This window comes from Friedmanniella luteola (assembly GCF_900105065.1).
Lineage (GTDB): Bacteria > Actinomycetota > Actinomycetes > Propionibacteriales > Propionibacteriaceae > Microlunatus > Microlunatus luteolus.
Genome location: NZ_LT629749.1, coordinates 2,780,298 through 2,835,048, shown reverse-complemented (window position 1 = coordinate 2,835,048; position 54,751 = coordinate 2,780,298). Strand labels below are relative to the sequence as shown.

Annotated in this window: 56 protein-coding genes (2 of these 56 only partly in view); 33 read left to right on the top strand and 23 right to left on the bottom strand. The window is 74.6% G+C overall.

The features are described 5' to 3' along the window. A protein-coding gene (locus tag BLT72_RS13330) for a phospholipase D-like domain-containing protein (RefSeq protein ID WP_091413416.1) crosses the window boundary here: on the bottom strand, positions 1–1,047 show its 5' portion. The gene continues 225 nt to the left of window position 1, outside the view; 1,047 of the gene's 1,272 nt are visible here — the first part of the coding sequence; the start codon lies at positions 1,045–1,047; the stop codon falls past the left edge of the window. Positions 1,048–1,292: 245 nt separating this feature from the next. Here BLT72_RS13330 and BLT72_RS13325 point away from each other — a divergent pair, with 245 nt between their 5' ends. Next, positions 1,293–1,934: a ClpP family protease gene (locus tag BLT72_RS13325; RefSeq protein WP_425349208.1), complete on the top strand. Its 642-nt coding sequence runs from the start codon at positions 1,293–1,295 to the stop codon at positions 1,932–1,934. Further along, positions 1,935–2,525: a ClpP family protease gene (locus tag BLT72_RS13320; protein WP_091413414.1), complete on the top strand. Its 591-nt coding sequence runs from the start codon at positions 1,935–1,937 to the stop codon at positions 2,523–2,525. A 15-nt stretch (positions 2,526–2,540) separates the two neighbouring features. Here the strand turns inward: BLT72_RS13320 and BLT72_RS13315 are convergent, their stop codons facing one another. Continuing rightward, the gene (locus BLT72_RS13315) at positions 2,541–2,975 is read right to left on the bottom strand and encodes a helix-turn-helix domain-containing protein (protein WP_091413412.1); all 435 of its coding nucleotides are present in this window, start codon (positions 2,973–2,975) and stop codon (positions 2,541–2,543) included. A gap of 477 nt (positions 2,976–3,452) precedes the next feature. Here BLT72_RS13315 and BLT72_RS13310 point away from each other — a divergent pair, with 477 nt between their 5' ends. Beyond that, positions 3,453–3,710: a hypothetical protein gene (locus BLT72_RS13310; protein WP_091413410.1), complete on the top strand. Its 258-nt coding sequence runs from the start codon at positions 3,453–3,455 to the stop codon at positions 3,708–3,710. A 7-nt stretch (positions 3,711–3,717) separates the two neighbouring features. Here the strand turns inward: BLT72_RS13310 and BLT72_RS13305 are convergent, their stop codons facing one another. Further along, positions 3,718–4,257, bottom strand: a complete 540-nt coding sequence (locus BLT72_RS13305; protein WP_091413408.1) for a DUF6886 family protein — start codon at positions 4,255–4,257, stop codon at positions 3,718–3,720. A gap of 100 nt (positions 4,258–4,357) precedes the next feature. On the opposite strand from BLT72_RS13305, the gene BLT72_RS13300 reads away from it, so the two are divergent. Next, positions 4,358–4,972, top strand: coding sequence for a maleylpyruvate isomerase N-terminal domain-containing protein (locus BLT72_RS13300; protein WP_091413407.1), 615 nt, complete (start codon positions 4,358–4,360; stop codon positions 4,970–4,972). 77 nt (positions 4,973–5,049) lie between these two features. After that, a complete protein-coding gene (locus BLT72_RS13295; protein ID WP_091413406.1) occupies positions 5,050–5,292 on the top strand; it encodes a hypothetical protein in 243 nt (80 codons plus the stop codon). Between the two features lie 225 nt (positions 5,293–5,517). Here BLT72_RS13295 and BLT72_RS13290 read toward each other — a convergent pair whose 3' ends face one another. Next, complete coding sequence (locus BLT72_RS13290; RefSeq protein WP_091413404.1) at positions 5,518–6,981, bottom strand: protein adenylyltransferase SelO; 1,464 nt, start codon at positions 6,979–6,981, stop codon at positions 5,518–5,520. Positions 6,982–7,166: 185 nt separating this feature from the next. Between BLT72_RS13290 and denD the strand changes: the two genes are divergently transcribed. The 3 genes from denD (at position 7,167) to BLT72_RS13275 (ending at position 10,735) form a co-directional block, all read left to right on the top strand. Beyond that, complete coding sequence (gene denD, locus BLT72_RS13285; RefSeq protein ID WP_091413402.1) at positions 7,167–8,156, top strand: D-erythronate dehydrogenase; 990 nt, start codon at positions 7,167–7,169, stop codon at positions 8,154–8,156. Positions 8,157–8,205: 49 nt separating this feature from the next. Then, positions 8,206–9,648, top strand: a complete 1,443-nt coding sequence (locus BLT72_RS13280) for an Nramp family divalent metal transporter (protein WP_091413400.1) — start codon at positions 8,206–8,208, stop codon at positions 9,646–9,648. A gap of 76 nt (positions 9,649–9,724) precedes the next feature. Then, entirely contained in the window at positions 9,725–10,735 is a 1,011-nt protein-coding gene (locus tag BLT72_RS13275) for a serine hydrolase domain-containing protein (RefSeq protein WP_091413398.1), read from the top strand. 15 nt (positions 10,736–10,750) lie between these two features. Here the strand turns inward: BLT72_RS13275 and BLT72_RS13270 are convergent, their stop codons facing one another. Both BLT72_RS13270 and BLT72_RS13265 read right to left on the bottom strand, forming a co-directional pair. Then, the gene (locus BLT72_RS13270; protein ID WP_091413396.1) at positions 10,751–11,230 is read right to left on the bottom strand and encodes a hemerythrin domain-containing protein; all 480 of its coding nucleotides are present in this window, start codon (positions 11,228–11,230) and stop codon (positions 10,751–10,753) included. Then, positions 11,223–12,032, bottom strand: a complete 810-nt coding sequence (locus tag BLT72_RS13265) for a PrsW family intramembrane metalloprotease (protein ID WP_091413395.1) — start codon at positions 12,030–12,032, stop codon at positions 11,223–11,225. The genes BLT72_RS13270 and BLT72_RS13265 overlap by 8 nt, the downstream gene beginning before the upstream one ends. A 65-nt stretch (positions 12,033–12,097) precedes the next feature. Between BLT72_RS13265 and BLT72_RS13260 the strand changes: the two genes are divergently transcribed. Continuing rightward, positions 12,098–12,985 carry an SMP-30/gluconolactonase/LRE family protein gene (locus BLT72_RS13260; RefSeq protein ID WP_197677382.1) on the top strand — a complete coding sequence of 296 codons (888 nt, stop codon included), beginning with the start codon at positions 12,098–12,100 and terminating at the stop codon, positions 12,983–12,985. Here BLT72_RS13260 and BLT72_RS13255 read toward each other — a convergent pair. Genes BLT72_RS13255 through BLT72_RS13245 form a run of 3 tightly spaced genes read right to left on the bottom strand, consistent with a single transcriptional unit; the run spans position 12,954 to position 15,939 of the window. Next, positions 12,954–14,204 (bottom strand): glycosyltransferase 87 family protein, encoded by a 1,251-nt coding sequence (locus tag BLT72_RS13255; protein ID WP_091413391.1) that lies wholly within the window; start codon positions 14,202–14,204, stop codon positions 12,954–12,956. The genes BLT72_RS13260 and BLT72_RS13255 overlap by 32 nt on opposite strands. After that, positions 14,201–15,073: an HAD family hydrolase gene (locus BLT72_RS13250; RefSeq protein ID WP_157720481.1), complete on the bottom strand. Its 873-nt coding sequence runs from the start codon at positions 15,071–15,073 to the stop codon at positions 14,201–14,203. The genes BLT72_RS13255 and BLT72_RS13250 overlap by 4 nt, the downstream gene beginning before the upstream one ends. Next, positions 15,070–15,939, bottom strand: a complete 870-nt coding sequence (locus tag BLT72_RS13245; protein WP_091417416.1) for a hypothetical protein — start codon at positions 15,937–15,939, stop codon at positions 15,070–15,072. The genes BLT72_RS13250 and BLT72_RS13245 overlap by 4 nt, the downstream gene beginning before the upstream one ends. Before the next feature lie 521 nt (positions 15,940–16,460). Here BLT72_RS13245 and BLT72_RS13235 point away from each other — a divergent pair. The 13 genes from BLT72_RS13235 (at position 16,461) to BLT72_RS13175 (ending at position 25,678) form a co-directional block, all read left to right on the top strand. Continuing rightward, positions 16,461–17,609, top strand: a complete 1,149-nt coding sequence (locus tag BLT72_RS13235; protein WP_231930636.1) for an AAA family ATPase — start codon at positions 16,461–16,463, stop codon at positions 17,607–17,609. A 101-nt stretch (positions 17,610–17,710) separates the two neighbouring features. Continuing rightward, positions 17,711–18,751, top strand: a complete 1,041-nt coding sequence (locus BLT72_RS13230; RefSeq protein ID WP_091417413.1) for a DUF58 domain-containing protein — start codon at positions 17,711–17,713, stop codon at positions 18,749–18,751. Between the two features lie 16 nt (positions 18,752–18,767). After that, entirely contained in the window at positions 18,768–19,754 is a 987-nt protein-coding gene (locus BLT72_RS13225; protein WP_231930044.1) for a VWA domain-containing protein, read from the top strand. A gap of 47 nt (positions 19,755–19,801) precedes the next feature. Further along, a complete protein-coding gene (locus BLT72_RS13220; RefSeq protein ID WP_091417410.1) occupies positions 19,802–20,755 on the top strand; it encodes a VWA domain-containing protein in 954 nt (317 codons plus the stop codon). Positions 20,756–20,885: 130 nt separating this feature from the next. Beyond that, positions 20,886–21,395: an Asp23/Gls24 family envelope stress response protein gene (locus BLT72_RS13215; protein ID WP_091413385.1), complete on the top strand. Its 510-nt coding sequence runs from the start codon at positions 20,886–20,888 to the stop codon at positions 21,393–21,395. A 47-nt stretch (positions 21,396–21,442) separates the two neighbouring features. Continuing rightward, complete coding sequence (locus BLT72_RS13210; protein WP_091413383.1) at positions 21,443–21,622, top strand: hypothetical protein; 180 nt, start codon at positions 21,443–21,445, stop codon at positions 21,620–21,622. A gap of 3 nt (positions 21,623–21,625) precedes the next feature. Then, complete coding sequence (locus BLT72_RS13205) at positions 21,626–22,039, top strand: Asp23/Gls24 family envelope stress response protein (RefSeq protein WP_091413382.1); 414 nt, start codon at positions 21,626–21,628, stop codon at positions 22,037–22,039. Then, positions 22,036–22,602: a DUF6286 domain-containing protein gene (locus BLT72_RS13200; RefSeq protein WP_091413380.1), complete on the top strand. Its 567-nt coding sequence runs from the start codon at positions 22,036–22,038 to the stop codon at positions 22,600–22,602. The genes BLT72_RS13205 and BLT72_RS13200 overlap by 4 nt, the downstream gene beginning before the upstream one ends. A 52-nt stretch (positions 22,603–22,654) precedes the next feature. Beyond that, positions 22,655–23,269, top strand: coding sequence for an Asp23/Gls24 family envelope stress response protein (locus tag BLT72_RS13195; RefSeq protein ID WP_091413378.1), 615 nt, complete (start codon positions 22,655–22,657; stop codon positions 23,267–23,269). 7 nt (positions 23,270–23,276) lie between these two features. Further along, the gene (locus BLT72_RS13190; protein WP_197677024.1) at positions 23,277–23,906 is read left to right on the top strand and encodes an RNA polymerase sigma factor; all 630 of its coding nucleotides are present in this window, start codon (positions 23,277–23,279) and stop codon (positions 23,904–23,906) included. After that, on the top strand, positions 23,897–24,487 hold the full coding sequence (locus BLT72_RS13185; protein WP_157720480.1) for an Asp23/Gls24 family envelope stress response protein: 591 nt from the start codon (positions 23,897–23,899) through the stop codon (positions 24,485–24,487). The genes BLT72_RS13190 and BLT72_RS13185 overlap by 10 nt, the downstream gene beginning before the upstream one ends. Further along, positions 24,480–24,920, top strand: a complete 441-nt coding sequence (locus BLT72_RS13180) for a hypothetical protein (protein ID WP_157720479.1) — start codon at positions 24,480–24,482, stop codon at positions 24,918–24,920. Before BLT72_RS13185 ends, BLT72_RS13180 begins: the two co-directional genes overlap by 8 nt. A 47-nt stretch (positions 24,921–24,967) precedes the next feature. Beyond that, complete coding sequence (locus tag BLT72_RS13175; RefSeq protein WP_091413371.1) at positions 24,968–25,678, top strand: YggS family pyridoxal phosphate-dependent enzyme; 711 nt, start codon at positions 24,968–24,970, stop codon at positions 25,676–25,678. Between the two features lie 112 nt (positions 25,679–25,790). On the opposite strand, the gene BLT72_RS13170 is transcribed toward BLT72_RS13175, so the two are convergent. After that, on the bottom strand, positions 25,791–27,761 hold the full coding sequence (locus BLT72_RS13170; protein ID WP_091413369.1) for a dipeptidyl-peptidase 5: 1,971 nt from the start codon (positions 27,759–27,761) through the stop codon (positions 25,791–25,793). Positions 27,762–27,771: 10 nt separating this feature from the next. After that, complete coding sequence (locus tag BLT72_RS13165) at positions 27,772–29,145, bottom strand: MFS transporter (RefSeq protein ID WP_091413367.1); 1,374 nt, start codon at positions 29,143–29,145, stop codon at positions 27,772–27,774. 88 nt (positions 29,146–29,233) lie between these two features. Here BLT72_RS13165 and BLT72_RS13160 point away from each other — a divergent pair, with 88 nt between their 5' ends. Beyond that, positions 29,234–31,090 carry a DUF2207 domain-containing protein gene (locus BLT72_RS13160; RefSeq protein WP_091413365.1) on the top strand — a complete coding sequence of 619 codons (1,857 nt, stop codon included), beginning with the start codon at positions 29,234–29,236 and terminating at the stop codon, positions 31,088–31,090. Between the two features lie 43 nt (positions 31,091–31,133). Here BLT72_RS13160 and BLT72_RS13155 read toward each other — a convergent pair whose 3' ends face one another. From BLT72_RS13155 to BLT72_RS13150, 3 genes are read right to left on the bottom strand one after another with little or no spacing between them, the layout of a single operon-like run. After that, on the bottom strand, positions 31,134–32,825 hold the full coding sequence (locus BLT72_RS13155) for a serine hydrolase domain-containing protein (protein ID WP_231930043.1): 1,692 nt from the start codon (positions 32,823–32,825) through the stop codon (positions 31,134–31,136). A 26-nt stretch (positions 32,826–32,851) separates the two neighbouring features. Further along, entirely contained in the window at positions 32,852–32,998 is a 147-nt protein-coding gene (locus BLT72_RS22260; protein WP_157720478.1) for a hypothetical protein, read from the bottom strand. Between the two features lie 52 nt (positions 32,999–33,050). After that, on the bottom strand, positions 33,051–34,853 hold the full coding sequence (locus tag BLT72_RS13150) for a glycoside hydrolase family 3 protein (RefSeq protein ID WP_091413362.1): 1,803 nt from the start codon (positions 34,851–34,853) through the stop codon (positions 33,051–33,053). A 196-nt stretch (positions 34,854–35,049) separates the two neighbouring features. Here BLT72_RS13150 and BLT72_RS13145 point away from each other — a divergent pair, with 196 nt between their 5' ends. Next, positions 35,050–35,481 carry a hypothetical protein gene (locus BLT72_RS13145; protein WP_091413360.1) on the top strand — a complete coding sequence of 144 codons (432 nt, stop codon included), beginning with the start codon at positions 35,050–35,052 and terminating at the stop codon, positions 35,479–35,481. Here the strand turns inward: BLT72_RS13145 and BLT72_RS13140 are convergent. Beyond that, complete coding sequence (locus BLT72_RS13140; RefSeq protein ID WP_091413358.1) at positions 35,478–36,488, bottom strand: lipid kinase; 1,011 nt, start codon at positions 36,486–36,488, stop codon at positions 35,478–35,480. The two genes, BLT72_RS13145 and BLT72_RS13140, sit on opposite strands and share 4 nt — an antisense overlap. A gap of 199 nt (positions 36,489–36,687) precedes the next feature. On the opposite strand from BLT72_RS13140, the gene BLT72_RS13135 reads away from it, so the two are divergent. From BLT72_RS13135 to BLT72_RS13125, 3 genes are all read left to right on the top strand, one after another. Further along, positions 36,688–37,185, top strand: a complete 498-nt coding sequence (locus tag BLT72_RS13135) for a DUF3145 domain-containing protein (RefSeq protein WP_091413356.1) — start codon at positions 36,688–36,690, stop codon at positions 37,183–37,185. A gap of 129 nt (positions 37,186–37,314) precedes the next feature. Next, entirely contained in the window at positions 37,315–40,029 is a 2,715-nt protein-coding gene (locus tag BLT72_RS13130) for an MGH1-like glycoside hydrolase domain-containing protein (RefSeq protein ID WP_091413354.1), read from the top strand. Positions 40,030–40,089: 60 nt separating this feature from the next. Continuing rightward, positions 40,090–41,448 carry a PQQ-dependent sugar dehydrogenase gene (locus BLT72_RS13125; RefSeq protein WP_197677023.1) on the top strand — a complete coding sequence of 453 codons (1,359 nt, stop codon included), beginning with the start codon at positions 40,090–40,092 and terminating at the stop codon, positions 41,446–41,448. Positions 41,449–41,512: 64 nt separating this feature from the next. On the opposite strand, the gene BLT72_RS13120 is transcribed toward BLT72_RS13125, so the two are convergent. From BLT72_RS13120 to BLT72_RS13090, 7 genes are all read right to left on the bottom strand, one after another. Continuing rightward, a complete protein-coding gene (locus BLT72_RS13120) occupies positions 41,513–42,973 on the bottom strand; it encodes an acyl-CoA carboxylase subunit beta (protein WP_091413353.1) in 1,461 nt (486 codons plus the stop codon). A 2-nt stretch (positions 42,974–42,975) separates the two neighbouring features. Continuing rightward, entirely contained in the window at positions 42,976–44,235 is a 1,260-nt protein-coding gene (locus BLT72_RS13115; protein ID WP_091413351.1) for a beta-ketoacyl-[acyl-carrier-protein] synthase family protein, read from the bottom strand. Positions 44,236–44,328: 93 nt separating this feature from the next. Then, positions 44,329–44,574 (bottom strand): acyl carrier protein, encoded by a 246-nt coding sequence (locus BLT72_RS13110; RefSeq protein WP_091413350.1) that lies wholly within the window; start codon positions 44,572–44,574, stop codon positions 44,329–44,331. 76 nt (positions 44,575–44,650) lie between these two features. Beyond that, the gene (locus BLT72_RS13105; protein WP_091413349.1) at positions 44,651–45,685 is read right to left on the bottom strand and encodes a beta-ketoacyl-ACP synthase III; all 1,035 of its coding nucleotides are present in this window, start codon (positions 45,683–45,685) and stop codon (positions 44,651–44,653) included. After that, on the bottom strand, positions 45,682–46,899 hold the full coding sequence (locus BLT72_RS13100) for an acyltransferase domain-containing protein (protein WP_091413348.1): 1,218 nt from the start codon (positions 46,897–46,899) through the stop codon (positions 45,682–45,684). Before BLT72_RS13100 ends, BLT72_RS13105 begins: the two co-directional genes overlap by 4 nt. A 145-nt stretch (positions 46,900–47,044) precedes the next feature. Continuing rightward, positions 47,045–47,734 (bottom strand): class F sortase, encoded by a 690-nt coding sequence (locus tag BLT72_RS13095; RefSeq protein WP_091413346.1) that lies wholly within the window; start codon positions 47,732–47,734, stop codon positions 47,045–47,047. A 38-nt stretch (positions 47,735–47,772) separates the two neighbouring features. After that, complete coding sequence (locus BLT72_RS13090) at positions 47,773–48,597, bottom strand: DUF4397 domain-containing protein (RefSeq protein WP_091413344.1); 825 nt, start codon at positions 48,595–48,597, stop codon at positions 47,773–47,775. 175 nt (positions 48,598–48,772) lie between these two features. On the opposite strand from BLT72_RS13090, the gene BLT72_RS13085 reads away from it, so the two are divergent. The 3 genes from BLT72_RS13085 to BLT72_RS13075 all read left to right on the top strand — a co-directional run bounded on the left by BLT72_RS13085 (position 48,773) and on the right by BLT72_RS13075 (position 50,914). Beyond that, positions 48,773–49,420, top strand: coding sequence for a fasciclin domain-containing protein (locus BLT72_RS13085; RefSeq protein ID WP_091413343.1), 648 nt, complete (start codon positions 48,773–48,775; stop codon positions 49,418–49,420). A 166-nt stretch (positions 49,421–49,586) separates the two neighbouring features. Next, on the top strand, positions 49,587–50,171 hold the full coding sequence (locus tag BLT72_RS13080; RefSeq protein ID WP_231930042.1) for an RNA polymerase sigma factor: 585 nt from the start codon (positions 49,587–49,589) through the stop codon (positions 50,169–50,171). Beyond that, positions 50,168–50,914: an anti-sigma factor gene (locus BLT72_RS13075; protein WP_091413341.1), complete on the top strand. Its 747-nt coding sequence runs from the start codon at positions 50,168–50,170 to the stop codon at positions 50,912–50,914. Before BLT72_RS13080 ends, BLT72_RS13075 begins: the two co-directional genes overlap by 4 nt. A gap of 22 nt (positions 50,915–50,936) precedes the next feature. On the opposite strand, the gene BLT72_RS13070 is transcribed toward BLT72_RS13075, so the two are convergent. Next, entirely contained in the window at positions 50,937–52,172 is a 1,236-nt protein-coding gene (locus tag BLT72_RS13070; RefSeq protein WP_091413340.1) for a PucR family transcriptional regulator, read from the bottom strand. A gap of 61 nt (positions 52,173–52,233) precedes the next feature. Between BLT72_RS13070 and BLT72_RS13065 the strand changes: the two genes are divergently transcribed. The 3 genes in view from BLT72_RS13065 to BLT72_RS13055 are tightly spaced (at most 34 nt apart) and all read left to right on the top strand, a layout consistent with a single transcriptional unit that may run on beyond the window. Then, complete coding sequence (locus tag BLT72_RS13065) at positions 52,234–53,205, top strand: pirin family protein (protein ID WP_091417398.1); 972 nt, start codon at positions 52,234–52,236, stop codon at positions 53,203–53,205. Further along, positions 53,202–54,227: a PHP domain-containing protein gene (locus BLT72_RS13060; protein ID WP_091413338.1), complete on the top strand. Its 1,026-nt coding sequence runs from the start codon at positions 53,202–53,204 to the stop codon at positions 54,225–54,227. The genes BLT72_RS13065 and BLT72_RS13060 overlap by 4 nt, the downstream gene beginning before the upstream one ends. Positions 54,228–54,261: 34 nt before the next feature. Continuing rightward, positions 54,262–54,751 carry the 5' portion of an inositol monophosphatase family protein gene (locus BLT72_RS13055; RefSeq protein WP_091413336.1) on the top strand. Its footprint extends 284 nt past the window's final position, so 490 of the gene's 774 nt are visible here — the first part of the coding sequence; its start codon is at positions 54,262–54,264; its stop codon lies beyond the right edge, outside the window.

Below are 54,751 nucleotides of genomic sequence, written 5' to 3'. Positions count from 1 at the left end.
CTTGTCGTGCACACCCACCACGCGGCGGATGCTGACGCCGGCGCTGGTCAGGCTCTTGTAGACCTCACGCGGCATCCGGATGGCGCCCCCGCTGCTGCCCACCAGCAGCCAGACCCGGCAGCCCTTGGCCCGGGCGGCGGTCACGAAGCGGAGCAGCGCGGGGCGCCCCGAGGTGACGAAGGACATGCCGATCCGGATCTGGCAGCTCGGGTCCGGCGTGACGTCGTCCAGCCGCGCGACGATGGTGTCGGTCTGGCCGGCCCCCTCGGGCGAGGCGTAGACCGAGGCCGAGGACGCCTCCTGGTAGCCGCGTCCGGAGCGGGCGTCGTAGTAGTCGTCGCCCGGGCGGTGCCGGCGGTCCCACAGGTCGGTGAAGTAGTGGTTGAGTCCCGACGCGAGGTCGGCGTCCCCGTAGACGGTGACGGCGTTGTTGAACTGGTCGGAGCCCGTGGCGTAGGTCAGGTTGGCCGAGCCGAACCAGGACACGTCCGTGCGCGGCAAGCCGTCGGGGTCGGTGGTCTCGCTGAACGTGAACATCTTCACGTGCAGGTCACCGTCGTCGCTGGTGCTGACGCAGGCGCCGCCGGACCGGCGGGTGCTGCCGTACGCCGCGGGTGCGTAGCTGCAGAACCGGACCGAGTGCAGCTGCTCGAGGATGTCCACCGCCGGGCTGGTCGAGGTGGCGTTGTCGCCGTCGGCGAGGACCAGGACGGTGACGCCCCGCTGCTCGGCCGCGACCAGCGCCCGCGCCACCGGCTGCACCGACAGCGAGTAGATCGTGCCGCGGACCGTGGAGCCGGCGGGCGCACCGTCGATCAGCCGCACCACCTCGTCGTGGATCGTGCGGTCGCGGCCCCCGTGGGCCGCCGGGTTCGTGAAGTGGGCCCGGACCTGCTGGCCCCCGAGCCGGGTCGTGACGGACGCCGGCGCGGCCTCGGCGGCCGGGGCGGCGGGCGGCGGGGCGGCCGTCGAGGTGGTCGTGGGCAGGACGAGGCCGACGGCGCAGGCCAGCACGAGCCAGCTCGTGCGGGGGCGGGGAAGACGCATCAGGGGAGCTCCAGAGATCGGGTCCCCCGAGGGATGCCCGCACCCTAAGCGCCGACCGCCCGAGCGGCAAGCGGGGCGCGCTCGGGAGCGCCGCCGCGGGCTGCCGGCAGGTCGACCCGGGGCGGACCAGCCCAGGGCAGATCTGCCGGCGGCAGCGCGCTCTGGTCCGCGGGGCGCGCCGGGGTGAGCGTGGACGGTACCGGCTCGCGGGACGTCCCCGCGGGCTCGACAGGAGAGGCCCGACCATGATCATCACCAGCCCGCCGGCCCACGCGATGGCCGCGCAGCCGTCCACCGCCCCCTTCGACGACCAGCTGTCCGCCCGGCTGCTGCACCAGCGGATCGTGGTGCTGGGCCAGGAGGTCGACGACCCCGTCGCGAACCGGATCTGCGCGCAGCTGCTGCTGCTCTCCGCCGAGGACCCGCGGCACGACATCAGCCTCTACATCAACTCCCCGGGCGGCTCGGTCAGCGCCGGCCTCGCGATCATGGACACGATGCGGCTGATCCCCAACGACGTCAGCACTCTGGCGATGGGCCTGGCCGCCAGCATGGGCCAGTTCCTCCTGTCGGCCGGCACCCGGGGCAAGCGGTACGCGCTGCCGCACGCCCGGGTGCTGATGCACCAGGGCTCGGCCGGCATCGGCGGGACGGCGGTCGACATCGAGATCCAGGCGCAGAACCTGGAGCACGTCCGGGACACCGTCCTCGGCCTGATCGCCGAGCACAGCGGCCAGCCGCTGGCCACCATCGAGGCCGACTCCCGCCGCGACCGGTGGTTCACCGCGGAGGAGGCCCGGTCCTACGGCCTCGTCGACCACGTCGTGACGTCGCTGGACGACGTCCGCCCGGGCGGGCGTGCCCTCGTCGGGCTGGGGGCGGTCTGAGTGAGCAGCTACACCATCCCCAGCGTCGTCGAGAAGCGGCCGACCGGCGAGCGCTCGCTCGACATCTACAGCCGGCTGCTCAGCGACCGGATCGTCTACCTGGGCACCGAGATCGACGACGGCGTCGCCAACGTCGTCGTCGCCCAGCTGCTGCACCTGGAGTCCGACGACAGCCAGCAGGAGATCAACCTGTACCTCAACTCCCCGGGCGGCTCGGTCAGCGCGATGTTCTCGATCTACGACACCATGCAGTTCATCGCGGCCCCGGTGGCCACCACCTGCGTCGGGCAGGCGGCCTCCGCGGCCGCCGTGCTGCTGGCCGCCGGCGAGCCCGGCCGGCGGTCGATCCTGCCGCACGGGCGGGTGCTGCTGCACCAGCCCTCGACGCAGGGCCAGGGCACCCTGCCCGACCTGGTGCTGCAGGCCCGGGAGATCGGCCGGGTGCGGAGCCAGATGGAGGAGGTCCTCAGCCGGCACACCGGGCAGACGCTCGAGCGGGTGCGGGCCGACACCGACCGGGACACCGTCTACCCGGCCGCCGAGGCCGTCGCCTACGGACTCGTCGACGAGGTGTTCAGCGCGCGCGGGTGAGGTCCGCCGGGCCGGTCACGCCGCGCGCGCGACCGGCCCGCTCGGCGGGGCGCCCGGCCCCGAGCGGCGGCTGGTCACGTCCAGCGGGGTCAGCCGGCGCAGCACCAGGCGGGTGAGGTCGACCAGGCTCAGCTGGAGCGCACCGGTCACCGCCGCGAGGACCTCCGAGGACGGTTCCTTGCGCCCCCGCTCGACCTCGGAGAGGTACTGCACGGAGATGCCGGCCCGCCGGGCCACCTCCGCGAGGGTCTGCTCGAGCCGGTGCCGCTGCTCGCGGAGCACCTCACCCGCCGCCTCCCGCCACAACGGCTCCGGAGGACCGGGCCGGTTCGCGGGCGGGCGGACGCGACCGACCACGGCGTCGCGCTCGGACCGGGAGCCCGGCCCGGACGACGCGGTCGACGCGGACGGTGACCGGTCGGCCCGGCGGAACGGCAGCAGCTCACCCATGACCCGACTCTAGGCCGGGCGCCGGACCGGACCAGGGGCGTTCTGCCCAGAGCAGAGCGGAGCCGGGCCGGGCGCCGGGGGCCTGGAGCGATCGGGACCAGCGCCCGTCGCGGCGGGCGTCCTGGCGGCAGTTCGTGGGCCGTCCGCTCGGGACGGTGGGGGACGAGGTCACGGGAGGGGATCGCGGGGCGACCAGCCGGCTCCGGGGAGCCCCGGACGTGACGAAGTCCGTGACCACCTGCTCGGGGGTTCAGGTGGTCACGGACTCCGGACTGTGGTGTCGGGGACCATGCTCGGGGGTTCATGGCCCCCGACACATCCCAAACTCTAGAGGGCTTCCAGCCCGGCGGCGACCATTTCGGTGTCCTCTTGATGACATGTCCAGAAGTGGACAGGAATCGCGTCCACAGCGCACTTCTGACGACGGGTGGGAGAGATCTAGCCTGCAGGGGAGAGCCCACCACAGAGCAGGAGCCCATGACGCAGCACCCCGGTCCGGGCGACCTCCTGGACGCCGAGCACGCGCCGACGGCGGTCGCCCGGCTGGCGCGTCAGGTCCTCGAGGCCTACCGCGACGCCGACGACGACCTCCGGCACGCGATCCACGACTCGCTGCACGCCGGGCTGCTGTCCTCGTTGCTGCTGGCCGAGGAGGAAGCCGCTCTGACGGCGGTCGCCCCGCAGGTCCGCGCCGCCGACCGGGCCGGGGAGGGCGGGGAGGGCCAGCGGAGCTGACCGCCGGTCACCGGCCGGCCGGTGACCGCGCGCCGGCGAGCCGGATCCCGCTGTGGCCGACGGTGCTGCGGGTGACCGCCCGCCACCAGGGCCGGAGGTCGTGCACCAGCCGGAGCTCGATGCCCGCCTCCTCGTGCAGGGCCAGCAGGTCCCCGACCGGTCGCGGCGGTCCGAGCGGGGTCACCGGGTGGTCGGCGACGTGGGCGTGCGGCTCGGGCTCTCCGTAGGGCCGGAAGTCAGCGGCGTCGAAGCGGTAGGCGTAGAGCCGGGTGGTCTGGATCCTCGTCAGCCAGCCGTACTCCACGACGTGCACGCGCTCGGCCTCCGGGCCCAGCACCGCCCGGCGGTCGGCCTCGGTGGTGCCGGGGCGGACCCAGGCCAGGGCGCGCGGGCACTGCCGGGGGAACCAGTAGCTGGGCGAGCTGGCCGCGTCGACCGCCCAGACGAGGGCAGCCCGCTCGGTCGCCGTCCTCGCGACGTGCGGCACGAAGCGCCCGAGGTGGGGGTCCTCGGAGAAGTGCAGGACCGTGCCCGGCTCAGCGCGCACGGTGAGCCCTGACCGCGGCGGTCCGGCGGTCCTCGGCAGCTCGGGGGCACCTCATCCCGGTAGCCTCGCACCTCGCCGCCCAGCCCCTAACCTGACCGGCATGACCTCGACCTGGGACGACGACCGCCACGCCTTCACCGACGCCGCGACCTGGGTCGTCGCGCTCAGCCGGCAGGTGGGGGACCGGTGGGACCGGCCGGGTCTGGGGGAGTGGGACGTGCGGGCCCTGGTGGGCCACACCGGTCGCGCCCTGCTGACCGTCGAGACCTACCTGGGCCGGCCGGCTGCGACCGTGGCGGTGAGCTCGACCGCCGCGTACTACCGGGCCGCGCGGGAGCTGGTGGGGGGTTCCGAGGTGACCGAGCGCGGACGCGAGGCGGGCCGGGCCCTCGGCCCGGACCCCGCAGCCGCCGTGGCCGAGGTGGTCGCGCGCGTCCTGCCCCTCGTCGCCGGCTGCGACGGCGCGGAGCTGGTCACCACCGTGGTCGGCGGCATGCGGCTGGCGGACTACCTGCCCACCCGGGTCTTCGAGCTCGCCGTCCACGGGGCCGACCTCGCGGCGGCCCTCGACCTGCCGCTGGACGTCCCCCCGACCGCGGCGGCCAGCGCGCTCCGCCTCGTCGCCGACCTGGCCGTCGCCGACGGGCGGGCGGGGACGCTGCTGCGCGCCGTCACCGGGCGCACGGGCCTCCCCGGCGGGTACTCGGTCCTCTGAGGGCCGCACCAGCACTGGTGCGCTGACCGGCCACGGGGCAGGCCGGTCTGCGGCTGGCGCAGGGCGAGGCCGAGCTGGTGCTCAGCACCCGGCTGGCGCCGGAGCCCACCTGGCTGGTGACCTCGGTGGACGAGGCCGTGCGGGTGGTCGTGGCGGCGGGCGGTGCCCTGGTGGCCGCGCCCGTGGCGGTCCCGGTGGGCCGGCTGGCCGTGGTCAGCGACCCCTTCGGCAACCGGCTGGTCCTGCTGGACCCGTCCGTCGGGCGCTATGTCACCGACGACGCGGGCCGGGTCACCGGGGTGCAGCCGACTTCCGGCTGACGGGGCGGGGTGACGGGCAGCCGACTGCGCCCCGACCCGGGCCTGCTCTGCTGAAGCCGGGGTCGGAGCGGAGCTCGTCGGCGGTGCGAACCGTGCTCCTCCGATGCGCCACGGCAGGACAGCTGCACGAGCTCCCGGGATGCCGCTGAGCACAGTCTCAGCCGAGGTAGGCGGGGTTGTCAAGTTCCTCGTCACTGCGACTGCTCGACGGTCAAGGTACCTGGGTCAGGTGCCGCAGAACGTCCGGTAGCGGCCGAAGTCGTCCGGCGCGGGTTCGGCGTACCGCTCCAGCCCCGCCCGCTCCACGTAGGGGTCGCTCACCGCGGCGAGCAGCCGCCGGATCGGCCCGAGGTCGGCGAGGGTGGCGGCGGTGAGCGCCTCCTCGACGAGGTGGTTGCGCGGGATGTAGCACGGGTTCACGCGGTCCATCGCCGCTGCGTCGGGGCCGACCGCCCGCCACCGGTCCAGCCAGTCGTCCAGGGGCTCCGGGTGGGCCAGCAGCGACCGCACGGGCCCGGCGTCGCCGCGCGCCGCCACGCCCAGGCGGCGGAAGAAGCTCGTGTGGTCGGCCCGCGAGCCGATCAGCAGCGTGAGCAGGTCGTCGACCAGCGAGGCCGCCACCGGCGGGTCCAGGGAGGCCGGCAGCCCCAGCTTGGCGCGGAGCCCGGCCGACCACGCCGCCTCGTGCAGCGGCTGGAACTGCCCCAGCGACTCCACGGCGAGGGCGACGGCCTGCTCCTGGTCGTCGTCGAGGAGGGGCAGCAGCGACTCGGCGAGCCGGGCGAGGTCCCACTCCGCCACGGCCGGCTGGTTGCCGTAGGCGTAGCGGCCGCGTTCGTCGATGGAGCTGAACACCGTCGCCGGGTCGTGGGCGTCGAGGAAGGCGCAGGGGCCGTAGTCGATGGTCTCCCCGGAGATGGTCACGTTGTCGGTGTTCATCACCCCGTGCACGAACCCGACGAGCATCCACTGCGCCACCAGCGAGGCCTGCACGGCGACGACGGCCTCCAGCAGGGCGCGGTACCGGTCCTCGCGCTCGGCGGCGGCCGGGTGGTGGCGGGTGATGGCGTGGTCCGCCAGCCGCCGCAGCAGGTCGACGTCGCCGCTGGCCGCGGCGTACTGGAGGGAGCCCACCCGCAGGTGGCTGCTGGCGACGCGGGCGAGCACTGCCCCCTGCTGGACGGTCTCCCGGCGCACCGGCTGGCCGGTGGCGGTCACCGCGAGCGCGCGGGTGGTGGGGATGCCCAGGGCGTGCATCGCCTCGCTGACCAGGTACTCCCGCAGCATGGGGCCGACCGCGGCCAGGCCGTCGCCGCCGCGGGCGAAGGGGGTGCGGCCGGAGCCCTTGAGGTGCAGGTCGCGCAGCCGGCCCTCGGCGTCGGTGAGCTCGCCCAGCAGCAGGGCGCGTCCGTCCCCCAGGCGCGGCGACCAGCCGCCGAACTGGTGACCGGCGTAGGCCTGGGCGACCGGGGTCGCGCCGGGCGGCACCAGGGCGCCGACCAGCAGCCGGACGCCCTCCTCGCTGCGCAGCCAGTCCGGGTCCAGCCCGAGCTCGGCGGCGAGGGTGTCGTTCAGCAGCAGCAGGCGGGGGTCCGGTGCGGCGGCCGCGGTCCAGGGGACGGCCAGCGCCCCCAGCTCCGAGGCGAAACGGTGCTCGAGGGTCAGAGCCGGCGAGGGGGCGACGCTCACGGACCCGAGCCTACGGCCCGGAGCCGGGGCCCCCGCGGTGCCCGGTCCCGGGCCGGTGCGCCGGCGGCGGTCGCAGCCCGCTGGTCCTACCATGGGGCGCCGCCACCGCAGGCGGCCGCGAGCCCGGTGCCCGCCCGCGTGCGGGTCGGCGCGGCCGGGACGTCGTCCGGCGCGAGGAGAACAGCGTGCACGTCCTGGTCCTGGGAGCCGCCGGCATGATCGGCCGCAAGCTCACCGCCCGCCTGGTGGCCGACGGGCACCTCGGAGGCCGAAGCCTCGAGCGGCTGACCCTGGTCGACGTGGTCGCCCCCGCAGCCCCCGCGGGGGTCACCGGCGAGGTCGCGACCGTCGCGGCCGACCTGGCCGCCGCCGGCGCGGCGGATCGGCTGCTCGCCGACCGGCCCGACGTGGTCGTCCACCTGGCCGCCGTGGTCTCGGGGGAGGCCGAGGCCGACTTCGAGAAGGGCTACCGGGTCAACCTCGACGGCACCCGGGAGCTGCTCGAGGCGGTCCGGGCCGCGCACGCCGCCGACGGCTACCACCCCCGCCTGGTCTTCACCTCCTCGATCGCCGTGTACGGGGCGCCGCTGCCGAACCCGATCCCCGAGGACTTCCACCTGACGCCGCTGACCAGCTACGGCACCCAGAAGGCGATCGGCGAGCTGCTGCTGGCCGACTACACCCGTCGTGGGTTCGTGGACGGCGTCGGCATCCGGCTGCCGACCATCTGCATCCGCCCGGGGAAGCCCAACCAGGCCGCCTCCGGCTTCTTCTCGAGCATCCTGCGCGAGCCGCTGGTGGGTGCCGAGGCGGTCCTCCCCGTCCCGGAGTCGGTGCGGCACTGGCACGCCTCCCCGCGCTCCGCCGTGGAGTTCCTGGTGCGCGCGGCGTCGCTGGACGGGGACCAGCTGGGCCCGCGGCGGACGCTCTCGATGCCGGGCCTCAGCGCGACCGTCGGGGAGCAGATCGAGGCCCTGCGGCGCGTCGCCGGCGAGCGGGCCGTCCGGCTGATCCGTCACGAGCCGGACCCCGCGGTCCTGCGCATCGTGGAGACCTGGGCGCCCGCGCTGGAGGCCGACCGGGCCCGCCGGCTGGGGTTCACGGCCGAGAGCTCCTTCGACGAGATCATCCGCGTGCACGTCGAGGACGAGCTGGGCGGCTCCCTCCCCGGCTGACCGCCGGGGGACCCTCGACGCCGCCCGGCGCGGCTGATAGGCATGCGGCATGGCAGTCAGAGACGACGCTCCGAGCTCCGCCGGCTCCGCCGCGGACAGCTTTCCCACCAAGACGCTCCCGCGCCCCGAGGTGCGGGACCTGCCCGACGCCCCGATCGCCTACCGCAAGCTGATCGGCCCGGGCATCGTGGCCGCCGGCGTCGGTCTCGCCTCGGGTGAGTTCATCCTGTTCCCCTTCATCGCCAGCCAGGTCGGCCTGGTCTTCGTGTGGGCGGCGATGGTCGGCCTGATCACCCAGTACTTCATCAACCTCGAGATCGAGCGCTACACGCTGGCCACCGGCGAGACGGCGCTCACCGGGTTCAGCCGGTTCTGGCGGCACTGGGGCCTCTTCTTCGCGATCCTCGCCTACTTCGCGAACCTGTGGCCGGGCTGGGCGACCAGCAGCGCCACGCTCGCCTCCTACATCTTCGGTGGCACCCCGGCCTACATCGCCATCGGCATGCTGCTCGCCATCGGGCTCATCCTCACGCTCGCGCCCGTCGTGTACGTGGCGCTGGAGCGGGCCCAGATGCTCAAGGTGGCCGCGGTCGTCCTGCTGTTCGTCGTCGGCGGGATCGTGGCCGTGGGCGCCTCCGCCTGGTCCGACGTGGGCCAGATCGTGACCCGTCCCGGGATCCCCGTCGAGCAGCTCGGCTTCGCCACCCTGCTCGGCGCGCTGGCCTTCGCGGGCGCCGGCGGCGGGCAGAACCTGGTGCAGTCCAACTGGATGCGGGACAAGGGCTTCGGGATGGGGGAGTACGTGCCCCGGCTGGTCAGCCCGATCACCGGCCAGCCGGAGGCCAAGCCGTCGACCGGCTACATCTTCGAGCCGACGCAGGCCAACCTCTCCCGCTGGAAGGGCTGGTGGAAGTTCGCCAACATCGAGCAGCTCTGCACCTTCGTGCTGATCACGTTCTTCACCATCCTGTTCACCTCGTTGCTGGCCTACTCGACCGTGTACGGCCGGGAGGGCCTGGCGAGCAACATCAGCTTCATCAAGACCGAGGGCGAGGTCCTGGCCGAGCGGGTGGGTTCGTGGTTCAAGTACTTCTTCTGGATCATCGGCTCGTTCTCCCTCTTCGCCGCTGCGCTGGGCATCGTCGACTACACGAGCCGCCTGGCGGCCGACGTCCTCAAGACCAGCTACGCCCGCAAGGCCGACGAGTCGAAGATGTACGCCGGCCTGGTCTGGGGCCTGGTGGGCGTCGGCATCGTCGTCCTCCTCGCGGGCTTCGACCAGCCGATCGTGCTGCTGGTCATCGCCGCCGTCGTCGGCGGCTTCATGATGTTCATCTACTCCGGCCTGCTGATCCTCATCAACCGGAAGATCCTGCCGGCCCCGATCCGCATCCGGGGCCTGCGGCTGGGCGCGATGGTCTGGGCGATCCTGCTGTTCGGGACGCTCTCGTTCCTCACCTTCCGCGACCAGCTCGCGAAGCTGTTCGGCTGAGCGGGTCCAGCCAGCACGGTGGCGGTCCGGGGAAAACCAGTGTCCCCGGGCCGCCGGCTCGGCCTAGGTTCGCGCGATGGAGCCCGTCCCGGCGGAGATCGCCCGCATCGTGAGCGAGACCTCGTTCTCGGGGGTCGTGCGGGCCGACCTCGGGGACGGGAGGTGCTGGTCGGTGGCCGCAGGCCCCGCCAGCCGGCGGTTCGGCGTGCTGAACCGCCCGGACACCCCCTTCGGCATCGCCAGCGGGACGAAAGGGCTCACCGCGCTGACCGTGATGAGCCTGGTCGAGGACGGGACCCTCAACCTCGCGACCACGGCCCGCTCGGTCCTGGGCGCGGACCTCCCGCTGGTCGACGACCGGGTGACGGTGGAGCACCTCCTCGGCCACCGGTCGGGGATCGGGGACTACCTCGACGAGAGCGAGCTGTCCGGCGTCGACGACCACGTGCTCCGGGTCCCCGTCCACCGCCTGGACTCGACGGAGGCGTACCTGGCGGTGCTGCAGGGCTTCCCGACGGCCTTCCCGCCGGACGAGAGGTTCGCCTACTGCAACGGCGGCTACGTCGTGCTGGCGCTGATCGCCGAGCGGGCGGCTGGCGTGCCCTTCGCCGACCTGGTGCAGCAGCGGGTGTGCGGTCCGGCCGGGATGACCGGCAGCGGGTTCGCCCGCGGCGACGCCCCGCCCGAGGGCGCCGCGGAGGGCTACCTGGTGGTCGACGGGGAGTGGCGCACCAACGTCCTGCACCTGCCCGTCCTGGGCAGCGGCGACGGCGGGATGTACGCGCCGGCGGCGGACCTCGCCGCCTTCTGGTCCGCGCTGTTCGCCGGCCGGGTCGTCGCGCCCGCGTCCCTGGCGGTGATGGTGCAGCCCCGCAGCGACGTGCCGGAGGAGGGTCGCCGCTACGGGCTCGGGTTCTGGCTGCACCGCACGTCGAGCGTCGTCATGCTCGAGGGGTGCGACGCCGGCATCTCCTTCCGGAGCGAGCACGACCCGGTGACGGGCCGCACCCTGACCACCATCGCGAACACCGCCGACGGGGCGTGGCCCGTCGCCGCCGCCCTCGCCGCCCTGTACGGGCTGGACTGACGCGGCGGCCCGGGATCAGGCCAGCGGTCCCAGCAGGTCCTGCGGGTCGCGGTCGAGGTCGAGGTCGAGGTCCAGGCCGTCCAGGACGCCGAGGAGCTGTCGTTCCTCGTAGCGGAAGTGGGACTCCATGATCGCCTCGACGCCCCCGAGGTGGCGCAGCAGCGACGGCGTCGGCTCACCCCGTTCGACCGCGGCGGCCAGGGAGCCGAGGAGGTGCTCCAGCTGCGCGTGGTCCTGGCGGAGGTACCGCAGCGTGTCCGCGAGCTGGGGGTGCTCCTGCTCGATCGCCGGGAACAGGCCGCCGTCCTCGGCGCGGTGGTGGCCGCTCAGGGCGGCGCAGAACCCGACGCAGTAGACGTGCAGGTCCTGCCCGGGGCTGGGCGTCGCGCCGCGCTCGAGGGCGTCGCGGGCCAGCTCGAGAGCCTCCCGCAGCCGGACGTGCACCGCGCGCAGCTGGGCCGCCCAGGCGGTCGCGCGCGGTCGGGTGTCAGCCACGGACCCGCGGCCCCCGGTGGGCGCGGTGGATGGTCACGAGCAGGGCCGCGAAGCTGCCGCCGCCCACCACCAGGTGCACCCACACGCTGTCCAGCCCGTCCCAGGCCGCGTGCAGCAGCACCGCGGCGACGAAGACGCCGACCAGCCGGGCGACGGCGCGGCCCTTGCGCGGGGCCGAGGCGACGGCCCAGAGCGCCGCCACGGTGAGCCCGGTCCAGGCGACGTGGCCGGCGGGGGACAGCAGGGCCCGCAGCAGCAGCGTCTGCTCCACGCTGGCGAGGCTGCCGCTGCTCAGCAGCGCGTTGAACCCGTAGCCCATCGTCTCCAAGGTCGCAAAGCCCATCCCGCTCGCCACGCCGACGATCACGCCGGCCCGTGGGTCCCGGTGGCGGGTGACCAGCAGCACCACGAGCGGCACCACCAGCTTCGCGCTCTCCTCGATCAGCCCCACCACGATCATCGGGAGCGCCCCGAGACGGTGCAGCGCGTCGTACTCCAGCGTGCCGGCGGCCACCGTGCCGACGACACCGCCCAGCACCGCGACGAGGGCGATCAGCCCCGGCGGCACCAGCACCTGCCGCCCGCTGGAGGCGGCGAAGACCAGCACCGACGCGGGCACGACGATCGAGCCCAGCAGGATCAGCGACGGCACGAAGTTGAGGTTCTCGGTCGCCACCAGCGTGCGCAGCACGAGGAGGTAGGCGGCCGCCCCGGCGAGCAGCACCCAGAGCCAGCCCAGCCGGCGGAGACGGCCGGCGGCGGGCGCCCCGGAGGAGGGTGCGAGCGGTGGCGCAGTGGTCATGGGCGGTATCTTCGCGCTCCAGCACGTCGACGTGCTGCACCGACCCGAGGAGAGCCGTGGCCCCGATGATCCCCGCCCGCTTCGAGGTGCTCGACGAGCGCTTCGCCGGCACGGGGGGCGACCGCTTCCTCGAGCAGGTCTTCGACGGCGGACGCTGGCTGGAGGGCCCCGCCTACTCCCCGGCCGGACGCTTCCTGCTGGTCAGCGACATCCCGAACGACCGGGTGCTGCGCCACGACGAGGTGACCGGGCGGACCGACGTCTTCCGGACGCCGGCCGACTTCCCGAACGGCCGGACGCTCGACCCGCAGGGGAGGTTCGTCACCTGCGAGCACGGCGCCCGCCGGGTCACCCGGCTGGAGCACGACGGGACGGTCACCGTCCTGGCCGGCTCCTGGCAGGGTCGGCGGCTGAACAGCCCCAACGACGTCGTGGTCCGCTCCGACGGCTCGATCTGGTTCACCGACCCCAGCTACGGCATCCACACCGACTACGAGGGCCACCAGGCGACGTCGGAGATCGGGGCGCGCCACGTGTTCCGGCTGGGCCCCGACGGCGGAGAGCCCGAGGTGGTCGCCGACGACTTCGTGCAGCCGAACGGCCTGGCCTTCTCCGCCGACGAGCGGCACCTCTACGTCGTCGACAGCGACCAGCACACCATCCGGCTCTTCGACGTCGAGGGCGCAGGGCTCCGCGGCGGCGCGGTCTGGGCCGCCGACGACCTCGGCTACGACGGCCTCCGCTTCGACGACCAGGGGCGGCTGTGGGGCGCGGCCCAGGACGGCGTGCACTGCTACCACCCGGACGGCACGCTGCTGGGGAAGCTGCTGGTGCCCGAGATCGTCGCGAACCTGGAGTTCGGCGGGCCGCAGCGCAACCAGCTCTACCTGACGGCGACGACGTCGCTCTACACGCTGCGGGTCAACTTCCGCGGCGCGCGCCGGCGGCGCTGACCGCGGTCGAGGCGTCGGTGGGCCGGTCCGCGCGGGTCCGTCGGCGGCCGACCACCACGCCGCCCACCAGCAGGGCGACGCCCAGCACGGCCGTCGTCGAGGCCAGCGCGTGCTGGGCCGCGGTCCACTGCAGCTCGACGTCGGCGCCGTTGGGCAGCCGGCGGAACGGCGAGGCGACCACCCAGCCGACGAACGTCCAGCCCAGCGCGGTGAACCAGGCGGGCAGCGGGGGCAGCGGACCGCCCTCGGCGTCCCGCCCCCGGCTGTGCTGGACCAGGCAGAGGGCCAGCGGGACGACCCAGACGAAGTGGTGCAGCCAGGACACCGGGGAGGCGAGCAGGCTGGCCACCCCGCACAGCGTGACGGCGAGGGCGACGTCACCCCGGCGGTACCAGCAGGACCCGGCCCAGACCCCCAGCGCCGCGACGAGCGCGGAGAGGGCCAGCCCGAGGGCCGCGGCCCCGCCCCCCAGGCCGAGCACCCGGACGACGTCGGCCATCACCGACTGGTTCGTGTAGTAGATGATGCTGCCGCCCAGCCCCGTGTCGCCGTGCGCGAGGCGCCCCCAGAACCCCCGCGAGGCCCGGGGGGCGACGACGGCGCTGGCCAGGGTCACCGCCAGGCCGGTGACGACGGCGGTGACGAGGGCGCGGGTGCGCCGGACGACCAGCAGCTGCACGACGAAGATCGCGGGCGTCAGCTTGACGGCGGCGGCGAGCGCGGTCAGCACCCCCTCCGGCAGCAGCCGGTGCCGCCCGACCCGCGGTCCCGGGACGAGGTCCAGCACGACGAGGGCGACGAGGAAGATGCCCAGCTGGCCGAAGGCGAGGGTCTCGGTGACCGGCTCGACGAACCACACGGCGGCCGTGCCCACCAGGCTGAGCACCCAGCCGTGCAGCCCGAACCGGTGCAGCACGGCGAGCAGGGCGAGCACGCCCGCGACCGTCCAGCCCACCTGCGCCACGGTGGCGGGCAGCAGGGCGAGCGGCGCGGCCAGCAGGGCGGCGAACGGCGGGTACAGGAACTGCAGGGCGCCGGGCAGGGTGTAGAAGTCGCCACCCTGCAGCAGCACCGAGCCGGCGCGGCGGTACACGTCGAGGTCGACCATGACCGGCCGCCACGGCACGAAACGGCCGCCGCCGAACGTGGTGGCGGCCACGTAGAGCCCCACCAGCACGGGCAGCAGGCAGACGGCGACGCCGCGCAGCGCCCGCCTCACGAGGTGAGGGTGGGTTCGGCGTCGACGGCCCGCCCGCTGCGGGCGACCCAGTCGAGGATGGTCCGGCCCACCCCGGACTCGGCGTTGGCCGGCACCACCCGGTACGGACCCTCGAGCAGCACGGGGTGCGCGTTGGCGACGACGTGCGGCAGCCCGGCCCAGCTGAGCATCGCGACGTCGTTGGGCATGTCCCCGAACGCGGCGACGTCGGCGGCGTCGATGCCCAGCCGGGCGCAGCAGCGGGCCAGCATGGAGGCCTTGCTCACCCCGGGGCCGCTGACCTCCACCAGACCGATCCCCGGGTTCGCCGAGTGGGTGGTGGTGAGGCGGTCCCCGACCACGCGCCGGACGTCGGCCAGCAGCTGGTCCGCGTCCAGCGCCTGGCTCTGCACGAGCATCTTGACGAAGGGCTCGGTGTGCGCGATCTCCTCCGCCGGGCCGGTGTGCAGGGCGGGGTCGACGGCCGGGTCGGACCGCCAGACGCGGTAGCCCGGCTCGTGACCGAACCGGGTGCCCGACTCGAACGCGAAGGCGGCGTCGGGCACCGCCAGCCGCACCGCGCGCACGGCCTCGAGCGCGACGGCGGGGTCCACGCAGACCCGGTCCAGCAGCTCACCCGTGCCGAGGTCGTAGAGCACCGCGCCGTTGCTGGCGATCACCGTCGGGTGCGCGCCGGGCAGGTCGCGGATCACCTCGAGCCAGCGGACCGGCCGGCCCGTCGCGAACAGCACGGGGATGCCGGCCCCCTGGGCGGCGAGGACGGCGGCGCGGTTCTGCTCGCTCACCGTCCCGTCGGGGGACAAGAAGGTGCCGTCCATGTCGGTGACGACCAGCCGCGGCACCCGGTCGGCGCGCACGTCGGGGCTCACAGCCGCGACCGCGGGGACGGGCTGCCGGGCGACCCGGAGGGCGCCGGGGTGCCCCCGCCCCCGCCTCCGGACTCGGTGGCCGACGGCTCCGGGGACGGCGACTCGGCCGACTGGGTCCCGGACGGCGACGGCTCGCCGGAGTCCGAGCCGCTGGGTGAGGGCGAGCCGGAGCCCGACGGGGACTCCGACGGCGACGGGGACCCCGACTGCGGTGAGGGGGAGCCGGACTGCGGGGAGGGGGAGCCGGACTGCGGGGACGGCGAGCTGGACGCCGGCGGCGGGCTGCCCGACTGCCCGGTGGGCGGCGGCGGCGCCTGCGGCGGCTGGTTGCGGAAGATCAGGATGGCGAGCAGCACCGCCAGGGCAGCGAGCAGCAGCATCAGCAGCCAGGAGACCAGGATGGTCCGCCAGCCCGCGCGGTCGTAGCGGCCGGGCCAGGGCAGCGGCCACAGCCGTGCGAGGCCCGGGCGCACCCGGTCGATCCAGTAGTGCTGGTAGTCCGGTCCGGACGCGGCGCCCTGCGGCGGCAGGCTCGCGATCTCGACCTCGTCGAGGATGCGGCGGGCCCGCTCGGCGGCGGCGGGGGAGCCGTCGTAGGTGAGCGCGACCCAGGGCGCCACCAGGGCGGCGTCGGGCGGGACCGGCCCGTCCCGGTCGGGCCGGAACCGACGGGTCAGCCGGCCGGTGTCCTGGCCGTGCCCGCCGCGGGCCAGCACGTCGTCGAGGTGCAGGCCGTTGACCACGCCGGCCAGCCGCTCGCGGGCGGCGGCGTCCGCCGTCGCGCCCTCCGACAGCAGCACCACCAGCGCCGGGGTGTCCGCGGTGTCGTGGGCGGTGTAGACGACACCGGCCGGGCTGGCGTGCAGCCGGGCGTCCAGCCAGTACTCCCCGACCCGGGGCGGGTCCTGCTCGCGGACCGGGCTGAGCGGGACGTAGCCGTCGTCGTCGAGGGGACCGGTGGGCCAGGGGTCGTCGTCCGGGGGGAGCGGCGGGACGGGTGGGCCGTAGCCGCCGCCGGAGCCCGCGGGAACGGGACCCGGCTGCTCGGGGCCGCCGGGGGACGGCGCGGGCGGCTCGGGCGTCGACATCGGTCCTCATCAGATCAGACGGCGCGGCCCCGCCGGGACCGCCGCGCCACGGCCGTGGCGTCGTGGAAGTCTATTCGCCGCCGGCGGGGGTCCCGGCGGACCGCGGCCGGGGCCGCCCGGGGCCGGCCGCGCCCGCGGCGGGCGTCGTCCTGGGTGGCGCGGGCCGGTTCCGACCCGGTCGGGTTGGGTCGGTCTGAGAGGATGAGCGGGTCGTCGCCCGGGTCCGCGAGCACCACCGGGCACCGAGATCCCCACAGGAGCAGTGAGTGAGCAGTCCGTCCTACGGCCAGCAGGGACAGGTGTCCGAGCGCCAGAACGGCCAGAGCCACCAGCCACCGCAGGCGAACCAGCAGGCCTCCCGCCTGCTCAAGGACGCGATCGCCGGCGTCCAGCGGGTGATCGTGGGCCAGGAGTCGATGGTCGAGCAGCTGATGGTCGGGCTGCTGGCGAAGGGCCACTGCCTGCTCGAGGGGGTGCCGGGGGTCGCCAAGACGCTGGCCGTGCGCAGCTTCGCCACGGTCGTCGGCGGCGACTTCGCCCGCATCCAGTTCACCCCGGACCTGGTGCCCTCCGACATCGTCGGGACCCGGATCTACAAGGCCAGCCAGGAGACGTTCGACGTCGAGCTCGGGCCGGTGTTCGTCAACTTCGTGCTGGCGGACGAGATCAACCGGGCGCCCGCGAAGGTGCAGGCCGCGATGCTCGAGCTGATGGCCGAGAAGCAGGTCTCCATCGGCGGGACCACCTACCCGGTGCCGCAGCCGTTCATCGTCATCGCCACGCAGAACCCGGTGGAGTCCGAGGGTGTCTACCCGCTGCCCGAGGCCCAGCGCGACCGCTTCCTGCTCAAGATCGACGTGCCCTACCCGCGCGGCAACGAGGAGTTCGAGATCCTCCGCCGGATGAGCGTCGACCCGCCCAGCGCGCGCCCCGTGCTGAGCCCCGAGATGGTCCTCGACCTGCAGCGCCAGGCCGGTGAGGTCTTCGTGCACAACCTCGTGGCCGAGTACATCGTGCGCCTCGTGCTGGCCACCCGGACCCCGGCCGAGTTCGGGATCCCCGACCTCGCGTCGGTGATCCAGATCGGCTGCAGCCCCCGCGCCACCCTCGGCCTGGTCGCCGCGTCCCGGGCGCTCGCCCTGATCCACGGCCGCGACTACGTGCTGCCCACCGACGTGCAGGCGGTGGCCAAGAACGTCATGGCCCACCGCATCGTGCTCGGCTTCGACGCCGTCGCCGACAACATCTCCTCGGCCCAGGTGGTGGAGCGGATCGTCGCGATGGTGCCGCCGCCCACCCCGGTCTGGAACGCCTCCCAGCAGCACGGCGGTCAGCCCGGCCAGCCCGTCGGCGGACCGCCGCCCCAGCAGCCGGCGCAGCAGCCGCTCCCGCAGGGCCAGCCCTACCCGGCCCCCGCCTACCCGCCGCCCCCGGGCGACGGCCGCTGAGCCGACCCGTGTCGACTCCCGTCGCGGGTCCGGCGTTCCCGCCGCCCACCGGCCGGCCCGCGGGCGCGGTGGGGTTCGCCGCACCCGGTGCTGCCGTCGGCATGCGGCCGCCCTCCGCCCTCGAGCAGCAGCACGGGGCCGTCGCGTCGGTGGTCGGTGAGCCGACCCGGGCCACCATCCCGCTCAACAAGCTGGCGCCCGAGGCCGCGCTGCGCCGGCTGGAGCTGACGATCGTCCGGCGGCTGGAGGGCTACCTGCACGGCGACCACCTCGGCCTGCTGCCCGGACCTGGCTCGGAGACCAACGACGCCCGCGCCTACATCGCCGGCGAGGACGACGTCCGCAAGATCGACTGGGCCGTCACCGCCCGGACGACCGTGCCCTACGTCCGCGACACCATGTCCGACCGCGAGCTCGAGGTGTGGGCGCTGCTGGACGTCACCCCGTCGATGAACTGGGGCACCGAGGGCGTCACCAAGCGGGACCTCGGCATCGCCGCGATCGCCACCATCGGCTTCCTGAGCCAGAAGATGGGGGACCGCTTCGGCGGCTACGTCATGCGCCCGGACGCGCTGCGCCGGCTGCCGGCCCGCTCCGGCCGCTCCGCGCTGTACGGGCTCCTCCGCTCCATGCTCACCGAACCCTTCGTCCCCGACCACGCGACCGGCTCCATGTCGCTCACCGCCGGGATCGAGCAGCTGTCCCGGACCCAGCGGCGTCGGGGCCTCCGCGTCGTCGTCTCCGACTTCCTGACCCCGGGCGACCACGAGCTCGACCCCAACGTCGAGCCCGAGTGGGAGCGGGCGATGCGCCGCCTCGGGGTGCGCAACCAGGTGCTGGCCGTCGAGGTGGTGGACCGCCGCGAGGTCGAGTTCCCCGACGTCGGGGACATGCTGATCCGGGACCCGGAGACCGACTTCGAGCGCTACGTGAACACCGCCGACCCCGACGCCCGGGCCCGGATGGACGCGGCCAGCGCCGCCCAGCGGGAACGAATCCGCATCGCCCTTCGTCGTGCTGGTGTCGGGCACATCCAGCTGCGCACCGACCAGGACTGGGTCGCCGACATCGCCAGGTTCGTCCTGGCCTACCGCCGCGTGGCGAGCATGCTCCACGCACCGCCCCAGGGAGTGACGAAGTGAAGCGCCGGAGGACGACGTGACCGGGCGGGCCCTCGGCCTCGTGCCGCAGCTCGCGTTCCTGGACCCCGAGCGGCTGCTGATCCTGCTGGTCATCCCGCTGATGGTCGCCGCCTACCTCTTCGCCATGCGGCGCAAGAACCGGCGCGGGATGCGGTTCACCAACACCTCGATGCTCGAGGTCGTGGTGCCCAAGCAGTCCCAGTGGCGCCGGCACGTCGCGGTGGCCCTGTCGCTGCTCAGCCTGATCACCCTGACGGCGGCGTTCGCCCGTCCCAAGACCCAGGTCGACGTGCCGCGGGAGCGGGCGACGGTCGTGCTGGTGATCGACGCCTCCCTGTCCATGCAGGCCACCGACGTCAAGCCGACCCGGCTCGACGCCGCCAAGCAGGCGGCGACGGAGTTCGTCGCCCAGCTGCCCGAGAAGTACAACGTGTCGGTGGTCTCGATGGCCGGGGCGTCCTCGGTGCTCGTGCCGCCGACCACCGCGCACAACACGGTCGAGAACGCGATCCGCAGCATCCAGCTGCAGGAGTCGACCGCGATCGGCGAGGGGATCGCGACGGCCATGCGGGCGCTCAGCCAGGCGCCGAAGGACCCCGACAAGCCGGAGTCGGTGGCGCCGGGCGCCATCGTCCTGCTGAGCGACGGCGCCAACACCGTCGGCCGGGCCCCGCAGCAGGCGGCGGCGGAGGCGGGCGCCGCGCAGGTGCCCGTCTACACGATCGCCTACGGCACCGAGAACGGCTACGTGGACCTGGACGGCAAGCGGGAGCCGGTGCCGGTCGACCACCAGGAGATGCAGGAGGTGGCCGACCTGAGCGGTGGGGAGTACTTCGCCGCAGCCACCGCGGAGCAGCTGCAGACGGTCTACGAGAACATCGGCTCCGAGGTCGGCTACGAGAAGGCCGACCGGGAGGTCACCGCGCGGTTCGCCGGCTACGGCCTGGCGCTGGCGGTGCTGGCGGCGCTGGGCGCCATCTCGCTCGGAGCGCGGTGGCCGTGACGACCGCGATCCTGACGGCCCTGCCGACGGCGCCCGCCCTGGTGCCGATGCTGTCGTTCCTGGAGCCGAGCCGGCTCTGGCTGCTGCTGCTGATCCCCGCGCTCGTCAGCCTCTACCTCGGGCTGGTCCGCCGCGGGCGCCGGCGGCGGGCCGCGATCGGCCGGACCATGTTCGACCTCGTCATCCCCCGGGACCGGACGTGGCTGCGGCACGTGGCCGTCGGGCTGTCGATCCTCAGCTTGGCGACGCTGACGCTGGCGTTCGCGAAGCCGAAGGACGAGGTGTCGGTGCCCCGGGAGCGGGCGACGATCGTCGTCACCATCGACGTGTCGCTGTCCATGGAGGCGACCGACGTGGAGCCGAACCGGATCGAGGCGGCCAAGGCGGCGGCGGAGGACTTCGTCACCAGCCTGCCGCCCAAGTTCAACGTCGCGGTCGTCTCGTTCGCGGGCACCGCCACGACGCTCGTGCCGCCCACCCTCGACCGGGGCGCGGCGACGGCGGCCATCCAGGCCCTGCAGCCGCAGCCGTCGACGGCCATCGGCGAGGGCATCTACACCTCGCTGGCCGCGCTGGCCCAGGTGCCGCCGGACCCCGACGACCCGGAGGCGGTGGTGCCCGCCCGGATCGTCCTGCTCAGCGACGGCAAGACCCAGGTGGGCCGGTCCAGCTCCGAGGCGGCCGAGGCGGCGAAGGCGCAGGACGTGCCGATCTACACGATCGCCTACGGCACCGCCGACGGCTACATCGAGGTGAGCGGCCGCCGGGAGCCGGTGCCGGTCGACCGCTCGGAGCTGGCCCGGGTCTCCCGGGTCTCGGGCGGCGAGGCCTACACGGCCACGTCGGCCGGGCAGCTCAAGGAGGTCTACGAGGACATCGGCAGCTCGGTCGGCACCGAGAAGGTGGACCAGGAGGTCACCTCCCGCTACGCCGGCTTCGGCCTCGCGCTGGCCGTCCTCGCCGCCTTCGGGATGATCTCGCTCGGCGCCCGCTGGCCCTGACGGCCATCCGGCGCGCCCCGGGCTCCGAAGGACGGTCGGGAAGAACCGGCAGCCGGGGCGTGACGGTTCCCCCGGTCGCGTCCTCATGACAGGTGTAGGGAACGTCCTGACCTGACCGAGGAGCAACCAGATGAGCCAGACCGCCAGCCTGCCGGCCACCACCCAGGAGCTGCGGGCGCGCGACGCCCGCGAGGCCGTCGGCGAGCCGCAGCCGCCCAAGCAGCTCGACGCCCTGCACACCGTCCACGGCGACACCACGATCGCCGACACGGTCGTGCAGAAGCTCGCCGGCATCGCCGCGCGCGAGGTGCCCGGGGTCTACTCGATGGGCAACGCCGCGCGCCGCGCCTTCAACCAGCTGACCGAGCGGATCCCCGGCTCGCAGACCAACGTCGGCGGCGGGGTCAGTGTCGAGAAGGGTGAGCGCCAGACCGCCATCGAGGTCAGCATCGTCGTCGAGTACGGCGTGGCCATCGCCGACGTCAGCGAGCGCATCCGGCAGAACATCATCTCGGCCGTCGAGCACGGCACCGGCCTCGAGGTGCTCGAGGTCAACGTCAACGTGACCGACGTCCACCTGCCCGAGGACGACGACGACCCGGCCACGACGTCGGGCAGCAGCGACTCGAAGCTGCAGTAGCGCCCGCCCCGCCCTCCACCTCCCGCAGAACCGAAGGATCACCCCTCATGTCCTCAACCCAGACCGCTGTCCTCGTCGGCCTCGTGCTCGGTGTCGTGGTCGCCTTCGGCGGCTTCGGGCCGTTCGTCGTCGTCGTGCTGTTCGGAGCCGTCGGACTGGTCATCGGCCGGGTGCTGGAGGGCAAGCTCGACGTGCGCGCCCTCGTCAGCCCCGCTGATCGGCGCTGACGCGTGACCAGCACGAGCACGGCCCCGGCCCCGGTGGCCGACTCCCGCGGGTCTCGCCCCAGCGGGTCCCGGGGCACCACCACGCTGGCCGGCCGGGTCGTCGAGAAGGTCGTCGGGCAGGTCGCCTCCGAGATCGCCGTCGTCGGCGGCACCTCGGGGGGACTGCTCGGCGTCGGCTCGCACGGCGACCTGTCCGCGCGCCCGACGGTCGACGTCGTGCTCGCCGGCCGGACCGCCACCGTGAGCCTCGAGGTCGCGGTGGCCTACCCGACGCCCATCCGCCAGGCCGCGGACCAGGTCCGCCGCCGGGTCGTCACGCGCGTCCGGCAGCTGACCGGCGTGGAGGTCACCCGCGTCGACATCACCATCACCACCCTGCAGCCCGCTGCCCCGCAGCGCGGGCGGGAGCTCGCATGAGGGGCCCGACCACCGTCGCCCTGCGGCGCCGTCCCTCCCGCACCGTCCCCGCGAGCATCGTCGCGGCAGTCCTGCTGGCCGTCGGTGCCGCCGCGGTCTGGTTGGCCGTCGAGGCGCTCGTCGGAGGCGGCTGGTCCTGCCTCGGCCGCGGCGTGGGGCGGGCCCTGGGTGGCCAGACCTGGGGCAGCACCACCCTGCTGACGACGGCCGGCGGTCTCGTCGTCCTCGGTCTCGTGCTGCTGGTCGCCGCGCTGACGCCTGGCCGTCCCACCACGGTGCGGCTGGCCGCGCCGCGCGGGCCGGTCGGCCCCGCCCGGACCGAGTTCGCGATCACCCGTCGGGCCCTCGGCCGGCTGGTCGGCACGGCCGCCGACGAGGTCGACGGCGTCGACCGGGTGTCCGCCACCGCACGCGGCCGGACCGTCGACGTCGTCGTCACCACCCCGTCGGAGCAGACCGCCGACGTCGCCGCCGCCGTGCGCCGGCGGGTCGACCGCGCGCTCACCGACGCCGGCGTGCAGCCGACCCCGGCGGCGCGGGTCCGGGTCCGCACCCGGCTGTGACCCGCTCCACCACCCGCTCCCACCCCCGACGACTCCGCCGAGAGGTCCCCCGATGAAGAAGAACGCCGCCCGGCTCAACCGGGTCTGGCTCACCGTCACCGGCCTGGCGCTGCTGGTCGCGGGAGGGCTGGGCCTGCTGGCCGGGCTGGACCAGCTCCACGTCCTCACCGGTGCCGTCGGGCTGGGTCCTGGCCCGGCGCCGGACGCCGCCGTCGTGCCGCGTGCGGTCGGCGGCTTCACCGGCTCGGCCGCCGGACCCGTCGCGGTGGGCCTCGCCGGCCTCCTGCTCGCCGTCCTCGGGCTGCTCTGGCTGCTCCGCCAGGTGCCGCGCACCCGCGCGGCCAAGCCGTTCCGGCTGCACGACGACGCGGTCGCCGGGTTGACCGTCTGCGACCCGGCCGTGCTCGGCGCGGCCGTGGAGGCCGAGGTCACCGCCCTGCCGGGGGTGTCGCGGGCGTCCGCCGTGCTCCGCGGGACCGTGGCCCGGCCCGACCTCACGCTCAAGGTCACCGCCGACGAGCGCTCGGCAGTGCAGCCGCTGCTGCGCAGCCTGCAGGGCGACGTCGCCGACCACCTGGCCACGGCCCTCGGCACCCCGCTGCACCGCCTCGGGGTCCTCGTCGAGGTGGGCCGCGACCGGCGCAGCAGTGACCGCGTCACCTTCTGAGCCGGTGGTGGGCGCCCCGCCCCCCGCCGCCGCGGCCGACGCCCGCCCGGTGGAGCCGGCGGTCCGGTCAGGGCCGCCGCTGGTCCAGGCGACCGTGGTCGCCCGAGCCCAGGACGGCGACCTCGGGGCCTTCGAGGAGCTGGTCCGGCGCTACGAGGGGGAGATGTTCCGGCTCGCCTACCGCATGCTGGCCGACCGGGGCGAGGCCGAGGACGTGGTGCAGGACACCTTCGTGCTGGTCTGGCGCCGGTTGCCCACCTTGGCGAACCCGCAGGCCTTCCACGCCTGGATCTACCACGTGGCCACCCGTCGGTGCCTCAACGTGCTGCGGGCCCGCACCCGTCGGCGCACCGACCTGGCGGCGACGGCGGAGGAGCTCGAGGAGCACGTCGACGACGTCACCGTCCGCGGCCACGGCCCGGCCGACCTGGCCCAGGTCGCCGCCCAGCTCCGCGGGCTCGACGAGGTGCTCGACACCCTGCCGGCTGACCAGCGGGCGTGCTGGGTACTGAAAGAGCTGCACGACCTGACCTACCCCGAGATCGCCTACGCCACCGGCGTCCCGGCGAGCACGGTCCGGGGCCGTCTGGCCCGTGCCCGCCGGCACCTAGCGAGAGGAATGGCGTCATGGCAGTGACCGACCCTTCGCGCCTCGGGTGCGGCCGCGACATCGACGAGGTCTGGGAGAGCCTCGACGAGCCGCCCGGACCCCACGAGCGCGGGTGCCCCTTCTGCCAGGACGCCCGCGCCAGCCTGGACGGGTTGGCGGCCGCGGCCGCCGCCCTGACGGCGGCCGACCGCGACGACCCCGCGCTGCACACCAGCGCCAGCGTGCTGGACAGCATCTTCAGCATCGCCCGCGCCGAGGTGCGCCGCGGCCGCCGGCTCCCGCTGGTCCGGCTGCGGGACGACGAGCTGACCGCGGAGCTGACGGTGAGCGAGCAGGCCGTGGTCGGCATCGTGTGGGCGACGGGTGACGAGATGCCGGGCCTGCAGGCCCGGCGCTGCGCGGTCGAGCTGGTGGACGACCCCGACTCCCGGCCCGCGGACGACCGCGTCCGGGTGCGCATCGAGCTGGGGGTGAGCGTGACCGCCGGGCTGGCCATCCCCGCCGCGGTCGCCGAGCTGCGGCGCCGGATCGTCGCGGAGGTCGACCGCCAGGTGGGCATCGAGGTGGTCAGCGTGGACCTGCGGGTGGAGGATGTGCACGATGTCTGATCAGATGGCGCGCGACAAGATCGCAGACGACAGGAATCGTGGGGCCGAACCGGCCCTCGCCGACGGCCCGGAGCCGGTGGTCGCCGACGACGCCCTGTCGTCGTCCCTGGTGACGGCCGTGCTCGCGACCCCGGGCGTGGTCCGGCTCGAGCCCACCCTCCAGGCGGCGCTGCGCCGGCTGGGCGGCTCGACCGGCACCGGTGCGACCGGCGAGGTGCGGGTCACGCGCCGGGGGGAGATCGTCGACCTCAGCGTCGACGTGGTCACCGAGCCCGACGCGCAGGCCCGCCGGACGGCCGAGGCGGTGCGCGCCCGGCTGCGGACGCTGCTGGCCGAGCAGGGGCTGCAGGCGGGGTCGGTGAGTGTCAGCGTGCTCTCGATCGAGCTGGGCCTGGTGCCGGCCGGGGTGCCGGCCGCCGTGGTGGCGGGCTGACGCCCTCGGACCCGACGTCCGCCCGCCCGGTCGCTACCCTCGAGGCCATGACGTCGGTCGCGGAGCGCGCCTCCCGGGTGCGGGCCCGGATCGACGCCGCGTGCCGGGCCGCCCGTCGCGATCCTGCCGAGGTCCGGCTGATGGCGGTGACCAAGACGCACGGCCCCCCGGTGCTCGAGGAGGCCTACGCGGCCGGCCTGCGGCTGTTCGGGGAGAACCGCGTGCCCGAGGCGGCCGAGAAGGCCGAGCAGTTCGCGGACCGGACCGACCTCGCGTGGGCGCTGATCGGGCACCTGCAGACCAACAAGGTCGCCAGGGCCCTCCGGTTCGCGGCCGAGCTGCACACCCTGGACTCGCTGCGGCTGGCCGAGGCACTGGACCGGCGGCTGCAGGAGGAGGGCCGCTCGCTCGACGTCTTCGTGCAGGTCAACACCTCCGCCGAGCCCGCCAAGACCGGCCTGGCCCCCGAGGAGGTCGAGGCGTTCGTGCTCGGCCTCCGGCCCTTCTCCGCGCTGCGCGTGCGCGGGCTGATGACGCTGGCCGTGTTCTCCGACGACCAGGACGCGGTCGGCGCCTGCTTCGCCCGCCTCGCCGAGCTGCAGCGGCGGCTGCGGCAGCTGGACGGGGCTCCCGGCTCCTACGACGAGCTGTCGATGGGCATGTCCGGCGACTTCGAGCTGGCGATCGCCCACGGCGCCACCACGGTCCGGGTGGGCCAGACCCTCTTCGGCGCCCGGCCCGCCGCCCCGGTCCGCTGAGCCCGTTCCCGCGCCCTGAACCCGTCCCCGCGCCCTGGGCCGGTTCCGACGCCCTGGCCGGCCCCCGCGCCGTGAGCCTGTCGAAGGGCCCGTCGACAGGCTCGGGGAACGCTCAGTCGAGGTTCTCGATCTCCACCGGCTGCACGTCGTCGGCGGGGGTGAAGCCGAAGAGCCGGCCGAGGAAGTACTGCTGGGCCTCCAGCGAGCGCCGGATGTTCTCCGCCCGGCGGAACCCGTGCCCCTCGCCCTCGAACATGATCAGCGCCACGGGCAGGCCCTTGCGCCGGGCGGCGTCGGCCATCTCCTCCGCCTGGGCCGGCGGGACCACCTTGTCCTCGGTGCCCTGCAGCAGCAGGATCGGGGCGGCGAGGGAGTCCACGTGCGTCATCGGCGAGCGCTCGACGTAGACGTCGCGGGCCTCCGGGTAGGGCCCGACCAGCCCGTCGAGGTAGCGGGACTCGAACTTGTGGGTGTCCAGGGCCAGCGCCTCGAGGCTGCCGATCCCGTACTGGCTGATCCCCGCCGCGAACACGCGGGTGGCCGTCAGCGCCCGGAGCGTGGTGTAGCCGCCGGCGCTGCCGCCCTTGACCACCAGCCGCGCGGGGTCGGCCCGGCCCTGGTCGCCCATGGCCTGCGCGCCGGCGGCGCAGTCGGCGACGTCCACCAGGCCCCACCGGCCGACCAGCCGTTCGCGGTAGGCCCGGCCGTAGCCCGTGCTGCCGCCGTAGTTGACGTCGAGGACGGCGTACCCGCGCGACGTCCAGAACTGGCAGGACAGCGAGAACGCCGGTGAGCTGAACGAGGTCGGCCCGCCGTGGGAGAGCGTGATGAGCGGCGGCAGCGAGCCCTCGGGCGCCGCGAACTCCGCCGAGGTCGGCGGGTAGTAGAACCCGTGCACCTCGCCCAGCTCGCTCGCCCAGCTGACCGGCTCGGCCCGGGCGACCGCGGCGGCCGGCAGCTCGAGGGAGCTGGACCGCCGCCGGTCGTCCCAGCTGGCGGTGCCGCCCGCCGCCGGCAGGGACGTGACCGCCAGGGCGGCGGGTCGGTCCGGGTGCCGGAGCACGGCCGCCAGCCGACCGCCCCCGACCGCCAGCTCGGTCGCCTCGGTGCCGTCGGCGGTCAGCCGGGTCAGCTCGCCGGTCGCGGTGCTGAGCAGGGCGACCGACTGCAGGCCGCTCCGGTTGAGGGCGCAGACGAGCCACCCGTCGTCGACGACGACGTAGGGGTTCATCCCCAGCACCCAGCCCGGCTCGCAGAACTCGGCCTCCGTGGCGTGCAGCGGCCGGTCGGTGCCGTCCTCGGCGGACCAGGCGTAGAGGTTCCACCAGCCGCTCCGGTCGTCGACGAAGACCAGGGTGCCGCCCGGTGTCCACCGGGGCTGCACCGCCGACACCGCGGGCCCGCCGGCCACGCGCCGGACGTCGGTGACCCGCCAGCCGGCCGGGCCGTCGCCGGTCAGCGTGCCGACGGCCAGGGTGGTGGCGTCCCAGGGCATCGCCGGGTGGTCCCAGGAGACCCAGGCCAGCCGGTCGTCGTCGGCGAGCTCGGGGGTGGAGTAGAAGTCGGCGCCGTCGACCAGGACCGTCCCGGGCTCGAGGGCGGCCTCGTCGTCCGCCGGCTCCAGGGCCACGGCGACGACCGTGCCGACGGCCTCACCCGGCCCGCGGTGGTCCTCGCGGACGGCCAGCACGAGGCCGCGTGCCGGGTGGACGCGGACGTCGCCGAAGCGGAGGTCGCCGGCCGGGGTGAGGGCACGGGCCGTGCCGGGCTCGTCGACCCGGTACAGCCGCCCGTCCGCCATCTCGGAGTAGACGAGCACGCCGTCCCGGACGCCGTAGGCACCGCCCCCGTACTCGTGCACACGGCTGCGGACGTTCGCCGTCGGTGGGGTGACCTCCACGGCCTCCCCGCCGGCCAGCGGGGCGCGCCAGACGCTGCAGCGACCGGCCTGCTCCGGGTGTGCCTCCAGCCAGTACAGGTCCTCCCCGTCCACCAGGACCTCCGCGAGGCCGACGCTGGCGGAGGTGAGCTGGTCGACCGTGACGGGGGAGGTCCAGGAGCCGTGGGGCGCGGTGGTGGTCATGTCCCTCAGCCTACGGACGGCGGCCGCCGCCACCCCGCCCCGGAGGGCCGGCCTCAGCCGCGACCGGCGGCGGCGTCGGCCCGGGTCTGGGCCGCTGACGCCCGCCGCCACCGTGCCTGGCTGGCCACGGCGATGCCGGCGGCCAGGGCGGCGCCCACCGCCGCCCCCCGAAGGAGAAGCCGAGGCCGCGGAAGTCGATGAGGACGCCGGCGATGGCGATGCCCACCGCGGCGCCGGTGGTGTTCGCGGCGGACAGGAAGGCCTGCGCCTCGTTCAGCCGGTGCGCGGGCGCGAGGTGGTCCAGCAGGCTCTGCTGCATGATCAGCGTCGGGGCGACGGTCGCACCGGTCACCACCAGGACCGGGAACAGCAGCCACAGCGGCACCTCGGGCAGCCCCAACAGCACGGCCATCACCGCCAGCATCAGCGCGAAGAGGGCGAGCAGCGTGGGTACGGCGCGCCGCTCGTCGAAGGGCCAGGAGCGGGTGCCGTAGACCAGCCCGCCGACCGCGCTGCCGCCGGCGATGGCCAGGAAGAGCAGCCCGACGCTGTCCCTGCTCCCCAGCACGATCCCGGCGGTCGCGGCCAGCGAGGTGTCCAGCTGCCCGAAGCCGATGCTCATGGCCAGCATCACCAGCAGCAGCGCGACGACGCCGGCGGCCGCCAGCGCCGAGCGGTGGTTGGGGACCGGGACGCCGTCGTCGTCGAGCGCGGTGGGGGGTGCACCGGCCGGGCGGGACCGGCGGGCGGCGCCGGTCGCGCAGTAGGCGAGGGTGCCGCCGGCCATGGCGCCCGCGGTGGCCAGCAGCGGCACGACCGGCGGGGAGACGGCCAGCAGCAGCGACACCAGCAGCGGGCCGCCGACGAAGAGCAGCTCGACCGAGGTGGCGTCCAGCGCGAAGGCCACCTGGCGGGACTCGCGGTCGGGGAAGATCACCCGCCAGGACGAGCGGAGCGCCGGGCTCATCGGCGGGTAGCCGAAGCCCGCCAACGCCGCGAGCGCGACCAGCAGGACGGGCGGTGCCGTGCTCGTGGTGGCCAGCGCGAGGGCCGTCATGAAGCTCGCGCTGACCAGGGCGGTCGGCACCAGCACCCGCACCTGGCCGAAGCGGTCCATCAGCCGGCCCCACAGCGGCGTGCCCAGCGCGCTGCCGATGGCGTAGGCGCCGGTCACGAAGCCGGCGAGGCTGTAGGTCCCGCGCTCGGCCTCGACGAGGAGCAGCATCCCGAGCGGGGCCATCGCCATGGGCAGCCGGGCCACGAAGGCCGCCAGGAAGGGGTCGCGGGCCGGCCGGTGCCGCAGCAGGCGGAGGTACGCGCTGAGGCCGGTGCCCAGCTCGGCGGACGTCGGACGGGCGGGAGGGGAGGGGGAGACGTCGGGCACGGCCTCACGCTGCCACACCGCCCGGACCGCTGCACACCGGCGGCTCGGCGGTCCCGCCGACGACCTCGTGCCCTTCTAGCCTGGCCGGGTGAGACGACTCGCCGCCACCGCGTTCCTCGCTCTGCTCCTCGTGCTCGCCGTGCCCGGCACGGCCGCGGCCGACGAGGACAACTGGTCCATCCCCCGCTACGACCTGACGGCCAGCGCCGCGGCCGACGGGGCGGTGGACGTCCGCCTCTCCTTCGACTTCGACTTCGCCGGCACCGAGGGCCACGGTCCCTACGTCACGCTGCCGCTCCGGCAGCGGATCGCCGGCGACCCCGACCACGAGCGCGCCTTCACCGTCACCGACGTCACCGCCGCCAGTCCCAGCGGGGCGCCCGCTCAGGTCGAGACCGAGGAGGACGGCGGGGCGCTCGCGATCCGGGTCGGCGACGAGGACGTCGAGGTCGACGGGGTGCAGAGCTACGAGATCGGCTACCGGATCCGCGGCGTGGTCAACCCCGCCACCGGGACCGCCGGCCAGGACGAGATCTTCTGGAACGTCGTGGGCGACGCCTGGGAGGTGCCGCTGAGCGGGGTCACGGTCCGCCTGACCGGCCCGGCCGCGGTGGTCGGCGCCCGCTGCTCCGCCGGCCAGGACGGTTCCGACGCCGCCTGCGCGGCCGCCGACGTCGCCGGGGACACGGTGACCTACCGGCAGGACCGCGTGGAGCCGGGCACCGGCCTCACCGTCACCGCCGCCTGGCCGGCCGGGACCTTCGTGGGGGCGGAGCCGCAGCTGGTCCCGCGCCGGCACCTCGGCAACACCTTCACGCTGGACCCGCTGACCGGCGGACTGGCCGCCGCGCTCGCGCTCGTGGGCGCCGGGGCCCTGGCGGCGCACGCCCGCCGGCGCGGTCGGGACCAGCAGTACGTCGGACTCACGCCCGGTCTCGGACCGGTGGGCGCCGAGACCGCGGCCACCGTCCCCCGGTCCCGCCGGGCCCCGGTGGCGGTGCGGTTCACCCCGCCGGACGGCGTCCGCCCCGGCGAGCTGGGCACGCTGCTGGACGAGGTCGCGCACACCCACCACGTGACCGCGACCGTCGTCGACCTCGCCGTCCGGGGGCACCTCCGGATCACCGAGACCCGAGCGGCGGACGGGGACGGGGACGGCGGGACCGAGGTGCGCTCGTGGCGCCTGGTCCGGACGGCGGAGCGGGACCGGCCCGTGGAGAGGCTGCTGCCGTACGAGGACCTGGTGCTGCAGCGCCTCTTCGACGGGCGTTCCGAGGTCGCCCTCGACGACCTGGGGCCGTCGTTCACCGGGACGGTGGGGAAGGTGCAGGCGGCGCTCTACGCGGCCGTCACGGACCAGGGCTGGTTCGTGGCGAACCCGGCGACGGTCCGCCGCCGCTGGTACGGGATCGGGGCGGCGGTGCTCCTCGCCGGTGCGGCGCTCACGCTGGTGCTGGCCCTGACGGTCGGCTGGGGCCTGGTGGGGCTGGCCGTCGTGCTGGTCGGGGTGCTGGTGCTGGTCGTCGCCCACACGATGCCCGCACGGACGGCCGCCGGCAGCGCCGTGCTCGCCCAGGCACTGGGCTTCAAGACCTACCTGGAGACCGCGGAGGCCGACCAGATCCGCTTCGAGGAGGGCGAGGACCTGTTCTCCCGCTACCTGCCGCACGCGATCGCCTTCGGCGTGGCCGAGCGCTGGGCGGGGGTCTTCGCCGAGCTCGCCGCACGGGGACACGACGTGCCGGTCCCCGCCTGGTACGTCGGCCCCCAGCCGTTCGCGTTCGCGGCCGTCGGCGGCAGCTCGTTCGCCGACACCCTCGGCGCCTTCTCCCAGGCGGCGACGACGTCGATGACAGCCGCCACGGCGGGGACCAGCGGCGGCTCGGGGATGAGCAGCGGCTTCGCCGGGGGCGGCGTCGGCGGAGGTGGCGGCGGAGGCTGGTGACCCCTCGCACCTCCGCCTCCACCCCCGTCGGGGTGCCGAGGAGTCAGCGGCGGGCGCGAGTCCAGTTCTCGGCGGTGAGCAGGCCCGGGTGGCGCTCGGCGTCGAGGAGGGTGCGCCGCCCCTGGGTCACCCGGATGCCGTCGAGGTAGATGCCCCGGCCCGACAGGTTCGCGTCCTGGGTGCAGGTCCACCGCACCAGCGACGGTCCGGCGGGCAGCGCAGCCCGCGCCCGGTCCCAGGTCCGCCGGCCGGAGACGGCGTGGCCTCCCTCGACCACCTGGTCGTCCAGCCGGTAGGGGAGCGGCGCCCAGCTGACCCCCTCGTCGGTGGAGACCTCCAGGCTCAGCAGGTCGGTGCTCTCGGTGTCGACCAGCTGGTCGAAGCGCAGCTCCGCCGGCCCCGACGCCGGCACGGGGAGGGTCAACGTCGCCGTCCGGGCGTCCGCCGTGCCCGAGAACCAGGCGTCCCGTCCCTGCCGTGACTTCAGGGCGAGCGCCTCGGCCAGCCCCTGGGCCGCTGCGACGCGGGCCGGGTTGACGCTGCCCCAGCTGCGGCTCGGGTGCACCCGGTTGGTCAGCAGGATGACGAAGGAGCGCGAGCTGAAGTCGATCACCAGCGACGTGCCGGTGTAGCCGGTGTGCCCCGCCGTCCGGGGCGAGGCCAGCCCGCCCATGTACCAGCGCTGGTCCAGCTCGAAGCCCAGACCATGATCATCACCGGGGAACTCCGTGTTCTCGTTGGTGATCATCTGCTGGACCGAAGCCTTCGACAGGATCCGCTCACCCCGGTAGGTGCCGCCGTTGATCATGGTCTGGGCCAGCACGGACAGGTCGCGGGAGGTGGAGAAGACCCCCGCGTGCCCGGCCACCCCGCCGAACGCCCAGGCGTTCTCGTCGTGCACCTCGCCCCAGACCAGGCCGCGGTCGGGCGCGCTCTGGAACTCGGTCGCCGCGATCCGCGCCCTGAGCGCGGGGTCCGGGTTGTAGCCGGTGTCGTGCATGCCCAGCGGCCCGGTGACGTCCTCGGCCACGAGCCGGTCCAGCGGGCGGCCGCTGACCCGGTGGACCACCTCGCCGAGGGTGATCAGGTTCAGGTCGCTGTAGAGGTAGGTGGAACCCGGGACGTTGACGGTCTTCGCCGTCAGCGCGGCCTGCCTCCGGGAGGCGGGGTCGGGGTAGGAGCTCCAGAACGGCAGGAAGGCCGGGAAGCCGGAGGTGTGGGTCAGCAGCTGGCGGATGGTGATGCCGGCCTTCCCGTTCGCCGCGAACTCCGGGACGTACCGCGCCACCGGGGCGTCGAGGTCGACGCGACCGCGCTCCACCTGCTGCAGGACGACGACCGAGGTGAACAGCTTCGAGATCGACGCCAGGTCGTAGATCGTGTCGGTCCGGGTCGCGATCCGCTCGCCCTCGGGCAGCAGCGTGCCCGCGCCGTCGGCGTGGAGCCGGGCGTGACCGCTGGCCCGGGTCAACACCACGCGGCCCTCGTGGCCGTAGGTCAGCACCGCCCCCGGGTAGAGCGGGTGGCCGCCGTCGGGGGCCCGCTCGAAGCCGGTGACGGCCTCCCAGGCCCGCTCCAGCGGGGCCGGGTCGAGCCCGGCGGACTGCGGCGTCCCCGTCTTCAGCACGGTGCGCGGCGACGCGAAGCCGTCTGCTGGCTGGTCGAGGCGGCCGCCCCGGTGGCCGGCCTGCGCCGGGCCGGCGGCCGCCGCCAGCGCGGTCGCCGTGACCAGCACGGCGACCGTCCTCCCTGCGCCGCGCATCACTGGCTCCGTGGGTACAGCAGGTAGGGCCGGCGGGTGCGGTCGAAGGCCCGGAGCTCGTCCTGCCAGGCGGCGACGATGGCGAGCGCACCCGCACCGGCGGCGGCTCCGCCGATCAGGGCTCGGCGGCCCAGGGGGTTCGACATGGGGTCGTCCTCTCCGTCGTCAGCACGTCGACGGGATCAGGTCGGGTGGTGGTCAGGAGGTGAGGCCGGTGCCGAAGGGGTGCAGCACCGTCCCGGGGTCGGTGGCGCTGGGGATGTCCACCGGCAGCGTGCCCTGCGGGGTGATCGCCCCGTCGAGCAGCCGGGCCAGCGACTCCAGGGCCACCGGGGTGGTGGAGCAGGTGACCAGGTAGCTCGGCACGCCGGGCAGCACGCTGATGTCGTAGGGGTGACCCACGGCGACCACGAGGACCGGCTTGCCGGTCCTCTGCAGCGCGGCGACCAGCTCCTGCTGGGCGGGGTCCTTCGTGGCCGAGGAGGTCATCACCACCACGGTGTCGTGCGTCGCGGCCCTGGTGACGGCCGCCGCGATCGTGGCGTCGGCCGGGGCGCTGCCGGTGGTGAAGCCCTCGGCCCGGTGGCCGCGCGCCGCCAGCTTCCCCGCCAGCAGCGGCACGCCGGTGGCGCTGGAGCCCGTGACCAGCGTCGAGCCGGACGGCAGCGGGACCAGGTCCGCGTCGTCGGTGACCAGCGTCGGCGTGCCGTCGGTGATCTGCTGCGCCCGGGCCAGGTGCGCCGCGGTGCCGACCGTGCGCGCGACCCGCTGGACCTCGACCAGCGGGTCCTGCACCACACCGCGCCGGTACTTCATGGCCAGGATGCGACGGACGCTCTCGTCGAGTCGCTGCTCGGTCAACCGGCCGGAGCGGACGGCGTCGAGCACGGCCTGGTACTGCACGACCGGCTGCTGCGGGTCGAGCAGCACGTCGGCGCCCGCCTCGACGGCCCGGATCGCGATCTCCGCGTCGCTGTACTTCGCGCGCACCCCCGCCATCCGCAGCGAGTCGGTCGCGATGACCCCCTGGTAGCCCAGCTCCTCGCGCAGCAGGCCGGTCAGCACCTTCCTGCTCAGCGTGGACGGGTCACCGTTGGGCTCCAGCACGGGGAAGGAGATGTGCGCGGTCATGATCGAGTCGACGCCGGCGGCGATGGCCGCCTTGAACGGCGGTGCGTCGACCTGCTCCCACTGCGCGCGGGTGTGGGTGATCACCGGCAGCTCGCTGTGCGAGTCGGTGCCGGTGTCGCCGTGCCCGGGGAAGTGCTTGGCGACCGCGGAGACCTCGCCGTCGAACTGCAGCCCGCGGACGGCGGCGGTGACGTGGTCGGCGACCAGCGCGGGGCGGGACGAGAACGAGCGGACGCCGATGATCGGGTTGGCGGGGTTGACGTTCACGTCGGCGTCGGGGGCGTAGTCGGCGTTGATGCCGACGGCCCTCAGCTCGGTGCCGGTGATGCCGTAGGTGTCGCGGGTCGCGCGCAGGTCGCGTCCGGCGCCCAGGGCCATGGCTCCGGGGAACTGGGTGGCCGGCGGCCCCACCCGGGCGACGAGGCCGGTCTCCTGGTCGGTGGCGATGGTCAGCGGGATCGCCGGCCCCCGGTCCTTCCCCGTCGACCGGCCGCCGCGCTCGAGAGCGGCCTCCTGCAGGCCGTTGCTCAGCCTCGCGATCTGCTCGGGGTCCTGCGTGTTGTCCGACCAGGCGAAGTAGATGACCCCGCCGAGGTGCAGCTCCCGGACCGCCTCGGCCGGGGTGGCGACCCCGAACCGCTCGAGGTTCTCCGGCGAGGCGGTGTCGGCGGTCGCGCCCGTCACGTAGGGCACGAAGAGCTGCCCCACCTTCTGCTCGAGCGACATCTGGTGCAGCGTCTCCTGCACCCACCGGGGCGGGCGGTCGGGACCGCCGCGGCCGGCGTCGGCGGGAGCGGCGCTCAGGGCGGTGACCCCAAGCACGAGGGCCGCACCGGCGGCGACGGCGGGGACGAGGCGGGAGCGGGCCATGGGATCTCCGGGGCTGGGGATCGGGGGGAAACGAACACCTGTTCTCCGAACGTACTGAGCCGCAGGTCCTGCCGTCAACGGTTGACGCTGCACGAGATGCTGATGTCAGAAACTGACCCGACCGCGGACCGGTCGTCGGACGACCGATCTCCCGAACTCCCGGCGGGCGCCGGCCGGTCGGGCCACCATCGAGAGCATGACCAGCACCAGCACCGCGTCCCTGACGTCGACGGCCGCGCTCGACCGGTCCTGGGTCCTGGGCACGGTGGGGCGGCTGCTCGCCTTCGTGCTGGCCGAGGTCGCCGTGCTGCTCGGGACGCGTGCGGCGTCCCTGCCCGACCCGGCGGTGGGCGCCGGTCTGCTGCTCGTGGTCCTCGGACTGGGCGCCGCGGCCGTCTGGGCGGCGGCTGACGGGCACCAGACCGGCCGGTCCGCCCCGGTGCTCGCCCGGTGGGCCGTCGTCGCCCTGGTGTCGGGTCTGGTGCTGGCCCTCTGGGACGCGGGGACCGGTCTGAGCGGTCTGGCCGGGGTCACCGGGGTGGTCGTGCTGGGGTCGGCGACGCTCGGCTGCCTCGCCGGGGTGCTGACCGCCCGCCGGCCGCGGCTGGGCCAGGGCGGCGTGTCCTAGGGCGTCGGGGGCGCGTCGACGGGGTCGGCGCCCCGCACGGGGGCGGTCCGCTCGCCGGCGGCAGCGCCCTCGTGGCTGAGGTGGGTGATGTGGTGCGGGACGACCACCTCCACCGCGTTGCGCTGCACCCGGAACTCGACGGGGCTGGCGGCGGCGATCTCGCCGTCGAGGTTGACCGGCTGGGGCCGGTCGGTCACCAGCACGACGGCGGGCGTGACGACGTGCTGGACGTGCTCGTGGTGGACCAGGGTGCCGTTGCGCAGCAGGCGGGCGAGGCTGAGGTGCTCGCGCAGCCGGCCGGCGCGCACGGCGTAGACGTCGAGGGAGGCGTCGTCGATGCCGGCGTCGGGGGCGACGGTGTTGCCGCCGCCGTAGTGCCGCCCGTTGCCCACGGCGACCTGCAGCAGGTCGCTCAGCTCCAGCGGCTCCCGGTCACCCTCGGGGAACTCCAGCCGCACGTCGAACGGCTCGTGCCGGCGGTAGGCCCGCAGCGTCGCCACCGGGTAGGCCACCGGCCCGAGGCGGCGCTTCAGCTGCGGGTGCAGGGCGTGCGTGGCGCCGACCGACAGCCCGAGCGAGGCGACGTTGAGGAAGGGGGTGCCGTTGGCCCGGCCCAGGTCGACGTCGACGACCTTGCCGGTCGCCAGGGCGCTGATCCCCGGGACCACGCCGGGCCGCAGGTCCAGCGTGCGGGCGAAGTCGTTGGCGGTGCCCAGCGGGACGACGCCGAGCACCGGGCGCACCTCGGCCGGCAGGTCGGCCAGCAGACCCGCCACGGCGCCGACCGTGCCGTCCCCGCCGCCGACCACCAGCAGCCGGCAGCGGCCCGCGACGGCGGCCGCCACCTCGGCCGGCAGCTCCGCCGGGTCGCGGAGCAGCACGGAGCGCACCACCCCCAGCCCGGCCGAGCGGAGGCCGCGCAGGGTGCGGCCGTACGCGTCGGCGCCACGCCGTGAGCTGCCGTTGACCAGCAGGGCGACGCGGTCGTGGGGGACGGGACCGGACATGGGAGGAGCCTAGGCGGCGATCCCGTGCGCCTGCTGTGACCGCCCGCCGGCCCGCCGGGATCCGGCGGTGACCGTCGAGCCCTTGGTGCAGACGGGACTGATGGTGCAAACTGGTGCCGTTCCACCACGGGTCGACCGGCTCTGAGGATGTCGGGGAAGGCAGCTCTCACGCTGTCGGTCGATGCACGAGGAGGAACAGATGAGCACGACCCGTGGAGTCCTGTACATCCACTCCGCGCCGTCAGCCTTGTGCCCGCACATCGAGTGGGCGGTCGGCGGCGTCTTCGGCATGCCCGTGGGCGTGACGTGGGCAGCGCAGCCGATCGAGCGCGCCGCGTACCGCTGCGAGTACCCGTGGTCGGGGCCCGTCGGCACCGCGGCGCGGCTCGCCAGCGCGCTCAAGGGCTGGCAGAAGGTCCGCTTCGAGGTGACCGAGGAGCCGACCTCGACCTCCGAGGGCGAGCGCTACTCCTACACCCCGGGGCTCGGGGTCTTCCACGCCGTCACCGGCCTGCACGGCGACATCCTCGTCCCCGAGGACCGGATCAAGCACGCCGTCGTGGCCGCCGCCGTCGGCGGGCCCGACCTGCCGACCGCCCTCGGCCAGCTGCTCGGCCAGCCCTGGGACGACGAGCTCGAGCCCTTCCGGCACGCCAGCGACGGCGGTGCCGTCCGGTGGCTGCACGAGGTCGTCTAGACCGCTGCTCCTGGCGCGGTGCTGGGGGACCTGCGGCGGCCCGACGGTCCGGCTGCGGTTCCTCAGCACGCCTGGTCCACCTGCGGCGCGCGTTACGCGAGCGCAACGCCGACCCGGCAGACTGTGCCGGTGACGTCGGACTCCCCCCCACGCCCGCGTCCGGACACGGCCGAGCACCGGCGCCTCGCCGAGTCGGCCGACGCCTCCGGGCCGTGGCGCCGCTGGGGTCCCTACGTGGCCGGGCGGCAGTGGGGCACGGTCCGCGAGGACTACTCCGCCGACGGCAGCGCCTGGGACTCCTTCCCGTTCGACCACGCCTACGCGCGGACCTACCGCTGGGGCGAGGACGGGCTGGGCGCGGTCTGCGACCGGTTCGGCTTCGTCAACCTGGGGCTGGCCCTGTGGAACACCCGCGACCCCATCCTCAAGGAGCGGCTCTTCGGCCTGACCAACGCCGAGGGCAACCACGGCGAGGACGTCAAGGAGCACTTCTGGGCCCTCGACTGCACGCCCACCCACAGCTGGATGCGGTGGCTCTACCGCTACCCGCAGGCTGAGTACCCGTACGCACGGCTGCGTGCGGAGAACGCCGCCCGGGGCCGCGACGACCGTGAGTTCGAGCTGGCGGACACCGGGGTGCTGGACGAGAACCGGTTCTTCGACGTCCTCGTCACCTACGCGAAGGCCAGCCCCGACGACCTGCTGATGACGGTCTCGGCCACCAACCACGGGCCCGACCCGGCCCCGCTGGAGCTGATCCCGCAGCTGTGGCTGCGCAACACCTGGGGCTGGGGTCGCGACGAGCGCCGCACCTCGATCGAGCCGATGCCGGTCGAGGACGGGTCCGGCCTCACCGCCGTCCGGCTGCCGCACGAGCACCTCGGGGAGATCCACCTGGCCGCCGAGGGCGCACCGGAGGTGGTGTTCTGCGAGAACGAGACCAACCACCTCAAGCTGTTCGGCACGGGGATGAACGCGGCCCGCTACACCAAGGACGGCATCAACGACCACGTGGTGCACGGTGCCCGCGACGCCGTCACCCACCGGGGCGGCACCAAGGTCGGGTTCCGCTACACCTTCGCGGAGGTGCCGCCCGGCGCCACCGTGACCGTCCGGCTGCGGATGCAGCCCACCCCGCCGGACGCGACGACGTTCGGCGACGGCTACGCCGCGGTGGTCACCGCCCGGGAGGCCGAGGCCGACGCGTTCTACGCCACCGTCATCCACCCGGGTCTCGACGCCGAGGACACCCACGTCGCGCGGCGGGCCTACGCCGGCCTGCTGTGGGGCAAGCAGCTCTACCGCTACGACGTCGAGCAGTGGCTGGAGGGCGATCCGGCCGACACCACGCCAGCGCCACCCGCGCGCCGGCACCCCGGGGCCCGGAACCTGCACTGGCAGCACCTGTCGCTCGCCGACGTCATCTCGATGCCCGACGAGTGGGAGTACCCCTGGTTCGCCGCCTGGGACACCGCGTTCCACACCATCCCGCTCGCCCACGTCGACCCGGCGTTCGCCAAGGAGCAGCTGGTGCTGATGTGCCGGGAGTGGGCGATGCACCCCAACGGCCAGCTGCCGGCCTACGAGTGGGACTTCGGCGACGTCAACCCGCCGGTGCACGCCTGGGCCGCCTGGCACGTGTACCGGATCGACGGCTACCGCGACCGCGAGTTCCTGATCCGGATCTTCACGAAGCTGCTGCTCAACTTCTCGTGGTGGGTGAACCGGCAGGACGCCGCCGGCTCGAACCTGTTCGAGGGCGGCTTCCTCGGCATGGACAACATCGGCCTGTTCAACCGCTCGGCGCCGCTGCCGCCCGGGTTCCGCCTGGAGCAGTCCGACGCCACCAGCTGGATGGCCTTCTACTCCCAGCAGATGTTCAAGATCGCCCTCGAGCTCTCCCGCTTCGACTCCGCCTGGGACGACACGGCGACGAAGTTCCTCGAGCACTTCCTCTCGATCGCCCGGGCCATGAGCTCGTTCGGCAGCCGCAACATCTCGCTGTGGCACGAGCAGGACGGCTTCTACTACGACGTCCTCGTCGAGCCCGACGGCCGCGCGCACCACATGCGCGTCCGCTCGATGGTCGGGCTGCTGCCCCTGCTGGGCGCCACCGAGGTGCCGTCCTGGATGGAGGAGGAGTGCCCCGGCGTCGGCGAGCGGCTGCGCTGGCTGCAGAAGCGGCGGCCGGGCCTGGTCGGGCCGCTGCTCACCGAGCACACCGGCGAGGGTGAGGCGGGGGACGGGCAGCGCCGGCTGCTGTCCATGGTCGACCCCGAGCGGCTGCGCCGGATCCTCGAGCGGATGTTCGACACCGAGGAGTTCCTGTCCCCGTACGGCATCCGCTCGCTCTCCAAGGCCTACACCGAGCCTGTCGAGTTCGAGTTCCACGGCCGCAAGACCTCGATCGAGTACGAGCCGGGGGAGAGCCGGACGGGCATGTTCGGCGGCAACTCCAACTGGCGCGGACCCGTCTGGTTCCCGGTCAACGTGCTGCTGGCCGACAAGCTGCGGACCTACGGCCGGCACTTCGGCGACTCGTTCCTCATCGAGATCCCCACCGGGTCGGGGGTGAAGAAGACCCTCGTGGAGGCCGCCGACCTCGTCGACGGCGGCCTGACGGCGCTGTTCCGGACCGTCGACGGGCGCCGGCCCAGCGACGGCGAGCGGATCGAGGCCAGCGACGACCCGCTCTGGTCGGCCCACCCCACCTTCTGCGAGTTCTTCGACGGCGACACCGGCGAGGGCCTGGGCGCCACCCACCAGACCGGCTGGACGGCCCTGGTCGCGCACCTGCTCAACCCGCGGCTGCCGCCCGACCCCCGGCGCCAGGGCTGGGGCTGAGGCCTGCTCCCCGGGCCTGGCGAAGGGCCGGGTTTGCCCGGCGAGGCTAGGTTGCCCGGCATGAGCCACCGCACGCCCGGCCGACCCGCTGCGGTCGCGGTCGCCGGGGCGATGGCCCTGCTGCTCGCCGCCTGCAGCAGCACCGCGGCCACCTCCGCGCCGCCCGCGCCGACCAGCACCGGGGCGGGCGTCGCCCTGGTCGGCGCGCCCCTCGAGGTGCCCGACGGCCTCGACGTCGCCCCGTTCGACGAGCCGCGCGAGGTGCAGGTGCCCGACGGCTGGTCGGTCAGCCTGTGGGCGCGCGTGGACGCGGCCCGGCTCGCGGCCTGGACGCCCGACGGCCGGTTGCTGGTCTCCCGGCCCAAGCAGGGCGACGTCGTGCTCCTCAGCCCGGGCGAGGGGGAGCCCGCCAGCACGACCCTGCTGAGCGGGCTCGAGCAGCCGCACGGCCTGGCCTTCGCCGGCTCCACCCTCTACGTCGCGCAGAGCGACCGCGTCGACGCCTACCCCTACGACGCCGGCCGGGTCGGCGACCCGCGGCCGGTCGCCGACGGGCTCCCGGACGCGAAGAGCGACGACCTCCGGGGCGCCTACGCGCACGCCCTGAAGAGCGTCGCCGTCGGCGAGGACGGTGCCGTCTACGTCTCGGTCGGCTCCACCGGCAACGTGTCGGAGGAGGACCGCAGCGCCGACCCCGAGCGCGCGACGGTGCTGCGGGTGCCACCCGGCGGCGGCGAGCCGGCCGTGTTCGCCCGCGGCGTCCGCAACGGGACCGGGCTGGCGGTCGGACCCGACGGGTCCGTCTGGAGCGCGGTCAACAACCGCGACAACATCGCCTACCCCTACGACCGGGCTGCGGACGGCGACGGCGGGTCCGACCAGGGCGAGGTGCTGGACGCCTACGTCGCCGACCACCCGTTGGAGCCGCTGGCCCGGCTCACGCAGGGCCGCGACCTCGGCTGGCCCTACTGCAACCCCGACCCGGACGCCGAGCCCGGCGTGCCCGGCAGCCCGCTGGTCTACGCCGACCGTCCCTTCGTCCGCGACGTGCAGACCAACGCCGACGGCGCCGAGCTCGACTGCGACGCCCTCGCGCCGGTGGAGCAGGGGATGGGCGCGCACTCGGCGCCCCTCGGCCTGTCCTTCGCCGAGGACCTGCCCGGACCACTCGGCGACGGCGCGCTGGTGGGCATCCACGGCTCCTGGAACCGGCAGCCGCCCCGCCCGCCCGAGGTGGCCTTCTTCCCGTGGCGCGACGGCGGCCTCGGCGACCAGCAGACCCTGCTCGGCGGCTTCCAGGACGCCGACGGCGCTCGCTGGGGCCGCCCCGTGATGGCCGTCCAGGGCCCCGACGACGCCGTCTACGTCACCGACGACGCCGCCGGCGCGGTGTACCGGATGGTGCCTCCCGCGCGTTGAGCCGACGTGTCAGACGTGAGGTGACCCCGGGGTCAACCCCCGTCTGACCACTCGGCGATCCCCGTCAGAGCGGGATGTTGGTGTGCTCCCCGCGGGTGCCGGAGTCGGCGGCGCGGATGGCGGCGGCGAGGGCCGAGCGGGTGACGTCGGGGGTGACGATCTCGTCGACGACGCCGATCTCCACCGCCTTCTCCACACCGCCGGCGATCCGCTCGTGCTCGGCCGCCAGCTCGGCCTCGACCTGCGGGCGGACGTCGTCGGCGACGGCGGCGAGCTTGCGCCGGTGCAGGATCCGCACGGCCGCGACCGGCCCCATCACCGCCACCTCGGCGCCGGGCCAGGCGAAGACCTTCGTCGCGCCGAGCGACCGGGCGTTCATGGCGATGTAGGCGCCGCCGTAGGCCTTCCGCGTGACCAGGGTCACCCGGGGGACGACGGCCTCCGCGAAGGCGTGCAGCAGCTTGGCCCCGCGCCGCACCACCCCGTCCCACTCCTGGCCGACGCCGGGCAGGTAGCCGGGGACGTCGACCAGCACGACCAGCGGGACGCCGAAGGTGTCGCACATCCGGACGAACCGGGCCGCCTTCTCCGCGCTCAGGGAGTCCAGGCAGCCGCCGAGGCGCAGCGGGTTGTTGGCGACGACGCCGACGGTCCGGCCGCCCAGCCGGCCCAGCGCGACGGTGACGTTCGGGGCCCAGCGGGCGTGCAGCTCGACGGTCGAGCCCTCGTCGAGGACGCCGTTGATCAGCGGGTGCACGTCGTAGGCCCGCCGCGGGGACTCCGGCAGCAGCGCGGCCAGGTCGGTGTCGGCGACCTCGGTCTCGGTGACGCCCTGGCTCGCCAGCAGGGTGGTGATCCGGCGGCCCTGCAGCAGCGCGTCGGGCTCGTCCTCGGCCACCAGGTGGACGACGCCGGACCGACGCCCGTGGGTGTCGGGCCCGCCCAGCCGCAGCATGTCGACGTCCTCCCCGGTGACGGAGCGGACGACGTCCGGGCCGGTGACGAAGATCCGGCCCTCGGGGGCGAGGATCACGACGTCGGTCAGCGCCGGCCCGTAGGCGGCGCCACCGGCGGCGAAGCCGAGCACGATGGAGATCTGCGGGATGTGGCCGGACGCCTGGGTCATCGCGTGGAAGATCCGGCCGACGGCGTGCAGCGAGAGCACGCCCTCGGCGAGCCGGGCGCCCCCGGAGTGCCAGATGCCGAGGACCGGCACGCGGTCGATCATCGCCCGCGCGTAGGCCTGGACGACCACCTCGCAGCCCTGGACCCCCATCGCGCCGCCCATCACCGTCGCGTCGGAGCAGAAGGCGACGACGCGGCAGCCGTTGATCGTGCCGACGGCGGCCAGCATGCCGGAGTCGTCGTCGGGCGTGATCAGCTCGAGCGAGCCCTCGTCCAGCAGCTCACGCAGCCGGAAGTTGGGGTTGCGCGGGTCCTGGTCGCGGGGGAGCTTGACCTTCGCCGGGGCGGGGGCCGGCGTCGCGGGTGCGGCGGCCGAGGGTGCGGGGACGGTCGCGGTCATGGTCAGGCTCCTGTGGCGTAGGCGTTGGTGAAGGCGACCGCGACGTTGTGACCACCGAAGCCGAACGAGTTGTTGATCGCCGCCAGGTCGCCGGCGGGCAGGTCGCGGACCTTCGTGGCGATGTCGGCGCGCAGGTCGGCCTCGGGGTTCTCGAGGTTGATCGTGGGCGGCACCTTGCGGTGGCGCAGGGCCAGCAGCGTGGCCATCGACTCCAGCGCCCCGGCACCGCCGAGCAGGTGGCCGGTCATCGACTTGGTGCCGGTGACGACGGCCTCGTTCTGCTCGCCCAGCGCCTGGCGGATCGAGCTCAGCTCGGTCAGGTCGCCCTGCGGCGTCGAGGTGGCGTGGGCGTTGACGTGGACGATGTCGCCGGGGGAGAGGTCGGCCTCGCGCAGGGCCAGGCTCATCGCGCGGGCCTGCGTCTCCCCGGTCGGGTTCGGCTGCACCATGTCGTGGGCGTCGGCGGTGATCCCGGCACCCGCGAGCTCGCCGTAGATCCTCGCGCCGCGGGCCTGGGCGTGCTCGAGGGTCTCCAGCACCAGCATCACGGCGCCCTCGCCCAGCACGAAGCCGTCGCGGTCGACGTCCCAGGGCCGTGAGGCGCGCTCGGGCTCGTCGTTGCGCCGGCTCATGGCCTGCATGTTGGCGAAGCAGGCGATCGGCATCGGGTGGATCACGCTCTCGGTGCCGCCGGCCACCACCACGTCGGCCCGGCCCAGGCGGATCTGGTCCAGCGCGTGGGCGAGCGACTCGTTGCTGGAGGCGCAGGCCGAGACCGGCGTCGAGGCGAACGCCTGGGCGCCGAGCCGCAGGCTGACGTTCGCCGAGGAGGCGTTGGCCATCAGCATCGGGATGGAGAGCGGGCTGACCCGCCGGGCGCCCTTCTCCTTGTGCACGTCCCACTGCCCGAGGAGGGTGTTGAGGCCGCCGATGCCCGTGGCGATGGCGACGCCGAGCCGGGTGCGGTCGACGGGGTTGTCCTCCTTGAGGCCGTAGCCCGCGTCGGACCAGGCCTCCATCGCCGCGATGACGGCGAGCTGCGCGGAGCGGTCCAGCCGTCGCGCCTCGACGCGTTCGAGGACCTCCCCGGGCTCGACGAGGACGGGGGCCGCGATCTTGACGGGCAGCTCGTCGGCCCAGTCGGCCTCGATCGGGCGGACGCCGGAGCGTCCGGCGAGCAGGGCGTCCCACGTGCTCGGGGCGTCTCCGCCGAGCGGGGTGGTGGCGCCGATGCCGGTGACGACCACGCGGGTCCGGGACATGTCGTTCTCCTGCCAGGTGGTGCGATCGGTGCGGGGTGGGTCAGCTCGTGATCATGGTCCGCAGCAGCTGCGGACCATGATCACGAACGGCGGTCAGGAAGCGGCGCGCTCGATGTAGGCGACCGCGTCCCCGACGGTCTTGAGGTTCTTGGCCTCCTCGTCGGGGATGCTCACGCCGAACTTCTCCTCGGCGGCGTAGATGATCTCGACCATCGAGAGCGAGTCCACGTCGAGGTCGTCCGTGAACGACTTGTCGAGCTGGACGTCGTCGGTGGGGACACCGGCGACCTCGTTGACGATCTCGGCGAGGTCGGTGCGGACTTCTTCGGTGGTGGGCATAGGAGCTTCTCCTTCGTCGTGGTGGTGCTGGTGGGATCGGTGGTGGTGCGGTCGTGCGTCGGCCCGGGCCGGCCGGTCAGGGGAGCAGGATGACCTGTCCCGCGTAGACCAGGCCGGCGCCGAAGCCGATGATCAGGCAGGTCTGGCCGCTGCGGGCCTGACCCGACTCGAGCAGGGTCTCGATCGCCAGGGGGATGGAGGCCGCCGAGGTGTTGCCGGAGTGGATGATGTCGCGGCCGATGACCACGTCCGAGGGCAGCTTGAGCGCCTTGAACATGGCGTCGGTGATCCGGTTGTTGGCCTGGTGGGGCACGAAGACCTCGAGGTCCTCGGGCTTGACGCCGGCCGCGTCCATCGCCTCGGCGGCGGTCTTGGCCATCGTGTAGGACGCCCACTTGAAGACGGGGTTGCCGTTCATCCGCAGCATCGGCCAGTGCGGCCGGCCGTCGTCGTGCGCGTCCGCGTCCATGGCCGTGGTCCAGGACTCGCTCTGCGCGATCAGGTCGGCCTGGTCGCCGTCGGAGCCCCAGACCACCGGCCCGATGGCCGGGGTGTCGCTCGGACCGACGACCGCGGCGCCGGCGCCGTCGGCGAAGATGAACGCCGTCGAGCGGTCGTGCTTGTCCGTCATGTCGCTGAGCCGCTCCACGCCGATGATCAGCACGTGCTTCGAGGCCCCGGTCCGGACGAAGGAGTCGGCCATCGCCAGGGCGTAGCAGAAGCCCGCGCAGGCGGCGGAGATGTCGAACGCCGCGGCGTTCTTCGCGCCCAGCTCGCTGGCGATCGTGGTCGCGATCGCGGGCGTCTGGTGCAGGTGGGTGACCGTCGACACGATGACCGTGTCGATCTGCCCCGGCTCGACGCCCGCCCGCTCCATCGCCTTGCGGGCGGCGGCCTGGCTCATCATCGAGACGGTCTCGTCCTCCGACGCCCAGCGGCGCTCGCTGATGCCGGAGCGGGTGCGGATCCACTCGTCGGTGGAGTCGATGTAGGTGACGATCTCGGCGTTGTCCACCACGCGGCGCGGGCGGTAGCCGCCGATGCCCAGGATCTTCGAGAACTTCGCCCCCTGCGAGACGTTCAGGGGGGTGGAGCTGTCCAGGGCGCTCATCGCGTGACCTCCGTCGCGTCGGCCGACTCCACCATCGGGTGGAGCCGGAGCAGGGGCTGGCCGGGGGAGACGGGGTCGCCGTCCTCCACCAGCCACTCGACGACGATGCCGCCGTGGGGTGCGTTGACGGCGATGTCGTCGCGCCGGTTCTTGACGACGCCGACGGTGCTGTCCAGCGGCAGCACCGTGTCGGCCTCGATGTCCTCGGTCCGGGTGAACTGGCCCTTGCCGGGGGAGACGACGAGGCGCCAGGTGGGGTTGCCCGCGATCGGGGAGGACGACGCCGTGCCGCCGTGCCGGCGGACGAACTCCATCGCCTCCTCCAGCTGGTCGGGGGTGTTGAGGGCGAACAGCTCGACGCCCTTGAGGTTGCGCTTGGCGATGCCGGTCAGCGTGCCCGCGGGCGGCATCTCGAGCAGCCCGGTGACGCCGAGGTCGGCCATCGCCGCCATGCAGAGGTCCCAGCGGACGGGCGTGGCGACCTGGCCGACGAGGCGGCGCAGCACCTGCTGGCCGTCGTGGACCACCTGGCCGTCGGCGTTGGAGAGCAGCCGCGCCCGCGGGTCGTGGGTGGAGATGGCGCGGGCCAGGGAGCCCAGCCGGCCGACGGCCGGCTGCATGTGCACCGTGTGGAAGGCCCCGGCGACGCTGAGCGGGATCAGCCGGGCCCGCTTCGGCGGCGCGGCAGCCAGCGCCGCGAGCTGGTCGACCGTGCCGGCCGCGACGACCTGGCCGCTGCCGTTGAAGTTGGCCGGGGTCAGCCCCTGCGCCTCGAGCGCCGCGAGCACCTCGTCCGCGTCGCCGCCGATGACCGCGGTCATCGAGGTCGGGGTGACGGCACTGGCCTCCGCCATCGCCCGGCCGCGCTCGCGGACGAACACCATCGCCTGCTCGGCGGACAGGACCCCGACCCCGGCAGCGGCGGTGATCTCGCCGACCGAGTGGCCGGCCGCCACCCCGATGAAGGGGAAGGCGTCCGCCGGGTGCGGGAACAGCTCCAGCGCGGCGAGCAGGCCGGTCGCGACCAGCAGCGGCTGGGCCACGGCGGTGTCCCGGATCGTCTCGGCGTCGGCCTCGGTCCCGTAGTGGGCCAGGTCGAGGCCGGAGACCGCCGACAACCAGCCCAGCCGGTCGGAGAAGGACGGTTCCGAGACCCAGGGTCGCAGGAAGCCGGGTTGTTGGGCGCCCTGTCCGGGCGCGACGATCGCGAGCACGTCTTTACTCTTCCGTGACCTTCGGCCCCAGGGCGTGCAGGGACACGACCAAAGATGCGGTGCTCGTTTGTGGGGTTCTCACAAGAGGCTGGCTCAACCGTGAGCCTGATCACGTCCGGGCTCCGCGCGGGGCCCGGGAGGGCCCTCAGCCCAGCGGTCGGGCGGTCACGACCACGTTGTCGGAGTAGCCCCGGCCGCGGTCGAAGCTGCCCCCGCAGGTGATCACCACCAGGGCGGGGTCACCGTCCCGGCGGAACACCCGGTCGAGCGGCACCTCGGCCTTCGCGACCTTCTCCACCGAGCTGACGGCGTAGCGGTGGACCTGCTCGTCGGCGGCGGTCACCCGCAGCTCGTCGCCCTCGTCGAGGTCGCGCAGGTTGGCGAAGGGACCGAGTCCGTCGGCGACGGTGTCCACGTGGGCGGCCAGCACCGTCGTGCCGGCGCGGGCGCCCGGCCGGGCGCTGTAGGCGTACCAGGCGACCTCGTCGACGGTTGCGGGCAGCAGCATGAAGCCGTCCGCGTCGACACCGTAGGGCTGGACGGGCAGGTCGATGCGGACGTCGTCCGCGACGAGGCGGACGGGGGCCGGTGCCTCCCGGGCCGCGGGCCGGAGCGTGGCGCGGACGGTCGGCACCGCCGGTGCGGCGGCCTCCGACGGTTCCCGGCTCGGGGCCGCCGGGGTCGGGGTCGGGGTGGGTGCTGCGGTGGTGCGGGCCGGCGGGGCCGTCGCCGGAGCGGCGGTCCCGCCGGCGCAGCCGCCGAGCGGCAGGAGGAGCAGCAGCCCCAGCGACCCCAGCACCGCGGTGCGGTGCCGTGGGCTGGCGTGCGGCGTCATGACCCTCCTGCCGTTCGTGCGGTGGACCGGTGCGTGGGTCAGCGACCGGCGCGGACCACGCCGAACCGCCGGCTGGCGACGCCGGCGGCCACGACGACGAGCATGCCGCCCGCGACCAGCGGCAGCGGGTTGCTGTCCGCGGCGAGACCGGCCTCGCCGGCGTTCACCCCGCCCGGCCCCGAGTGCAGGCCCGAGATGGTCTGCACGGCGAGGTCGAGGTTGTCGTCCTCCAGGCTGCCCCAGGCGTAGACGATCGTGTTGACGCCCTCCTTGACGGCCACGTCGGCCGGGCCGATCACCGGGTCGGTCGTGCCGGCCGCGGCCACGGACGCCTTGACGGTGCCGGCCGCCAGGTCCAGCACCTCCTCGTCGGGGTTGCTGAGGTCGCTGATGACGGCGTCCCCGCCGGCCAGCACGTCGACGGCCGGGGCGGCCGCGGTGTGCCGGACGGTCAGCCGGCCCTCACCGGCGGCGGTCTTCGAGGTGTCGTTCTCGAAGAGGGTGGCCGTCGGGTCCCCGCCCTCCTCCAGGTGGGCGACGGCCGTGTAGTTGCCGCCGGCGGCCAGCTCGAGGTCGATCGGCCCGATCACCGGGTCGGAGTCGTCGTCGGCGTCAGCGGCGGTGATCGCCACCTCGTAGGTGCCGGCGTCGAGGTCGAGCGGGCCGGCGAGCGTGCCGGGGGTGAAGTCGTCCAGGGTGAGCTTGCCGTCCACGTAGACGTCGACGTCGGTGTCCGGGACGGCGTGCAGGACGGACAGCTTGACGCCGTCCGCGGCGTGGGCAGGCGTGACAGCCAGAGCCGCCGTGCCCAGGGTGAGCGTGCCAGCGGCTGCGAGGGCCAGGGCGCGGGTTCGAGTGCTCATGGTTTCTCCTTCGTCGGATGGGACCTTGCCCTGCTATGCGGTGGCCGAGCCGGTCTGGATGCAGACGACTCCCGTCGCGATCAGACCGCCCGCGGTGCATCCGGCCGGTCCCGGCCAGCGCAGAAGGGGTCATCGCCCCACCGGGGGCGCCACTCGACGCAGAGGAAGGCTCACCATGACCCTCGGACGACTCGCCCGGACGGGTGCGGTGGTCGCGCTCGCGACCGCGGCCACGCTCGCCACCCTGGCCCCCGCCGACGCCCACCGGCGCCCCGCGGCACCGACCGGCACCACCAGCCTCGCCACCGTGCTCGCGGCCGACGGCGCCGGCTTCGACCGCAACCCGCGCGACTACGACATCCTCGACAACGCCGTCAGCGCCGTGCTGAAGGCGAAGCCCACCAGCCCGGTCGCGGTCCTCGCCGACGGGGACACCGCCCTCACGGCCTTCCTGCCCACCGACCGGGCCTTCCGGCAGCTTGCCGTCGACCTGACCGGGCACCGCTACCGCAGTGAGTCCAAGGTCTTCACCGTGCTCGCGACCGAGCTCGGCGTCGAGACGATCGAGGACGTCCTGCTGTACCACGTCGTGCCCGGCGCGATCCTCAGCTACCGGCAGGCGCTGCGCGCGGACGGTGCGGTCCTCACCACGGCGCTCACCGGGTCGACGGTGCGGGTCGACGTCGTCCGCTGCGCCGTCGTCAAGCTCGTCGACGCCGACCGCGACGCGCGCAACCCGGTCGTCGTGGCCCGCGACCTGAACGCCGGCAACGTCCAGATCGCGCACGGCATCGACCGGGTGCTGCGCCCCGTGGACCTCTGAGGACGGCCCGGTCATCGCCTGGACTGATCCCGTCGCGGCGGCAGTAGGCTGCTGGACGCGAGGGCCGGTGGCCCCCTCGGACGTGCGAGGGGGCCCGGCCGTCGCCGACCACGCGGGGGTGGCTCTCAGCCGCTCTGCGCTCGACGACACGGGGGAGGGTCTGCTGGTGACGGTCGACCCACCGCCGCGGACCGCCGTGGACGCCGTCGACTGGGCGGGGATGAGCGACGCCGACCTCGGGCTGGCCTTCGCCGACGGGCTCGACGGGAGCCTCGAGGAGTCGTTCCGGCGCTGGGGGACACTGGTGAACACCGTGGCCTGGCGACTGCTCGGCGACGCAGGAGAGGCCGAGGAGGTGACCCAGCAGGTGTACGTCGCAGCGTGGCGTGGTCGCCACACCTTCGCACCCGACCGGGGCAGCCTCGCGGCCTGGCTGCTCGGCAGCACCCGGCACCGGGTCGTCGACCGGCAGCGGGCGCGCGGACGCGAGATCCGGCTCATCCGGGCCGCGGCGGAGGACGCCGTGCAGCAGAGCAGCCCGGAGGCCCCCGAGGTGGTGACCGACCGCCTGCTCCTCGCCGACGAGATCGCCCGGCTGCCCGACCCGCGGCGCTCGATCCTGCAGCTGGCCTTCTACGACGGCTACACCCACGCGGAGATCTCGGAGCGTCTCGGGCTGCCCCTGGGCACGGTGAAGAGCCACGCCCGCCGGGCCCTCCTGCACCTGCGCGACCGGCTGACCACCTCATGAGGCACCTGGACGAGGAGACCCTCGCCGGGATCGCGCTGGGCGAGCCGGACCAGCCGTCGGCCCGCGACCGCGCCCACCTCCTGGTCTGCCCGACGTGCGCGGAGACGCTGCACGAGCTGCAGGCGCTGGTCGCCACGGGACGGGCCGAGAAGCCCGGACCGGTGCGACCACCCGGGGCCGGGGTGCTCGCCGCGATCCAGGCCGAGCTGGCCGCCGACCGGACGTCCGCCGCGCCCGCCGCCCCGGCGTCCGAGCCCGTCCCGGCCGTGAGCTCGGCGTCCGTCGCCGTCCTGGACCGGCACCGCAGGGACCGGTCCGGCTCGTCGACGCCGCGGCGGCTGCTGGCCGCGGCGGCCGTCGTGCTGGTCGCCGCCGGGGGAGCGTTCTGGTACCGCGCCGCCACGGCCGACGTCCTCCTCGCCAGCACCACGCTCGCCTCCCTGCCCGACCACTCCGGCAGCGGCACGGCGCAGCTGACCGAGCACGACGGCGACCTGCGGCTCACCGTCGACGTGACCAGGCCCCCCGCGGGCGACGCCTTCGAGGAGCTGTGGCTCATCAACACCGACGGCCGCCGGATGATCTCCCTGGGCGTCGTCCCGCCGGACGGCCGGGGCAGCTACCCCGTGCCGCTCACCGAGCCGGGCCTGGACGGGTACACCGTCGTCGACATCTCGCTGGAGCCGTTCGACGGCAACGCCGCGCACAGCCGCAACAGCCTCCTGCGCGGCACCCTCGGCTGAGGGGGCCACCCGCGAGCGGCGTTCAGGCCTCCGCCGGCTCCTCGCGGCGTGAGCCGGGCAGCAGCCGCCCGAGGGTGAGCGCCAGCCGCAGGGCGTAGGCGTCGCGCGGGTCCGTGGGGCTGTACCCCGTCACCTCGTGGATGCGGCGGAGCCGGTAGCGGACGGTGTTCGCGTGCACGTACAGCAGCCGCGCGGCCGCTTCCACCGAGAGGCCCTGGTCGAGGAAGGTGACGAGGGTCTCCAGCAGGCCACCACCCGCGGCCCGCAGCGGGTCGTAGAGGTCGCGGGCCAGCGCCCGGCGGGCGTGGCCGTCGCCGGAGAGCGCCCGCTCGGGCAGCAGGTCCGAGGACGCGACAGGGCGCGGGGCCTCGGGCCAGCCGGGGGCCGCCCGGAAGGCGGACAGGGCCTCCCGGGCGCTGGCGGCCGCCTCCATCAGGTGGTCCACGGCGGGACCCACCACGACCGGGCCGGCCCCGAAGACCGACGCGAAACCCGCCGTGACCTCGGCGGCGCGGCCGGGGGTGGTCAGGTCGGCGCCGCCCAGCACGACGACCATCCGGTCGCCCTGCACCGCGCCCAGCATGTCGGTGTGGGCGATGGCGGCGGCGTGCCGGATCGCCTCCAGCGCCTGGGCGCTCTCCCGGTCCGGGGCCGGCCCGACGACCACCACGGCGGCCGCGGTGGAGCGCCAGCCCAGCGTCGAGGCGCGGGACAGAACCGTCTCGTCGGTCTCGCCCCGCAGCACCGCGTCGACGGTGAGCGCCTCCAGCCGGGCGTCCCAGGCTCCGCGGAGCTCCGCGGCGCGGGCGTAGATCTCGGCGGCCGAGAAGGCCACCTCGCGGCTGTACTGGACGATCGCGGCGTGCAGGATCGGCCGGTCGGCCTTCGGCATCACCTCGTCGATCTGGTCCTCGACCACCTCGATCGTGGTCCGCACCAGCTCGACCGTCTGGTAGAGCGAGATGCGCCGGGCCAGCTCGCGCGGGGCCGAGCCGAACACCTCCGAGGTGACCGGTCCGGACGGCTCGGGCTCGGCGAACCAGCGGACGAAGCCGTCGATGCCGGCCTGGGCGACGAGGGTGACCCAGGACCGGTGCTCGGCGCTCAGCCGGCGGAACCAGGCGTGCCGCTGCTCCATCTCCGCGACGGTGGCGGTCGTCATCTCACCGGTGACGCCCGAGAGCCGCTTGGCGATGGTCGAGCGGGTCTTGGCCGAGGGGAGCAGCGACTTGTTGATCCCCCGGGTCGTCGCAGCCATAGGCTGACTCTAGTGCTGGGCGCCCGTCGTCCCGGCCGCCGACGGAGGGGAGCGGGTGGGCGTGAGCGACCTGGAGACGAGGCCGTCCGAGCAGCGGCTGGCCGGCCCGCCGGCCGGTGGACCCGAGGAGCTGCTGCTGACGGCACGCCGGGTCTACCTGGGCAAGACGACCGAGGTCGCGCGGCTGCTCCCGGACCGGCAGGTGCGGATGATCGGCGCCTGGTGCTTCCTCGACCACTACGGTCCCGAGGACCTCGGCGACGCCCCGGGCATGCGCGTCTGGGCGCACCCGCACACCGGGCTGCAGACCGTCAGCTGGCTGCTCGAGGGCGAGATCGAGCACCGCGACAGCCTCGGCTCGCTGGCCCGGGTCCGGCCGGGCGAGCTGCACGTCATGACGGCGGGCGCCGGCATCGTGCACAGCGAGCTCTCCCCGCCCGACCGGCCACCGACGATGCACGGGCTGCAGCTCTGGGTCGCCCTGCCCGAGGCCGCCCGGCACGGCCGACCGCACTTCGACACGGTCACCGACCTGCCGCGGCTGACCCGGGAGGGCCTGCGCGGCCAGGTGCTGCTGGGCGAGGTCGACGGCGTCCGCTCGCCCGCTCCCGCCTACTCCCCGCTCTGCGCGGCCGACCTGGAGCTCGTGGCCGGTGCGGACGTCGAGATCACCCTCGACCCGGCCTTCGAGCACGGCGTCGTGGTCGTGGCGGGCGAGGCGACCGCCGCGGGGACGAGCGGTGGCGTCGACCAGCTGGTCTACCTGGGCACCGGCCGGTCACGGCTCCGGCTGCGCAGCGCCACCGGGGCCCGCGTCATGCTGCTGGGCGGGGAGCCGTTCCCGGAGGAGATCGTCCTGTGGTGGAACTTCATCGGCCGCAGCCACGCGGAGGTCGCCGGCTTCCGCGACGCCTGGGAGCGGCGCGAGGCGCGCTTCCCGCCGGTCGTGGAGCGGGGCGAGCGCGTCATGGAGGCCCCGCCGCTGCCCACGGTGCCCCTCAAGGCCCGGCCGAGCCGTCGGGTGGCGCGGTGACCGCCGGGGCCGGGGCGGCGGTCGGCGCCCTCCGCGAGATCGGCTTCCTGCTCGAGCGCTCGCGCTCGGACACCTTCCGCGTCAAGGCCTACCGGGGCGCCGCCGACGCCCTGGAGGCGATGTCGCCCGCGCAGGTGGCGGAGCACCAGACGGGACGGACCTGGGGCACCGTGACCGGCGTCGGCCCGAAGACGGCGACGGTGATCAGCCAGGCGCTCGCCGGTGAGGTGCCGGCCTACCTGCAGCAGCTGCGGGACGCGAAGGCCCCGCTCGTCGACGGCGGGACCCGGATGCGCGCAGCCATGCGGGGCGACCTGCACGTGCACTCCACCTGGTCCGACGGCGGGAGCCCGCTGGAGGAGATGATGACCACCGCGCGCGACCTCGGCCACGAGTACTGCGCCATCACCGACCACTCGCCGCGGCTGAAGGTGGCGCGTGGGCTCAGCGCCGAGCGGCTGCGCGAGCAGATCGACGTCACCCGGGCGCTGGGGGAGCGGCTGGCGCCCTTCCGGGTGCTGCAGGGCATCGAGGTGGACATCCTCGAGGACGGCGGGCTCGACCAGTCCGACGCGCTGCTGGCCGAGCTCGACGTCGTCGTCGCCAGCGTGCACTCCAAGCTGCGCTCCGACTCCGAGACGATGACCCACCGGATGGTGGGCGCCATCGCCAACCCGCGGACGAACGTGCTCGGCCACTGCACCGGGCGGCTGGTCGAGGGGGAGCGCGGCACCCGGCCGCCGTCGACCTTCGACGCCGAGGTGGTGTTCGAGGCCTGCCGCACCTTCGGGGTGGCGGTGGAGATCAACTCCCGGCCCGAACGCCGTGACCCGCCGACCGCGCTGCTGCAGCTGGCGGTCGACATGGGCTGCGTCTTCTCCATCGACACCGACGCGCACGCGCCCGGGCAGCTGGACTTCCAGATCTACGGGTGCGCGCGGGCGGAGGAGATGGGCATCGACCCCGACCGGGTGATCAACACCTGGCCGGTCGACCGGCTGCTGGAGTTCTGCGCCCGCTGAGTCCCCGGCCCGGGCCGCTGGTTAGGGTCGAGGCGTGGACGACTTCTCCCTGGCCGCCGACCTCGTCCGCGAGGCCGGGACGCTCGCCGCCCGGATGCTCGGGGAGGGCCTCGAGACCCGGTACAAGACGTCGGTCTCCGACGTCGTCTCCGCAGCCGACCACGCCGCCGAGGACCTGGTGGTCCGCCGGCTGGCCGAGGCGCGTCCCGACGACGGCCTGATCGGCGAGGAGGGCCATGCCCGTCCGGGCGCCCGGACCTGGTACGTCGACCCGGTCGACGGCACCTACAACTTCCTGTCCGGCATCCCCTACTGGTGCTCCGCGGTCGGCCTGGTCGACGACGAGGGCCCCGTGGCCGGGGCCGTGTACTACCCGGCGCGCGACGAGCTGTGGCTCGGCGGCCGCGACCACCCGACGACGCTCAACGGGGTCCCCGTCGAGCGGCTGACCGACCGGCCGCTCGAGGCGATCTCGGTCGCCACCTACTTCCACCCCCGGCACACGCAGGACCCCGCCCGCGCCG

What these genes read in the sequence shown, in the direction of transcription:
- BLT72_RS13180 (WP_157720479.1), top strand. Translation starts at nt 24,480, where the DNA reads ATGTCTGATCAGATGGCGCGCGACAAGATCGCAGACGACAGGAATCGT.
- BLT72_RS13315 (WP_091413412.1), bottom strand. Translation starts at nt 2,975, where the DNA reads ATGGGTGAGCTGCTGCCGTTCCGCCGGGCCGACCGGTCACCGTCCGCG.
- BLT72_RS13210 (WP_091413383.1), top strand. Translation starts at nt 21,443, where the DNA reads ATGTCCTCAACCCAGACCGCTGTCCTCGTCGGCCTCGTGCTCGGTGTC.
- BLT72_RS22260 (WP_157720478.1), bottom strand. Translation starts at nt 32,998, where the DNA reads ATGTCGAACCCCCTGGGCCGCCGAGCCCTGATCGGCGGAGCCGCCGCC.
- BLT72_RS13325 (WP_425349208.1), top strand. Translation starts at nt 1,293, where the DNA reads ATGATCATCACCAGCCCGCCGGCCCACGCGATGGCCGCGCAGCCGTCC.
- BLT72_RS13185 (WP_157720480.1), top strand. Translation starts at nt 23,897, where the DNA reads ATGGCAGTGACCGACCCTTCGCGCCTCGGGTGCGGCCGCGACATCGAC.
- BLT72_RS13145 (WP_091413360.1), top strand. Translation starts at nt 35,050, where the DNA reads ATGACCAGCACCAGCACCGCGTCCCTGACGTCGACGGCCGCGCTCGAC.
- BLT72_RS13085 (WP_091413343.1), top strand. Translation starts at nt 48,773, where the DNA reads ATGACCCTCGGACGACTCGCCCGGACGGGTGCGGTGGTCGCGCTCGCG.
- BLT72_RS13070 (WP_091413340.1), bottom strand. Translation starts at nt 52,172, where the DNA reads ATGGCTGCGACGACCCGGGGGATCAACAAGTCGCTGCTCCCCTCGGCC.
- BLT72_RS13200 (WP_091413380.1), top strand. Translation starts at nt 22,036, where the DNA reads ATGAGGGGCCCGACCACCGTCGCCCTGCGGCGCCGTCCCTCCCGCACC.
- BLT72_RS13280 (WP_091413400.1), top strand. Translation starts at nt 8,206, where the DNA reads ATGGCAGTCAGAGACGACGCTCCGAGCTCCGCCGGCTCCGCCGCGGAC.
- BLT72_RS13115 (WP_091413351.1), bottom strand. Translation starts at nt 44,235, where the DNA reads ATGTCCCGGACCCGCGTGGTCGTCACCGGCATCGGCGCCACCACCCCG.
- BLT72_RS13215 (WP_091413385.1), top strand. Translation starts at nt 20,886, where the DNA reads ATGAGCCAGACCGCCAGCCTGCCGGCCACCACCCAGGAGCTGCGGGCG.
- BLT72_RS13120 (WP_091413353.1), bottom strand. Translation starts at nt 42,973, where the DNA reads ATGACCGCGACCGTCCCCGCACCCTCGGCCGCCGCACCCGCGACGCCG.
- BLT72_RS13075 (WP_091413341.1), top strand. Translation starts at nt 50,168, where the DNA reads ATGAGGCACCTGGACGAGGAGACCCTCGCCGGGATCGCGCTGGGCGAG.
- BLT72_RS13135 (WP_091413356.1), top strand. Translation starts at nt 36,688, where the DNA reads ATGAGCACGACCCGTGGAGTCCTGTACATCCACTCCGCGCCGTCAGCC.
- BLT72_RS13150 (WP_091413362.1), bottom strand. Translation starts at nt 34,853, where the DNA reads ATGGCCCGCTCCCGCCTCGTCCCCGCCGTCGCCGCCGGTGCGGCCCTC.
- BLT72_RS13230 (WP_091417413.1), top strand. Translation starts at nt 17,711, where the DNA reads ATGCGGCCGCCCTCCGCCCTCGAGCAGCAGCACGGGGCCGTCGCGTCG.
- BLT72_RS13175 (WP_091413371.1), top strand. Translation starts at nt 24,968, where the DNA reads ATGACGTCGGTCGCGGAGCGCGCCTCCCGGGTGCGGGCCCGGATCGAC.
- BLT72_RS13125 (WP_197677023.1), top strand. Translation starts at nt 40,090, where the DNA reads ATGAGCCACCGCACGCCCGGCCGACCCGCTGCGGTCGCGGTCGCCGGG.
- BLT72_RS13170 (WP_091413369.1), bottom strand. Translation starts at nt 27,761, where the DNA reads ATGACCACCACCGCGCCCCACGGCTCCTGGACCTCCCCCGTCACGGTC.
- BLT72_RS13300 (WP_091413407.1), top strand. Translation starts at nt 4,358, where the DNA reads ATGACCTCGACCTGGGACGACGACCGCCACGCCTTCACCGACGCCGCG.
- BLT72_RS13220 (WP_091417410.1), top strand. Translation starts at nt 19,802, where the DNA reads ATGCTGTCGTTCCTGGAGCCGAGCCGGCTCTGGCTGCTGCTGCTGATC.
- BLT72_RS13110 (WP_091413350.1), bottom strand. Translation starts at nt 44,574, where the DNA reads ATGCCCACCACCGAAGAAGTCCGCACCGACCTCGCCGAGATCGTCAAC.
- BLT72_RS13140 (WP_091413358.1), bottom strand. Translation starts at nt 36,488, where the DNA reads ATGTCCGGTCCCGTCCCCCACGACCGCGTCGCCCTGCTGGTCAACGGC.
- BLT72_RS13265 (WP_091413395.1), bottom strand. Translation starts at nt 12,032, where the DNA reads ATGACCACTGCGCCACCGCTCGCACCCTCCTCCGGGGCGCCCGCCGCC.
- BLT72_RS13260 (WP_197677382.1), top strand. Translation starts at nt 12,098, where the DNA reads ATGATCCCCGCCCGCTTCGAGGTGCTCGACGAGCGCTTCGCCGGCACG.
- BLT72_RS13090 (WP_091413344.1), bottom strand. Translation starts at nt 48,597, where the DNA reads ATGAGCACTCGAACCCGCGCCCTGGCCCTCGCAGCCGCTGGCACGCTC.
- BLT72_RS13105 (WP_091413349.1), bottom strand. Translation starts at nt 45,685, where the DNA reads ATGAGCGCCCTGGACAGCTCCACCCCCCTGAACGTCTCGCAGGGGGCG.
- BLT72_RS13095 (WP_091413346.1), bottom strand. Translation starts at nt 47,734, where the DNA reads ATGACGCCGCACGCCAGCCCACGGCACCGCACCGCGGTGCTGGGGTCG.
- BLT72_RS13310 (WP_091413410.1), top strand. Translation starts at nt 3,453, where the DNA reads ATGACGCAGCACCCCGGTCCGGGCGACCTCCTGGACGCCGAGCACGCG.
- BLT72_RS13195 (WP_091413378.1), top strand. Translation starts at nt 22,655, where the DNA reads ATGAAGAAGAACGCCGCCCGGCTCAACCGGGTCTGGCTCACCGTCACC.
- BLT72_RS13275 (WP_091413398.1), top strand. Translation starts at nt 9,725, where the DNA reads ATGGAGCCCGTCCCGGCGGAGATCGCCCGCATCGTGAGCGAGACCTCG.